The organism is Vibrio sp. 10N.261.46.E11, assembly GCF_041472735.1.
Lineage (GTDB): Bacteria > Pseudomonadota > Gammaproteobacteria > Enterobacterales > Vibrionaceae > Vibrio.
On sequence record NZ_JBFRQW010000036.1, the window covers coordinates 1 to 41,048 of the forward strand.

A 41,048-nucleotide genomic window follows, 5' to 3' on the forward strand; every position below is an offset into this window, starting at 1 on the left:
TCGTTATTTTGATTAATAAACGTTCACGATCTCACCGTGCCCTGCAAGTCGACAACAAGCGCTGTCTGAACTCAAAAAATACAAGACAAGCCAGTTCAATAAAACAACGTATAACAAGGTATCTAAAATTGGTTTTCTGAAAGAGGCGTTAGCAGATACTTTTTCATCGCTATTTGGAAAGCTGGGTGTGGCTGAGACACTCATAACTAAGGTCGCGCCGGATATGGCGCATTATTGGAATGAAGATACCTATTTTGGTAGCGATGTCAGGCATAGGCTATTGGTTGAACTAAAGGAAGCGCTTGATAATCAAGATGATGTGATGATTGTATCGCACAGTCTCGGATCGATGATCAGTTATGACGTGTTATGGAAGCTGTCTCATTACGGAGAGTATAGACACGACTATGGCGCAGACAGAAAGGTCAACTTATTGCTTACGCTCGGGTCACCGTTAGGCGATGAAAACGTAAAAGACAGGCTAAAAGGGAGTCGCTTGAAAGATGAGAAGAAGTACCCTTTGAACATTCAGCAATGGATAAACATATCGGCAGAAGATGATTTTATCTCTCATGATAGTAAAATTAGAAATGACTTTAAGGATATGCTCAAACTGGATTTGATACCCGGCGGAATGAAAGATATCCACCCAACCTACAACCTCAATATTCGAAACGGAAAAAGCAATCCGCATGCTTCCATCGGTTATCTCATCAACCCTAAATTCATTAAAGTTCTGGATGAATGGCTCTCGAGTTAATTTAGTTTTACTATCGTAAATTGCTAGCTGCTTGTTCGTTGAAACTTAGATAAAACAAGGCCTCGCGATTGTGAGGCCTTGTTAGACTCGTTCAACACAACACTGATCAAAGTGATTAAGAATTTTTGTATTCGCAATAGTTAAGCTTTTTTGAAAGCGACTCTAGGCTAAGTTTTGCCAATGTGTCTTTAAAAGGCGAATTATGTAAGGCAGTAGTGAGGATGTCGCGCTCTTCTGCTGAAAGCAAATTAGCATGCCTGAATAAGACGTAATCTAATGCGACGTGCAGGTACAATGTTGAGAAGTCAGGTTCAAGCAAGTCATCATTGTTACTCAACTGCCCGATAAGTGCTTTAACGCTTCTTTTAATACCTTCCTTTCCCCTAATCGTTAGCACGTTTTGCTCAGCTTCGAAGCGGCTCATTGCAGCGCAGCGAAATGCCACTTCCATCAGCGTTTTACTCAGTCCCAATAACGACATGCGTTGAGTGTCGCTAGCCTTGAATATCAATTAGTCATAATTAAGTACGAATCGCTAACCGTTTAAACAGCCCGCTTAGTTTTGATGGTGGCAATGTAGCGGTAGTCAATACTAAGAAAATAAAGCTTAAAAACCTTAACGTGTCTGATACGGTGGCTGCATTAGATGTAAAAAAGAATAACCAATTATCAACGACGACCTTTTCAAACAAAATGCTATAGTGCTGGTGCCCAAATGCACATGCAATAATCACATATGCAATAAACTGCATTTTGGAATTGTTTTTCCGGTAATGCTCTGAAAGAAAATGGTTTATTCCAATTCCTATTAAACTAATCAATACGTATTGTACTACTGACATTATTGATCCTTGTTAAAGTAAGGGCTTGCTGCATCGCTCAATGTGTTGTAATTACCAAATGTTTCGTTAAGTAATGCGCCCTTAGACATTGTTCTCCATCCTTTAGAAAAATCTCTAGATGAATAGTAAAATAGTTTAAATTGTTGAGCATTAGGTACATTTGCATGTGGGACTGTCTTTAAAGTACTTTTTAGTCCATATACACTTGTAGCAATATCTACAGTCGCATATGCCATATTACCATCTCTTTCACTTAGCCCCACACTAGCCGCAATTTTTTGATAGCCTTTTCTCAAGGTGCTGTTGCTGTTTCCATAGTCACCAGTGTACTCTCCTTTCCAATTCTGAACGATGTTACCAGTCATATTGTATGAGTTTTCGTAAATGTTGTTTCCTCCATGTGTAATCATTGGAGCGCCAACACCACTGCACCAAGATGCGCCAGCAATCGAAAAAATAGAACTAGTCACACAGAGACCATATCCAGCAGATAACTGTCCTACTCCAGCAACAAGCCCAATACCATACTTGCCCAGTTCGAGCGCCTGATCAATCAAACTTTGCCGCTCTTGCTTTACCAACCGAACAAGTTTGTCCCCAAAAAGAATACCTTTTTGGTAATCGTTCAATAAGCATTGACCAAGAAAGCGGTACTCCTCTCTAAATTGATGCTGGGAGGTTGGATCTTGCAAGTGGCTCATACTGTACATATTAGCTTGGCGAAGTAAGCCTCTTACAGCGACTCTTACTCCGTCTTCTTCAACTTGTTCTGAAGTATGACTCATCGATTAGTTCTTTTCCTGTAACTCTGAAAATGGTTGCAGCCAAGTGGCAAACGCGGCAGTGTTTGCGCCAACGTGACGCCAGTTGATGTCTCTGTATGCGATTGCAACTGTTTCCGTCATTTCACTGTCGTTAAAGTCGACGACATGAGGCATATGAGATGAAACCGACCGAATCAGTGCACCACTTAGTGTTATTTCATAAAAAAGTTCATCCCCACCTTTGTGATTTGGTCGATAAAAGGTCAAACGACATTTTAACTCCTCGCCATCAGAACATGCTTGGGCTAAAACTGGCGAAGACTTATCAATCTTTTTAACAATTTGAATCGGAGCATGGACAGATCGACTATCGTGAGCTATTGAATGAGAGAAAGAAAGGACTGTAATTTCATCTTCGTGACCTAACTGGTAGCTGTTACCCATTGAGTAAAAAGTATTACAGCCTGTTGATAGACAGCCACTAGTAATACTCTCGATAGAGAGGTAAGCTTTTGTACACATTGAATTTTTCCTGATTTTTAGTGTGCAGTAATGTTAGCAGAATGCGATAAGTCGAGCACCTTACATATCGGGGTTATTAATAGGCATTATGAATATAATGGATATCTAAAAGCAGGTATCAGCAAATTTTCAACGGCAGTGGAATCTATTATCTATAGTTGCCAAAGTGCAAACACCTTTATTTGTTTCACTTCAGTGATTGATCTTCATATTGTTTTTCTTGTTAGCTCTTGGGTTTGCTAATGTAGTGGTAGTGTAATTGTTAGCTTATGAAAGCTATCTAGAACATAATTTCCCGTCTCCAACATCACACTCTTGAAGTTCATGGCGCTTGGTAGTATGAATGCCATAGCTCATGATTCAACGATTAAGTGCGGCATGCGATATCCCATGATGGTGAGCAAATTGCGTATGACAAAAGTGGGAGCGGGGAGTCGGCGCTGATCTTAACTCACGGTTGGCGCTTAGGCAGCCGCTCACACAACGTTGATGAAAGCGTTGAAGTCAGTGCAGTAGGGCGTTGCCGTTGATAAAGGTTAGCTGTAACCGTTCGATAGATAAAACTAAGGCCTCGCGTGTGCGAGGCCTTTTTGTGCTCCGAACAAAGCTTGATAATAGAAAGGGGCAAACAATCTATCTCACTTAAGCGCAGTACTATCGTTCGTTTACCTTATTTGTAATATCAATAGACTTATTGCCAACATCTAACTTGTATGGTTTTTCTTTTTCTAGCTTTTTAAAGTCTAATTTATTTAGGTCCAAGCTGAATATTTGTGGTGATTCGTACATTCTCACTGAGTACTTTTTATTGACCAAATCCGATACGGTTGCCCACTGTGTATAGTCATGAACCAGTTCACCAGTGGAGTCTCTACTCGTTCCCTGCGGAATGTCCACGGTATTTAAAATGTGGAAGGCTAATGTCGTCGCGTCTTCTTTACCTACTCTAATATCTCTGCTCAGCGTTTCTTTTCTATGTTGCATAGAATCCAAGTTGGCAACCAAAATATCCTCATCATCCGTTAACTGATACACAGGGAAAGAGAAGTTGGCCATCATGGACGCTCTTACAAAACGATCTAAAGGCGTCGAACTACCAGGGACTTTAGAAAAGCCTGTACCTTGAGCGTGAGAGCTGCACTTAAATCGACTTGCTGCATTATCATAGGTTTCAACATTAGGGGTTGCTGCGTGACCGTCATTGTCTTGGAAGTTAAATGGCACCACATCAACATAGTTGTGCAGGACATTCTCTTGCTGCCAAGCAATCAACGGGTCGTTAGTTAACACACCGATTGGGTTAAGGTCGGTAATCGTGAGTTTTCCGTCTACATACTCCAATACGATGCCGTTGCCCAAAGCGTCTTGTACATGAAAATGAAAGTGCATTGCACTTGGTACTTTAGAAAAAGGATTGGCAACTAGGATTTTATCGTCATCTGGGATATCGCTTTCTTTTAAGTCAGAGCCATGCTTATTGACGGCCAATTTATCGTACTGGAGACCATCAATCACATCTTGGCAAGTCGCGCAGTTAGACAGGATCCACGTAGTAATACTCGGATAATAAACCACCCCTTTGCTGTTTTTTAATTCTCCATCTTGCTTCAGTGGTTCTTGATATTCAGATTGCACCAAAACCATAGTTCCAGACGTCAATCCTTCTTTATTCATACCATTGCTCGCGATATCGGCCAACATCTGCGATACACCAATGCTCTCTTCGATTGAGGTAGCAAACCCATTTAAAGCAACAAAGTCGTACTTGCCTTTCCATGTGTATAACTTGGCGTTCACTAGGGTAATGTCTGGTCGTACAGCAAATTCATCACTCGCAAAACTGTATGGTGTCAACTCCTTCGCAGCACCTTGAGTGTATTCATGTCCTACGCTGCGGAAAAATAACTCTGATTTAAGGCTGGGTCCTAACTCCATTGAACGACCAACTACGGGGATGTTTTTGTTTGGGTCCAATGTCATCCCTGTAATGGAAAAATTAGTGCACATATTGACTGTCCTTGATAAGTAGAGAAGTAGACCCCAACGGTCGCACACATAAGTTAATTCTCTTAAGTGGTTGATCCAGCTTATACCGCGTATTTTTCCCTGCTGAAATAAGCTTCATCAGGAATGAGGTCATTGAGGCCTTGATGGTTACGCTCTCTACTATAAAACACCATGCATATGTAAATTTCAAGTTCTGCTTCTTCGGTGTGGTGCAAATTTGAGGTACACCTTCTTGTCGGTAGACATTAAAGTTTGAGAGGAAATGCGCCTTTTAAAAGCTCCTCATAACGTAATAAAACTTAATAACAGAAAGGGTCGAACATTCGATAACGCTTGTTTAGAGCTTAGCGAAAGCTTGGGATAATCGCTGGAATCCCCGGTAGAAGGCCAACCAACGCCATTACACCACTTAGCACAATAAACATAATGCCAGGCAACACCCAACGGCTCATTTTACTAAGCTCACTACTACGTTCTTTACAACCGACTAAGCCTAAGTTATCCAATAGCATGGTGAGAGCCCAACCAAATGCAGGGTTAACGAGCGCTGAAGAAAATACAACAATCGCTGCTGATTGTGTGGTTTTCCCTTCACGCGTCATTTCCATTCCAGCTTCTAGCAATGGCACAAATACACCAACAATCAGCGCTACACAAAGCACAGGTTGCCAGATAGCTAAATCCATCGGGTAACCCCAAACTGCGGCGATGATACAGAACAGAGCTGTGAGCAATGCGCCGGCAGGAATAGGGCGTTTAGCAATCGCCGCCGGTACGATATAAGTCCCCCATGAAGACGTAAAGTTAGTACCACCGAGCAGAGAACCGAACGTTTGGCGAATTGAAGCCGTGGTCATGGTGTCGTCAATGTTCATGTGCACTTTTTCGGTACGTTCTGGATAGCTGATCTTTTGAAACACTTGGTGGCCTAAGAAATCTGGCGACCACATCGCTACCGCTAGAATCGCAAATGGCAATACCACCATGAAATGTTCAATCGTCGGTAGGCCTAGCATCCAACCTGTATCTTCTCCCCACCAATACATAGGGTTCATGTTGGGTAAACCCGGCTCGGTTTGAAAAGAAAACGGGGCGCCCATTGCAAATGCTAACGTACCACCCAGCAAGCAGCTAAGAGGTACAGCTAGCCAACGCTTACGGAAATGTTCCAATAACGCGTACAAAATGATTGTGCAGAAGATCACGACAAACGCGATATGGCTCATGCCGATTCCCTCGGCCCAAGCGAACAGCTTTTTCACTTGAGAAGCGGTTCCAACAAAGCCAAGGTAGAGTAACAAGCCGCCACATACGCCTTTACTGGTGAGGTTGGCCAACATGCTGCCACCTTTACTGATGGCTAAGATGAGGCCAAAAGCGCCAATCAACAAGCCAAAGGCCATAGGGTGACCGCCTGCTGCAACCACAATAGGAATCAAAGGGATAAGTGGGCCGTGTGTACCTGCGAGGTTCGCGGTCGGCAATAAAAAGCCAGAGAAAATAATGATGAAAACAGAGGCGATGAGCAGTTCATAACGAACGTTTTCTAAAATAAAGCCTTCATCTAATCCGAGAGCCCCCGCAAAGGTAGCAGCAATCGCGCCCACCATAACCACTTTACCAATGGTCGCCGCCATCGCTGGGATGGTGTCTTCTATCTCGAATCGATAATCTTTAAACGGCAAGTTAGGACGCCAGCGTTTAGGCGACATGATTTGTAATTCATGTTCTAAATATTGTTCGCGGGAATCAAACTCCGAGCTTGGTTTGTGTTGTTGTTCATAAGTGAGTTCATCCTCATTGGCTTGAGGCTTATCTGCTTGTATATGTACGGACTCTAAAGTACTGCTCATTTTGATTCCTTTCGTTCACACTCTAAGGCGTGTTATTCCAACAAACGTTATTGACTCACGCAGAAGCGCAAACAATGCGTCAACTTAAAATTAAAAACTCATTAACATTTAGTTGTTAGTACCTTATACCAAACCAAAAAAAACAAATAGTCTCAGGTAGTTAGACATTAGTCGTAGAGTGTGAGGGCTAATATGAGAAGCTATAAATAGTGTGACTTAGTTTATTTATAGACCAGTGACCTCTACTCATGGCTACACGAAGTGATATGATTTTGCTGAAAGAACTAAAGAACTAAAGAACTAATGAATTAAAGGATGAGTACGATGGAAAAAACGGTCTCATTGGTACTGGGCAGTGGTGGCGCAAGAGGCTTGGTTCACGTTGGAATCATCCGCTGGCTCATTGAGCATGGCTATCAGATAAAATCCATCTCTGGTTGTTCAATTGGCGCACTTATCGGTGGTGTCTACGCTGCGGGTAAGTTGGATGAATTTGAAGAGTGGGTCACCAGTATCGACCAAGGTGATATGGCAATGTTGTTGGACTTTTCATGGCAATCGAGTGGTATCTTCAAAGGGGACAAGATCATCGACACACTGCGTGGACTGATCGGCGAGATTTCAATTGAAGATCTGCCTATCCCTTATACCGCAGTTGCTGCCAACGTCGCCGATGAAAAAGAGGTTTGGTTGCAATCAGGCTCTCTGTTTGATGCTATTCGTGCCTCTATCTCTTTGCCGCTGTTCTTGACCCCTCACGTTATCAATGGAGAAGTGCTCATTGATGGCGGCGTTCTCAATCCCGTACCGATTGCGCCTACCTTTAGTGATAATACAGACTTTACACTGGCTGTGAACTTAGGGGGTGAACCTGAAATGGTTAAACAGGAAGTGATACCGGTTTCCCTGCCAACAAAAGAGAGCAACCTGCATGAGAAGGTGGTTCATTTTATCGATAATCTCGGTAGTAGTGTAAAAAGCAAAATGACCTTCAACTTTGCTTTTTACGATATTGCCAACCAAGCATTTGATGCGATGCAATCGACGATTGCTCGCCAAAAATTGGCCGCTTACCCCGCCGATATTACGCTTGAGATCCCACGTAATGCTTGTGGCACCTTAGAGTTTGATCGCTCGCAAGAGATGATAGACAGAGGCTACCATTTGGCACAGGCTAAACTGGGCAACCGTCTTTAATGGGCAGGTTACAGCTGTTTTAGATAGCAGATAATGCAAGGACTTCACTTCAAATGCCTTCCGCCATCAAGGTGCAAAGTTCTTCCTGTCATGTAGTGACTGGCCAACACAAACTTGATGCCATCTATTATTTCTTCAAAGCCCGCTTCTGCGGGTATCAGAGCTTTCTTAAGTGCTTTGGTTTTGTATGCCTCATCGTCATGATCATTGAACTTAATCATGGCTGGAGAGAGGGTATTTACCTTCACCTTGGGAGCCAGCATTGCTGAGAACGATAACGTCAGGTTGTTGAGCGCCGCTTTACTGGCCGCGTAAGCGATGTGTTTTTTACTGCCTTTTTCCGCAACGTAATCACTGATGTGGATGATATCTGAAGTTTGATCGCCAGACATCAGCTGGTCTTTGAGAGTTAAATTGAACAGATAAGGGACTGTTGCGTGAATCGTCATCATCTGGTGCATGATTTGTGAGGCATTCTCACTGGGGTTGCTTTTGTTCTCAGGCTTCCAGTCGGATGCGTTATGTATGATGGCTCTGAGTGTTTTATATTCTTGACCCACATAATGAAGAAATTCTTCTAGGCTGCTTTGTTGATAAAAGTCTACCTGCTGCAAGTCGGCTCCACTATCGCGCAACAGTTGCAGTTGCGGGTAGTCGCTGCGGTAGGTGCCAACTACTTTGTATCCATCCGCTAAAAATTGCTGCGCCAGTGCGAAGCCGAGTCGCTTTCCCACGCCGGTTATTAGTATCGTTTCACTCATCGTAAAAACTCAGCTCTGGTTTGAGGGTTAGTTTTGAAAATACCACCGAGCGCGGTCGTTGAAGTTTCAGAGTTTGCATCCATGACACCTCTGGATTTAACGCAGTAGTGAGTGGCTTTAATTGTCACGGCCACATTTTCTGTTTCCACTAGAGTCTGTATCGCGACCAGGATTTGCTGAGTAAGGCGTTCTTGCACTTGAGGACGCTGAGCAAAGAACCGAACGATACGGTTAATTTTAGACAGCCCAAGGATCTTGTTTTCAGGTATATAAGCCACTTCCGCTAAACCATCGATGGTAATGAAGTGGTGTTCGCATGTAGATGTTAAATCGATACCTGATACCTTAACCATTTCATCAACTGACATTTTGTTTTCTATAACACTGATTTTTGGGAAGTTATCGTAATCAAGCCCTGAAAATATCTCATGGACATACATCTTTGCGATGCGATGAGGTGTTTCAGCAAGGCTGTCATCGGTTAAATCCAGTCCAAGGGTACTGACCACTTCGGTCAAAAGCCCTTTGATGCGGTTGTACTTTTGATCGGGGTTCATTTCGCTCGCTGTTATTGGGGTTTCAAGTCCTTTTGCGAGCAAAGCTTCTCTTACTTTTTCGGCTTCTATATTCAGCATGACGCTCTCCTTATGAATTACTGTCGTTGTCTGCTTCGTAGATCAGGGTGAGCGAGACAGAGTCGGCAAAACGTAGCGCATGAGGCTTATCAATTCTCACTTGAGCGTATCGCACCCATGGATGGTCGATACAGATGCCAAGTACGTCGCTGGTTAGTTTTTCCAAAAGCAGAAACCGTCCAGATTCGACGTGTTGAATGATCTTCTTGCAGATGTTTTTGTAGTTGAGCGCGTTGTCCACATCATCAGAGAGACAAAGGTTGTTAGCCGGGTAGTGAATTTCTGCATTGATAACGATGTCTTGCTGTTTCGACTTTTCTTCTTCGTTGAAACCGATGAAGGTTCTTAGTCTCAGGTTTGTGATGGTGATAATAGCGTTGTGATTCATAACAGTGTCCAATCCTTAGAAAGTGAAGTCAGTTACGTGCTTGTTTTAAGAAAAGATCAGTAAAGTCACGCGATTAAGATTTCAGTTGTTCTTTTTTAGTCGTTCTTTTTCAGTCATGTACGGGCTAAGTGAAGCTGATCTCAAAAGAGATGGGCTCGGTTTTCTGACTCATCTGGTCGAAGCTTTCCCAGAGTTGCTGAAACGAGATATTTAAGGTGGGATGACGTTCTTGTGCGGCAATATCAACTAATGGCCTGAGCACAAATGCGTACTCGGTGATTTCGCCTCTCGGCAGTTCTACGCCATCGATAATGCCTACTTGATTGCCATAAAGAAGGATGTCGATATCCATCGTGCGTGAAGCGTAGGCTTTGGTCTGACGTCTGCGATCGTTCTCTGATTCGATTTGATGCAGAACCTTAATTAGCTCTGCGACAGTCAGGTCACATTCGAACCCAACGACTAGGTTTAGGAAGTTGTCTCCGTCAAAACCGACAGGTTCGCAATCGTAGAAATTAGAAATGTGCAGCGGTGCAAAGCGTTCATTCAGTGCTTTGAGAGACTTTGTGACGTGGTGTTCGCGGTTAATGTTGCTTCCGATGCTGACATAGACGTTGGCCATAGTATTTCCTTCATTTTAAGGGACCTATACGTCCAACTCGCGATGAAGATCAGTTGTGCATCCTCTTAAAAACAGGAAGATAAAAGAAAATGTGGTTCTGCCGCAAATCGCGTCGGATAGTGATAGAATTCCCGCATCAGAATTATCGAGAATCTAGGTATTTATAAACAATGTTTATCCATCACGTTAACGGCATCGACTGGCTGGTGATTACAGCTTTTGAAGAACTGAAACCGATGTTTATCGAAGATGCAGGTCCAATCCCATCTTACTTCTCGACCGCCAGTGAATTGAGCCTGATTGACCAAGCCAAGCGCAGCTATGGTTTTTTGCCGACTCTCCGTGGTGTGATCACCGATACCGGCACGTATCAAAGCAAAGATCTTGAAGAAGATTTGAATCCACAGCTTGCGTGTATCGTTGAAGGGCGAGGTCGAGTGTTTATCTATCACGGTGACTATGTGGCTTTTGTCGATGACGAACAAACCTTCATTACTCGAATGGACTGAGAGTGATTCAGTGAGTTGGGAGTGGTTAATTAGCTAATAGGTTAATTAGTTATGGATAAATTACTCTGTAGATAAAACTAAGGCCTCGCACGTGCATTAATGCCGTTCACTCTTAAGTGAACGGCATTAATGCACAGGCATCGGTTTTTTGTTTGTCGAGATGTTTGATTCAGAATTAAGCGTTCGCTTGTTCCAAATCTTGCTGCTTGTCCTTTTTAGCCAATAGGCGGCTTGTGATTGTACCAGCTGTCATTGCACCAGATACGTTAAGCGCAGTACGTGCCATATCGATAAGTGGCTCGATAGAGATAAGCAGTGCTGCGATAGTCACAGGAAGACCCATCGCGGGTAGTACGATAAGTGCCGCGAAAGTTGCACCGCCACCAACGCCGGCAATACCAAATGAGCTCACTGTGATAATAGCAATGAGAGACAGAATGAAGTTAATGTCCATTGGGTCGATACCAACCGTAGGCGCAACCATAACTGCAAGCATTGCAGGGTAAATACCCGCACAACCATTTTGACCAATTGTCGCACCGAAAGACGCAGACAGGTTAGCAATCGCTGGTGGCACGTTTAACTTAGTGATTTGAGCTTCAACGTTCAGGGGAATAGTTGCTGCAGAGCTACGAGACGTGAAAGCGAACGTCAGTACTGGCCAGATCTTTTGGAAGTACTCTTTCGGGTTGACACCAACAAAAGAAACCAACACACCGTGAACGACGAACATCAGGATAATAGCGACGTAAGAAGCAACGATGAAGCCCAATAGGCTTAGGATGTCAGAAGCACTTGACGTTGCGACTACCTTCGCCATTAATGCTGCGATGCCATATGGCGTTAGTGCCATGATCATCTTAACTAAGCGCATAACGATAGATTGAGCCGCTTCAACGAACGTACGGATTGGAGATTCTAATTCTTCTTTCTCTGCCATCACCTTACGAGCAGCAATACCGGTTAGCACGCCAAAGATAACTACCGCGATGATAGAAGTAGAGCGAGACCCTGTTAGGTCTGCAAATGGGTTAGTCGGAATAAAGCTAACCAGCATTTGTGGAATCGTTAGATCTGAAACGCTACCGATGCGGCTTTCTAGTGTTGCGATACGTGCTGTTTCACGAGCGCCTTCAGTTAAACCTTCAGCCGACAAGCCGAATGCTTGTGTTACAACAATACCAACAATCGCAGAAATTGCCGTTGTTGCTAGCAACACAGAAATGGTGATGCCGGAAATCTTACCTAGTGAGCCGCCTTTCTCAAGCTTCACTACTGCCGCAATCATTGAAACTAACACTAATGGCATGATGACCATTTTTAGTAGGCCAACGTAACCACGACCCACAATGTTTACCCAGTCGAGCGTCTCTTTGATAATAGGATTGCCTTCACCAAATAGCAGTTGAAGACCAAGGCCAAAAGCACTACCGAAAACTAAACCGAGTAAAACGAGGCGAGAAAGTGTGTGTTCTTTTTTCTGCTGTCCGTAGAGAAAAAAGAGGATACCAGTGAATACCGCTAAAGCAGCGATAGCTGAAAATGACATTGTTTTTCCTTATGAATAACCTTGAATCGATAGGGCGCTTAGATATATGGGCGCAAATACTGTTAGCTAAAATAGCGACCTGTAACAAAACGTAAAATAAGGAAAAGTAATTGATTAGAACGATTAGTAATATCCACCCAATGGATTGGATGGATATTCAACATTGTGGTGAATAGGTAGACGTTTTAATGATATTTCGCTAATAAATTAAGCATGTCAGTCGAGGTGTAGATTTCGATACTTTGGAAATTATTTTCGAACAATCGGAATAATATTGCTTTCGCTACATCTTCCGATTGGATAGGGCGTAGGTTTTTGAATTTTCCAAACATTAACGGAGATATTAAAGGGAAGACTCTTTGTAGGAGCTTTTCATCAGTTCTGGGTTCGGCACGTTCACCCACCAGCGGGCCTGGACGAGCGATGAAGAGCTGCTTGAAGCCAATACGTTTTAGGTTTTGCTCCATTTGTCCCTTACAGCGCAGATAGTGTGAATAGGAGTCTGGCGAAGCGCCATAGCTAGAAACGACTGCGACACGTTGAACTCCAAGGAATTTCATCGACTGTGCCACTTGGCTAACCAGTTCTACATCGATCTTTCGCAGCGCTTCTTTTGAACCTGCTTTTTTCTTGGTTGTGCCTAAGCAGATAATGCCTAAGTTGGGCGTCGCTTTGGTGTCGTCCCAACTCGTTACTTGTAGATCGTTGTGGATGAGTGTATCGAGTTTGTTGGAGTGAAATTCTTCACCTAATGCTCTTCGTGACAAAGCATAGATGTGTTCTACAGCGGGCTCGTTAATGAGCAGTCTCAGGGCATGATGACCAATTAGCCCTGTCGCACCAGCTATAACAACCGATGTTTTATCTCCATTAATACTCATTCTATTCCTTACTCGCTCTACAAGTGCTTGTTTAATATAAACAGTGTTTGAATTTTAAGCGAACAAAAGTTTCATGAATGAGCGTTAGGAAGATGGGGTTTGATGATGGGCTTTTATACGGAAGGTATGTGCTTAGCTAGGTAAACCTCAATTAAGGTGTTAAAGATAACAAAGCCCGCTGGGCGACGGGCTTGTTATTTACTTTGCTACTTTGTTGTCTTATTGCTTCGACAACTATTAGGTGAAGGAGAGTGGGATTTTCCTTACCTTTTTGCTGGTTTTCTTACTCGATTTATTTGGTTTTCTTTTACTTGTGTTTGGAATCATTTCACCTCCTAAATCATTGTTTGGTTTTGTCTTTCAATCGATTGTTTTCTTTTAAAGCAACTGCGATGTGGGTATTCACAGTATGGGCACTCATCAATGGAGAGATTAACAAGTACTTTAGATAAAGCATAAACGATGCCAAAATGTAAGTTATTGATAAATCTATTATCAGCATTGTAGGTGTTTCGGGTTCGTCAATTTGACTGTCAATTTGAGAAAATACCGGTGTGATCTGTTCAAATTAAGAACACTCTCTACCGTTTCTGTTGATTAGGCATAGATACAGCATTGCTTAACACGTAAACTGAGTCGTAATTCACATAGACCAAGGACGTGCTATGAACCTCAAGCTTGATACTCTTGCTCCCACTCAGATTTATCACTTGATGACACAAACCGTTGTTCCTCGCCCTATTGCGTGGGCATTGACGGAATCTTCTGATCAAGAGTACAACCTAGCGCCTTTCTCTTATTTCACGCCTGTTTCCAGCAATCCGCCGCTACTGATGTTATCAGTTGGGAAAAAGCCGTCGGGCGAAATCAAAGATACCACCCGTAATGCCCTTGAAACGGGTAAGCTAGTGATTCACATTGCTTCTTCAAGTTCTGCAGAAACAATGACGGCAACAGCAGCGACTCTCGATCATGGTGACTCTGAAGTTACCGCGAATAATATTGAGCTAGTTGAATTTGAAGGGTTTTCTTTACCGAGAGTGAAAGAGTGTGCGGTCGCTTTTGGCTGCACCTTGTACGAAGTAAAAGAAGTGGGAGAGGTGCCTCAAAGCCTTATCTTTGCTCAAGTTGAAACCGTGTACATTTCCGAAAATGTGATTGATAAAGAGAGTGAACGTCTTAAGATTGATGCGTTAGCATTGGACCCTCTATCTCGACTTGGTGGCGGTGAATACGCGACGCTTTCCAATGTGTTCTCTGTTGCACGCCCTAAATAGTGTTATCGATTTAGCTTAAACAGAATCGCAGCCCTAGAAATCCATTACCTTAAATTTAAGTGTTCCTAAACTTATGTTAGATACCCAATACTCGCAGTACATCCAACACCGAATTGACCAAAAAACCAAGCCACTCGGTGCGCTTGGCTTACTAGAAAAAGTCGCACATCAACTGGCATTGATTCAGAGCCAAGGCAAAGAAACTGCGGTTGAGCACATCGAATTGAATAAGCCACGTATCATCATTTTTGCTGGCGACCATGGCATAGCAGATGAAGGTGTGAGTATTGCTCCGAGTGCCGTAACGCAACAGATGGTGTTGAACTTCTTAAGCGGTGGCGCAGCGATCAATTGCTTCTGTGCGGTGAATAATATTGATATTACAGTAGTCGATACGGGCATATTGTTGCCTGTTGAATCTGACAGTGACATGTTGATTTCTCAGCGTTTAGGTACACGAACCAATAACTTTGCTAATGAAGCGGCAATGAGCCTCGAAACGGTTGAGCGAGGGATTGAGCTGGGCACAGAACTAATTTCTAGAACCATTTCAAATGGCACGAATATCATCATGTTTGGTGAAATGGGTATCGGCAATACCAGCAGCGCGTCTGCCATCTTAAGTGCGCTAGCAAACCGAACTGCAGATGAGTGTGTTGGCCTAGGCACTGGTATCAATAACGAGCAGTTAGCACGTAAAGTGGCTGTGGTTGAGCAAGGTGTCGCTCGTTGCAAAGGTTTAGAGCTTACAGATAATAAAGGTATTAAAGAGGTACTAGCACAAGTCGGTGGTTATGAAATCGTTCAAATGGTTGGTGGGTTCCTTGGCGCTTATCAAAACAGAACACCAGTATTGGTCGATGGCTTTATCGTGTCGGTTGCGGCGTATGTCGCAACCTTAATTGAACCTAATTGCCGTGACTACATGATCTTCGCTCATCGCTCTGAAGAGTCAGGGCACAAGATTCTATTAGAGCTGCTAGACGCTGAGCCACTGCTCGATCTTGGATTGAGATTAGGCGAGGGCACAGGTGCTGCGCTAGCTATGCCAATAATTCGTGCGGCGGCAGAGTTCTATAACAACATGGCGAGTTTTGAGAGTGCTGGAGTCACGGTTTAATGAGTGATGCACCAAAAAGATCGTTGAAAGATAGCATCACATACCAATGGGAACTTTTTTCGTTGGCGATGGGTTTCTTTTCTCGTTTGCCGATGCCGAAGAATACGCCTTATTCAGAAGAGCGAATGAACCGTTCTGGTCGTTACTTTTCTGCGGTTGGTCTATTACTTGGTGTTCTGTGTGGCGGTGTGTTCTTGCTACTCGATGCCATATTACCGAGTGCGGTGGCGATCTTTTTGTTGATGAGTTTTAGCTTGATGCTCACTGGTGCTTTTCATGAAGACGGCTTAACTGATATGGCTGATGGTATTGGTGGAGGCATGACCTTAGAACGCCGTTTGACCATCATGAAAGACAGTCGAATTGGGACTTATGGCACGTCTGCACTGGTTATGGCTATGCTTGGCAAGTGGGTGCTATTAACTGAACTCGTGAACATGACAGCCTTGTTTATGGTTATCGTTACCACTTATACCTTTAGCCGCGCGATTGCGGCGTCACTTATTTATAATATGCCTTATGTCAGCGATTTGGATACCAGTAAAAGTAAGCCATTGGCCAATAAGCAAACTAAAGGCGAGCTCGTTTTCCTATTACTTGTGGGCGTGCTGCCTAGCTTATGGTTTGGTCTTGAGTTCACTTTGGTTTTGTCTGTCGTCGCCTATCTGTTTCGGTCTGGTTTTAAAAAATGGTTAACGGCTCGAATTGGTGGTTTTACTGGCGACTGTTTGGGTGCGGCACAGCAGTTGATGGAGTTACTGACTTACCTCGTGTTCATTGCCGCTTTTTACAATGATTTTCTATAGCGGACTCCTATGACAAACACGAATCAATTGAATCAAACAAGTGAGCGAAATAGCCATTTGGTATTGGGTGGGGCTCGTTCTGGTAAGTCGGGCTTTGCAGAACAAAAGGCAATATGTGCGCTTGCTGCATGTTCAAATGGACGCCTCAACTATATTGCGACGGCCACATATTTGGACGATGAAATGCGTGAGAGAATTGTGCACCATAAACAACGTCGTGGTGAGCTGTGGATTGAGCATGAAGCCCCTGTTGAATTAGCCGAGAAACTGCTGTCTTTTGATCAAAACGATGTAGTGTTGATTGACTGCCTAACTTTGTGGTTGAACAACATTATTTTTGAGTTGGGTGATGATGCGACCAATGAACAAGTTGAGGCCGTGGTTGAAGTTTTAGTGAAAAGCGTAGAGCAAAGCCCGGCGCAAATTATCATGGTGTCTAATGAAGTTGGTTTAGGTGTGGTGCCGCTAGGTAAGGTGTCGCGCCTATTTGTCGATAATGCGGGTCGCATGAATCAAGCGCTAGCTCGTGTTGTTGCGCGAGTCACGCTGGTCGCTGCAGGATTACCATTGAGCTTAAAACCGTCGAGCGATTCGGCTCAAAGCTCGACTCATAATTCGAATGATATCAAAGGTTAGGCAAGCTGATGGAAAATGGAACAACCAAGAACATCTACTTGCTAAGACATGGCAAAGTTGAAGGAAAAGCTGCACTCAATGGTTTATCCGATGTGTTGGTTAATCCTGATCTTCAGAAGCAAATATGTGAGGCCTTGGTACAGCACAATGTGGCTTTTGATGGTGTGGTTACCTCGCCATTAAGGCGATGCAGCGATCTCGCAAACAGATACGCACAGCGTATGTCTGTGCCTTTATCTGTAACACCAGACTTTCAGGAAATGAACTTCGGTGACGTTGATGGTGTCCCATTTGATGAGATTGAAGACAAGTGGGGAATGCTAGAAACCTTTTGGCAAGATCCTGTTAATCATCAACTGACTGGTGCAGAAAGTTTACAGGGCTTCTACGACAGAGTAACGCAAGCTTGGTCGCAACTTTTGAATGATCCAAGTGACAATATATTGTTGGTTACCCATGGTGGTGTGATTCGCATACTGCTAGCGCATTGCCTTGATATTGATTGGAAAAATCCGAGCTTGTACTCGAAGTTATCGATAGAGAATGCATCAATAACCCATATTCAAGTCACTCAGTTTGCACAGAGCTTTGTCAGCGTTAAAGCGATAGGGCTGGCTGTTCTCTGAGTGTTCAAAATACACAGTTTTAAGAATTAACATCTAATTCGATCTGTAAATAGAAAAAGTATTAGAAGCATAAAGCGGTGTCGATAACCGCTGTGCCAGATTGGCATTACTACCTACGTGAAAGGAATTTAGTCATGACAACACCGAGTTGGGATCTCAGCATTGCTTATCGCGATCTTGATGATGCAAAAATCGAACAGGACATTGAACTGATTCAACAGTGTATCGAACTCTTGTACCTGCATGTTGAAAAGCGTCACATCATTCTGGCAATGCAAAACGCAATCCAGACCTCAGAAGCGGCAGGTACGCTATTGAGCACAATTAACACCTTTGCTAACTGTCACGTTTCGGTAGACGCGACCCACACAGAAGCCAAAGCACTGCTTGGTCGAGTTGCGAAACTGAACTCTGAAATGTCTCAAGCGTTCAGCCCTTATGAAGACACACTAATCCACGCTGAACCAGAGTTTATCGATGCTGTATTAGAGCATGACAGCGCAGATGTAGCAGGACAACGCTTTGCGATTGAAAGCTCTCGTAAGTTATCAAGCAGTCGACTTAGTGTTGCTGAAGAACAACTTTTAGCTGCTATGAAAGTGGATGGACGCGACGCATGGGGTCGCTTATACGATAACCTAACGGGCTCTTTGAAACTGTCGCTAAAACTTGATGGTGAAGAGGAAGCGCTTGGTTTTTCTCAAGCGGCGAGCTTGTTGTACGGCAGCGAATTCGACAAACAAGAACCGGCATGGCGCGCGGTTCAAGGTGCAATGAAGACGCATCAAGAGTCTTTTGCTTCGATCCTAAATGCATTGGCGGGTTGGAGATTAACAGAAAACAAAAAGCGCTCGAAGATTAGCGATGTGCATTTCTTAGATCCAAGCCTACACGGCAGCCGCATCGTACCTGAAACGCTAGACACCATGATGTCGGTAGCAAAGGCAAATCGCGAAGTAGGCCAGAAAGCGGGTCTGTTGATGGCAAGAGTTCACGGCTTAGATGAAATGAAACCTTGGAATCATTTAGCAGCAATGCCACCACTTGGTGACGCTGAATCTAAGGTTTACCCATTCGATGAAGCGATCGAAGTGATCAAAACTGCGTTCGCCGAAGTCAATCCAGAGATGGCTGATTTTGTCGCATTAATGGTTGAGAACGGTTGGGTTGATGCCGCTCCAGCAGCCAACAAACGTCTAGGTGCGTACTGCACCAAGTTTGCTGCGACACGCACCCCGCTTGTATTCATGACGTGGAATGGTAGCCGCTCAGGCTTAATGACATTGGCGCACGAGCTAGGCCATGCGTTCCATAACTGGGTGATGAAGGACATGCCTTTGTGTCAGACACGCTACCCAATGACGCTAGCAGAAACCGCTTCAATCTTTGCTGAAAACATCGTTCGTGACCACTTGTTAAAACAAGCACAAACACGCAATGAGAAACTTGAAATGCTGTGGGAAGAGCTTTCTTCTTCACTCGCTTTGATGGTAAACATTCCAGTACGTTTCGAGTTTGAGAAAGCCTTCTACGAGCAGCGTGAAAAAGGTGAGCTAACGGCTCAGCAGCTGTGTGACTTGATGGAAACCACTTGGAAGGAGTGGTATGGCGATGCAATGACAGAAGCTGACCCTTACTTCTGGGCAAGCAAACTGCACTTCAGCATCTCTCAAGTGAGCTTCTACAACTACCCATACCTGTTCGGGTACCTGTTCAGTAAAGGTGTTTACGCACAACGTGACGCTAAGGGTGAACAATTCTACGGTGATTATGTCTCATTGCTTCGTGATACGGGCAGCATGATGGCGGAAGAAGTCGTTCAAAAACACTTAGGAATGGACCTGACTCAAGCTGATTTTTGGCAACAAAGCATCGACATGGTCAAAGTTCAAATCGATGAATTTGAAAGATTGCTCGATCAGGAAGATTAATTGATCTCAATCTGTTCATGGTAGGTAAGAGCTGTGTTAGCTTACGTGGCTCTTATCTTGCTGATATAAACAGAGATAACCAAAATTGTTCTAAATAGGTGAAATTACTTGGAACAGATGTCGGTTAGTAAAGTCAGCAGGTAATACAAAAATATATGGGTAGTATTTGTGAGTGATAACGGAGTTTCTGTTGATAAGTGCGATCCTAGCAACACAATTTCTATGTACAATTTATTAACATACGGCCGTGCAATTAAGGAGTAGCGCATGACGAAGACCCTCTTTCGCCAATCATTTCTTTTTGACAGCCTAGATCTTGAGCAAGAAGTGTTTGTAGGACAGACCGTACTGAGTAACGGTGTTCAAATTAAGCTTCATCAACGCGGTGTCTTGGAAGTGATTCCCGCGGATTTTAATTCTGAAACCAAGAACATCATTTTTTCAACCGGTGTTCATGGCGACGAAACTTCACCAATGGAGCTTATCGATAAGCTTATTGAGGATATTGAAACAGGTTTCCAAGTAGTAAACGCGAGATGCTTGTTTATCATCGCTCACCCAGAAGCGACCAATGCGCATACGCGTTTTCTTGATGTGAATATGAACCGTCTGTTTGATGAAAAACAGTACGAGAGTAATCGAGAAGTGGACATCGCGAAGAACCTTAAGTACCTGGTTACTGAGTTTTACAAGGAAACGGTGCCTGCCACTCGTTGGCACTTAGATCTGCACTGTGCGATCCGTTTGTCTAAGCATTACTCTTTCGCCGTAAGCCCTAAGGTTCGCCACGAAGTTCGCAGTAAAGCCTTGTTCGATTTCATTAACAGTGCTCACGTTGAAGCGGTGTTGTTATCCAATGCGCCAACGAGTACTTTCAGTTGGTACAGCGCTGAAAACTTTGAAGCCCAAGCACTGACAATGGAGCTTGGGCAGGTAGCAAGAATTGGTGAGAACCAGCTTGATAAGTTAACTGCTTTCGATTTGGCAATGCGCAATTTGATTGCTGAAATAGAACCAGAGCATTTACCAAAGAAAACCATTACTTATCGCGTAAGCCGAACCATTGTTCGTTTGCATGATGACTTTGACTTCATGTTCTCTGACGCCGTTGAAAACTTTACGGCGTTCAAGCACGGTGAAGTGTTTGGTCATGATGGTGATAAGCCATTGATGGCGAAGAATGAAAACGAAGCGGTGGTATTTCCAAATCGTAACGTTGCTATCGGTCAACGAGCGGCCTTAATGGTGTGCGAAGTTGAAACGCGATTCGACCATGGTCAGCTTGTGTACGATTAATATCCAGTCGGGTTTAATCGATCCAAAAAACCGTCCAACTGGTTGAAATATCAAGGTTCACATTACGGTGTGAGCCTTGAGTTTATTTGGGGATACAGGTAAGGTTACGCGAACAATTTCAAAGTAGCTTGATATGGATTTCCAACAACTTCTTCACCAAAAACAGCGAAAATGGACCCGAGCCATTTATCTGATGGCTGCACTGCTTGTCACGCTGAGTGCGATTTACCTAATGGTTGGCGATCTCTTCATTTCCCCTCTGGACACCTTGTCCACGTTAGAACAAAAACTACTGATTGATTTACGCTTACCTCGACTATTGGCAGCTATTGCGATCGGGGCTGGGTTAGCGGTATCTGGCGCAAGCTTACAAGTCTTATTAGGAAACGTATTGGCAGAGCCTGGTGTGCTCGGTATTTCTGGCGGCGCAAGCTTGGCGATGGTGATCGTGCTGTTCTTCTTGCCGTTTGCTCCTACGCCTGAATTATTTATGATTGCCGCCGTTTTAGGCTCACTCTGTTTTACCGTGATTCTGGTTAGTATGGTAAAAACGATGCGACTGACTACGGCCAAGTTATTGCTAGTGGGTGTGGCGTTAGGTATTCTTTCTGGTGCGATGGTGACATGGGCGTTCTATTTTAGTGATGACCTCAGCCTACGCTTATTGATGTATTGGCTGATGGGTAGCTTGGGTGGTGTAACTTGGTACCAACACTCGCTCACGTTAGTGATGATCCCCGTTATTATCTGGTTGTGTTTGCAAGGCAGCAAACTAGACAAACTGATGATAGGCGAAACGCATGCAGCACAGTTAGGCGTGAATGTTCCGAGATTACGTTGGCGTTTAATCTTTGCTGTCTCAATTTTAGTCGGCTGCGCGGTTGCCTTAGGTGGCGTGATCAGCTTTGTTGGCTTGGTTGTGCCACACTTACTCCGTTTAGCGATTGGTACTGACAACCGATACCTTCTTCCTTTGTCTGCCGTTGCAGGTGCCGCGTTACTGGTGTTTGCTGATATTTGCGCACGTACATTACTCGATTCTGCAGAATTACCCTTGGGTGTGATGACCACCAGTATCGGTGCACCAATCTTCATTTGGATGTTAATTAAAAATCATGATTCAAATTAAGAGCCTGAGCGTCGGCGCTCGTTTGTTACCACTATCATTTGAGCTCAAGCAAGGGCAGGTGACTCACGTTATCGGCCCCAATGGTAGTGGCAAAAGTACCTTATTAGAAGCGATATCTGGTGTAAGTGATGGCTACAAAGGTGATATAAAGCTTGATGAGCAAGACTTATCAGAGTTGTCGTTACAAGACTTGTCACTGCATCGTGCGTACCTGTGTCAGAGTGCAAGACCGGCTTTCAACTTAGAAGTGTTCCAATACCTTGCGTTATCACTGCCAAGTTCATCGCATGGCTTTGCTACCGAAATCAACTCGGCTTTGGAAGAAATAAGCCAGATGCTTGACATTGCAGACAAACTTCACCGCTCTATTCAAGAATTATCCGGTGGTGAATGGCAACGCGTTCGTTTGGCGGGAATGTGCCTGCAAATTTGGCCGACGCTTAACCCTTACGCAAAACTGCTGATCCTAGATGAACCTGCCGCTCCGTTGGATATTGCTCAAGAAGCGTTACTCTACAAGCTCATTGAACGAGTGGCAGGGAAGGGCATTGCGGTTATTATGGCGAATCATGATCTTAACCGCACCCTAAGACATGCTGACCAAGTGCTGCTGCTCGACAAGGGGGTTTTACAAGCTTCTGGTGCTGCGGCACAAGTGTTGACTCCAGATCAACTTGAGTCTGTGTTTAACACACAAGTGAAAAGCATCTCGGTCGACAATCAAACTTATCTTTTGTTTGGGTAATTTAGGCCCATCAATACAAGGCAACCTATATGTTTAGATATATTCAACGACGACGAATCAAGAAAGTAATTAAGTCACTTTCAGCAAAGCTGGTGAAAGCGTACGGAAGCCGTGATTTTTTCTCTATTGGCCAGGTAGAAACGAGTTCTCGTGAGTTGAGTAAGCGTCAACAACTGGTTGCCTTAGCTTTGTTTGCTGATCCCCAAGACCTTGCTGTTGAACTGGCTCCTGCCATTCAATTGATACGTAATGATGTATCTAATGATTTCTTCGGTGGTGAAGAATATAACGCGCGCGATGTTCTTAATCTGCTGGGCGGTGGTGGTTGGAAGGGCGGTCGTATGGACGATGATATGTCGAATCGATTTGGTATGCATAGCCGCTATTAGTTTAGCTCGTTCAAATTAACGTTTAATGATTTGTCGATTTATAAACGTATAAGCTAAGTGCCTTAATAGCTTAGCGACTTTGCAACTCTCTCGACAACGTAATAATGATGGTAAAAAGGCACTTAATACCATTATTTATGCGAGCGCTTAACTTGAATTTATTTAATAAAAAAATACCTTCACATTGAGCTATCTCTTTGGAGAATGAGTTATTTTTGTAGGTGAGAATCGATAATTCGAAGCAATATCATCTATCTTTAACACATTTCTTTGAGTTGTGTGACTCTGATTCCTTTCAAAATAAATCCCACTTTTATTGATAGTTATCACGTATATATTTTCTGTGTTCTTTAAGTCAGAAACTATAAACTCCCGAACTGCAATTTTGATTGGCACATGATCGATTGAAATCGCGTACAGGGTAAAATAATAGAGAGTGGGAAAGTGAAAATTAAAAATAATAGTCTAAAAGTAGCAGTAGGTGTGGCTATGCTATCGAGTGTGCCGTCGGTGGCAAACGCTCATGGCTGGTCTGAATTTCCAAGTGCACGTCAGAATACTTGTTATGAACAAGGCGGGGTTTGGTCGGGTACGCCACCAAATGCGGCGTGTGCTCAAGCAAAAGAGATTTCTGGGTCATACCCGTTCGTTCAACGTAACGAGTACGCGAAAAATATCCAAGATTTCAACAACATCAATGCTGTGAAAGCGGCGATTCCTGATGGCACATTGTGTTATGCCAATGATTCGCAAAAGCGTGGTATGGGGGCGCCTCATACAGGTTGGACTCGCACCGAGTTAAGCACTGGTACATTTGAATATGTATTCAACGCGACTGCACCACACAACCCGTCATTCTGGGAGTTCTACCTAACGAAACCTAATGCAGACTTGAGCAAAGGCTTAGCGTGGGGTGACTTAGATCTTATCCAAGAAGTAGGCAATGTTCCTGTAAGCGGTGGCAAATACCGTATTAACGTGACGATTCCATCGAACCGTTCTGGCGACGCGATCCTATATGTACGTTGGCAACGTGACGATGCAGCGGGTGAAGGTTTCTACAACTGTTCAGACATCACTATCACAGGGGGAACAACTCCTCCACCAGATCCTACACCTCAACCTGATCTAGTTCGTGGCGACCTGTTTGTTTCTGACCAGTTTGGTACGCCAGAAATTGGTGATACGGTTAAATACGACATCATCAACAAGTACGGTGAAGTAGCGCGTAGCTTCGACATCGTGATTGATGCAAGCAACGTGAATGATTGGGCTCGTTTGTTGGCTTCAGAAATTAACGGCTGGCATGAAGAGTTCAAAGATGGTGCGATCTTCATCGGTGACTGGCACGCTGAAATGCAGCACTACATGTATTTCCAAAACGATCCTTCACGTAACTTCTTTAACTCAAAAGATAGCCGTGCTTCAGGTCAGTTAACGTTGATTGAAGGTGGCGACGGTGGTGTTGAGCCGTTGAAAGGCGACATCTACGAGCTAGTGAAGAGTGACAACGTAGTGAATGCCGGCGACAAAGTTGTAATTGCGACGAGCGAAGCAGCAAACCTAACACAGACTCAAGGTTCTGCCGTTAGCATTCAGAACAACGGAACGGCTTCAATTGTTGTCGATACGACTGCGATTACAGCGAACGAAACTTTGTCATTCATTGCTAGCTCTATTGAAAGCGAGAGTGCAGAAACCTTTACGTTCGAAGTAATTGCTGATGACGGTAGCGTTACACCAGACCCAGATCCAACGCCTGATCCGACACCAGACCCAGACCTAGGCACGTGGGACTCGTCTAAGGTTTACCTTGGTGGTGAAGTCGTGACTTACTCGAATCAGTCATGGAAAGCACAATGGTGGGTTCAGGGTGGTACAAACCCTCAAGCAACCTACGAAAATGACAAATGGGGCGTGTGGCGTCCAGCTAAATAACGCCATAGGTTTCATGGTATGGGCACACCCGAGGTGCCCATATCGAATTGCCTCTAGTTTAACTGACCTTGATTCTTCAAATTTACTTCTTCAGAACATCCACATACGTTCCTCACATTAGCCTCAATAAAACAATTTCATCTAACCTATTGTTAAATATTTACTATTTGATAGTGTGTCTAGGTGCACATTAAGGATGTGTTTCATATTTAGCGATGAAAATAGTAGGAGTTGCGATGAGTATTATAGTGAGACGGTCTGAACCGTCAGATGCGAAGGGAATAAAAGAAATCTACGAATGCACTAATGCTTATACCGGTACGCTGCAACTCCCAAATCCATCTCTGGAAAGCTGGCAGAAACGAATCTCTAACATGCCCGACAACGTGTACTCGTATGTCGCGATGATCGACGATGAGATTGTTGGTAATTTAGGAATGGAAGTGTGTGTAAACCCGAGAAGGCGTCATGTGGCTTCATTCGGAATGGGTGTTAGGGACGATGTATTAGGCAAAGGTGTCGGTAGCAAACTACTCGCAACCGCGATCGACTTGTGTGATAACTGGATTAACATCAAACGACTGGAGCTAACGGTGTATACCGATAATGAGAGAGCGATCAGTCTGTATAAGAAGTTTGGCTTTGTGATTGAAGGGGAGTCCGCAGGATTCGCTTTCCGAAATGGCGAATATGTGGCGGCTTATCACATGGCGCGACTCGTATAGCGCTCGGTTTCTAACACACGGCTACCAATAACACAGCTAGAGTTATCCAATAGATAATAAAACGCCACGTTACAATAACGTGGCGTTTTCTATTTCAGTCAACTGATGCTTTGAAGCGCTTCAGTTTTAATTTTACTTAAGCTGTAAGAGGCTCAAGGTTCGCAGGGCGGTAGTGTACTGATTTTAGTACTTTACCTTGGCGAACTGTCTTACCTTCAGATACGAAATCTTCCGCACACTTAGCAATGATGTATTCGCCTTTTTGAACAGCCATCAGCTTGATGTTTTGCTCAGCATAGAATGCTTCCGTTTCTGCGTATTCTGTTTCGTTACGGCACACTTTGCTCATGTTGCTTGAGTGAACTTCGTCCCAGCAAGGCAGAAAGTCAATTGAGCGGTTTTTAGAAACATTCAATAGCAGGTCGATCAGGTAGCTAATTGCTAGGTTGTCTTCAACCTTAGCTTGGCCAAGGTGAACCAGACGTCCCATCAAAACATAAACGCTGTCTACAATAGCGTCCGCTTGTTCGATTTTAGAGTCAGCTTCTGCAAGTTCTGTTAGTTCTTCTATCGCTAGCGAGGTATGTAGCGTATCGCCTTTTTCGTCCATTGTGTCAGGAGCTGCAACAGGCAGATCAAAAGTACTACGGAACTCTTCAATATCGCGATAAAGGTGATCGTAGATTTCTTGGCTTAGTTGAGAAAGGTTCATTTTCCTATCCATTTTTTTTCGTTAATGCTGCATTTTATCAAAGCTGGGAATAGGGTGCTAACGCAAAGTCGAAGAAGTCGACTTTTATTCATTGGTTTAATGAGGTATCTTGCATAAAACTAATTGATTATTATATAAATTACAGTAAGCCATTACGTAATATTGCCAATCAGTTCTCCGTCGTAGGATCACAGTTATGCACCAAGCTAATGAAAGTGAAGTTGTTATACGTCGTTTGTATCAAATCACCAATGATTACCGAAAAGGGTTCGATATTCAGATCGCTCAGCTGCTTATCATGGGGCTTGAACGTTTTAATTTAGACATTGGTATTTTGTCGAAAATTGATGGTAATACTTACTTAGTTGAACACTCTGTCACACCGGAAGGGGTTGAGCTCAATAGTGGCGATATCTTCGACTATAGTTCAACCTATTGTGAGATTACGTGCAAATCTGTTGGCCCTATTTGTATTGAACATTGCGGTAAACATGACAAGTATGCGACACATCCTGCCTACCAATCTTTTGGGCTAGAGTCTTACATTGGTATCCCAATTTTCGTTAATGATGAGCTTTATGGCACCTTAAACTTTTCAAGCCCAGCTCCCTATCATCGAGAGTTTAAAGAGTTCGATATCGACGTTATGCGGTTAATGGCGTCATGGATTGAAGTGGAACTCGTGAGAAGACAGCAAGAACGTAAACTGACAGAGTTAAATGAAAAACTTGAATATCAAGCTTTGTACGATCCTCTTACACACTTGCCGAATCGACGTTGCTTATTCAAAACGTTGAATACAGAAGTAGAGCAGTTAAAAGGATCTTTAGGAAAGGGCTCTTTGGCTGTTGTCGACATCGATTTCTTTAAACAGGTTAATGATACTTATGGTCACCAAATGGGTGATGTTGTGTTAAAGAAAGTGGCAAACATTCTTCGTAATAGTATTCAAGATGGAGAGTTTGTAGCTCGCTTTGGTGGTGAAGAGTTCATTCTTTGGTATCCAAACGAAACCCCAAGCAGTGTTGAAGATAAGTTCATGACTCTTCTGCAAGAGGTGAAGAAAATCACGCTGGATAGAAAGCCAGTTACCATATCAATAGGTGCGTGTCATTTTGAGTTGAGTACTGGAGATAGCAAAGGGGAAAGAATGTCGGCGTTAGACTCGCTAATTAAAGTTGCCGATGAATGCCTGTACATTGCTAAACAAAATGGACGAGATCAGTTTATATCTCGTCCATATCATCAAGAGCGCTCAGGAATATGAGCCAGAATGTTAGCGATTAACTGAACAGGTAAGGGAATAATTTACGGCGTTCTTCAGGTGTTAACGACTCAACTCTTGCGATGTTGGTATCAGGAATCGCTTCAGGGTTAGGGTAGTGCTTCAGCACCTTTTCCATACTCGCTTCACGAATTAAATGATAAACCGGATACGGAGAGCGGTTGGTTAGGTTTTCATCGTCTTCTGGATCTGCACCACCAAAGCAATAGCCTGGGTGGAAGGTTGCAACTTGGTAAACACCTTCCCAATCTTCTTGCTTGATCAGCGCTTCAATCCAATCAATGAACATGTTGTAGTCGAAAAAATCTTGCAGCATGTTAGGTACAACCACCAAAGTCGTCTCTAATTCCGCGACTGGTGTGTTATCTAACTCTACGAAATGCGTCATGATGTCTTCTAGTAACGCTTCTTCCGTTGTCGCTTCACTCACAAAGATCTTAATCTGTTTATTACGTTGTGGCTTAGCTGCGAATGGACACAGGTTTAGGCCAATAACGACATCGTCTAACCACTGTTTTACTTGGTCGTGAATGGTTTGAAGATCTGAGCTTTGAGTGTTCGACATAACAGGTTCCGAAATGAAATTTTGCGTAGGATATCAGAACGGACGTTAATCAAAAGCAATAATTGAGTTACAAAATCCATCCCACTTAAGCTTGTGCAAGTTTAGAGGCTGAGACTCGAAGCTGTTTCAACTGATAGACCCATGCAAATATCGCGACATAAAAGATAGACCCACCGGCGATAACACCATTCCAACCGAACAACTGCCAGCAATATAAGAGTAAGAAACCACCTAAGCTCCCGCCAATGTAGTAATGGACTAAGTAAAGTGCGGTTGCCGTTGCTTTAGCGCTCGGCGCTTTTTGACTCACCCAAGAGTAGGCTAGGGTATGGGCGAAGAAGGCTCCGCCACTGATCAATAACAACCCGGCTAACATGAACGGGACTTTGTCGACGGCAGAAACCAACATACCAATTAAGCTGATACACACGCCGATCAATATACCGTTTAACGGATCAAAGCGAAGTGTCCATTTGTTGGAGAGCTTAGAGGTTACCGTACCGGCCAAGTAACACAGGAATATCAGCGAAGCCAAACCAACGGGCACTGAGTGAGGCGTAGATACAAGCCTAAAGCCCATTACAGAATATAGGTTAACGAATAGCGCGAAGTTAGCGCCACCAATCAACATCGCGAGCCACAAGGTACGGTTTCTTAAGTGCATCACAACCGAGCGGTTATGATGAAAAAACAACCCTCTCTGAGGTTTGAAGTTTTGTTGGTCAGGCAGACTATACGCAATATAGAGTGCGCCAAACAAAGAGCCGACAACGAAAAATAGAACGGTTGCATGCCAGTCAAAATAATCCGTAATCAAGCCGCCTAATACACGTCCGAAGATACCACCTAAAGAGTTGGCCGCAATGTAGCCACCAATCGCGACAGCAAAGGCTTTGGGTGTTAACTCTTCGACCATATAAGCAACCGCTACACCAGCGAACGCCGCGACAGCGATGCCCATGAATGCGCGGGCAATAACCAGTTGCAGCAAGGTAGTCGTGAACACCATGCTTAGGCCTATTAGCGGGATAGTAAATAAGCTCAACAGAATGATGGGTTTTCTGCCAAAGGTTTCAGAAGCGATAGCCCAAGGTACCAAGCTGATAGAAAGTCCGAGTGTTGTCGCGGCAAACAGCCAGTTGATTTGAGTTTCCGATACTTGGAAGTGCTCAGCCATGTGGGGCAAGATAGGTTGAAAAAGGTAGAGGTTACAGAAAATGATAAACGAACCAATCGCCAATGATTGGGTGATTCGTTTGTATTGAGAGCTGCCTTTATCAAACATTTACGTAGCGCCTGTGCGAGTAATTAAGCTATTTGTGAACAAGTTATCAGCACAGTGGTGATTAAAGAAATATATTAAAAATATCACCTCTATATAATTAATATATCGACATGCTTGAGTCAAAACCCCTTCGACATTTTCTAGCTGTAGCTCAGTTTGGTAACTTTACGCAGGCGGCCAAAGCGCTGCATATCGCACAGCCTGCATTGAGTATCTCCATTAAAAAACTAGAGCAGACACTTGAGTTGATTCTATTTCGTCGCGGAGATAAATCCGTCACCTTAACCGAAGAAGGAAAGGTGTTGTTTGAGCATGCGAAGCGCATAGCCCAACAGTTTGATGATGCACAACTTGCGATGAACGAGTTAAAGGGGTTAGATAAAGGAGAAGTGCGATTAGGCGCTCCAAGCATGATGGGTAGCTACTTTTTCCCGCAAGTTGTGATGGCATTTAAAAGCCAATACCCAAACCTCAAGTTGACTCTGATCGATGCGGGTACAGCTTCGATACGCGAGATGCTTTTAAACGGTGAACTCGATATTGGGGTAATCAATCATGAAAATGTGCCAGATGATCTCGAAACCGACCACTTGTTGAGTTCTGAGATGCTAGCTGTTGTTGGTAAAGAACATCCATTAGCATCGCAACCATCCATTACCTTTGAAGAGTTTTTCGCTCAAGAGCTGATCATGTTCAAGTCGGGTTACTTCCACCGAGACTTTATTGATGCGACTTGTAAGAAATACAATCTCGATATGACCATCGCATTCGAGACGAACTTGCTACCGATGATTTTATCTATCGTGAAGCGAGAATTTGCCATTACTGCGCTGCTGAGTTTGGTCACAGAATACGAAGAAGACGTCGTGGGGGTGCCATTTAAAGACCCTGTAAAACTTAATCTCTCTTTGGCTTGGAGAAAGGAAGGATATTTGTCGAAGGCAGACAGAACCTTTATTGATTTTGTAAAGCAGTATGTGTGATTAAGCAAGATGAAGTAGATAAAACAAAGCCCGCAGATCCTTGGTTGGACATTCGGGCTTTGTTTGTAGAAATATAAGTCTGCACGTTAAGTGTTCTTAGAGTTATACATCTTATCGAAGTTCTTCTGATTCCAGCCGACCATCACTTGGTCGCCGATTTTCAGTACGGGGATAGAGCGAGCCCCCATCGCTTGCAACTCTTTACGGCCACGCTGCATCTTTGCATTCGTTAGGCGGTAAACAATTTTCTTTGAATCCAAATAGCGCTGTGCATCTTTACAGTGCGGGCATTTGTCTGCGACGTACAATACAACACGTTTCATTTTTACAATCTCTTTTTGAGTCTAGCTCTTGGTGAATCTCGCTAAAGTGTAACGAATCCTAGGTGATTAGAAAAGTGTGATCAGTTACACTATGCGGCTCAATTTTAAAGACCACAACATATTGTCGTGGTGTAACTTGTACGGTCTTTCAGCATGCATCCTTCTTTACGCTATATTCAAGGCTATCCTAAGCACATTATCGACCCTGTAACTCAACTTGTAGAGTCGGGTAAATTAGTGTCGTGGTTTGAAGCTCGCTATCCAAATAATCATGAAATTAAAAGCGAGAAGACCCTGTTTGATTATGCGATTGAGATTAAAAATCGCTACATGAAGAAAACACCACCGATCAGCAAAGTGATTTACGACGGGAAGATACACCTAATCAATAACGCATTAGGCCTTCATTCTTACGTTGCCAAGAATCACGGTGGCAAGATCAAATCGAAGAATGAGATTCGTATCGCCAGTGTCTTTAGAAATGCACCAGAGCCGTTGCTTCGAATGCTGGTCGTGCATGAACTGGCGCACATCAAAGAGAAAGAGCACGACAAAGCCTTTTACCAACTATGCTGTCACATGGAACCGGAATATCACCAACTTGAATTGGATGCCCGTTTATTCATGATGTATTTAGATTTAAAGAAGTAGCCCAATGAGCCAATCACAAAATAGAACGACGCTAAGCCTGTCGAAAAACAGCGCCTCTGATAAAAACCGTAACAGTGCGGATTCAAAAGCGGCTGGACAGAATAAATCCAAGCGAGTTTCTGGTAAACCAAACAATAATAAAGGCGGAGCGGGTAAAGCACCGTTTAAGAAAGGCACTTCGAATAAGAGCGCACCAAAAAGATCGAACGGTTCGCAAAAGCCTTCTGGCTCGAAACGAACGGGCGGTTCACAACGTAACAAGCATAATGCTAAACCAGTGGGCGGATTGCACCCTAGAAATCAACACACAGGTCGCTACGACTTCGCACTATTAGTTGCTGCGTTACCTGAGTTGAAAGAGCACCTGATTAAGAATCCTGTTGGTGAAGATACGATCAACTTCTCTGATCCATTGGCGGTTAAGCTACTTAACAAGGCTTTACTGGCGCATCACTATGGCGTTAAACATTGGGATATTCCTGCTGGTTACTTGTGCCCGCCAATTCCTGGCCGTGCAGACTACATTCACAGAGTGGCAGATATCCTTAACAGCGATGGTCAAGGCGAACCTTATAATCACCCTTCTGTAAAGGCGTTGGATATTGGTGTTGGCGCAAACTGTATCTACCCAATCATTGCTACGACAGAATACAAATGGCGTTGCACGGGTACAGATGTTGACCCTGTATCCATCAAAACTGCAAACTTCATTGCAAAAAGTAACGCGAACCTGAAAGGTAAGATCCGAGCGCGCTTGCAAGCAGACTCTGAAGCCATCTTTAAAGGCGTGATTAAGGATAATGAACGTTACGATGTCACTATTTGTAACCCTCCATTCCACGGTTCTTTAGAAGAAGCGGAAAAAGGGTCGCAACGTAAACTTGATAATCTAGCGGCCAACCGAGCTAAGAAAGCGGGTAAGTCATTCAAGCCAGAATCTAAAAAATCGCAAGCTAAGCAAGACAAGCCAACCTTAAACTTTGGTGGTCAAAAAGCGGAACTATGGTGTCCGGGTGGTGAAGCGGCTTTCATTATGAAAATGGCGAGAGAGAGCCAGCTTTTTGCTACTCAAGTTTTGTGGTTTACGACATTGATTTCTAAGAAAGATAACGTCGATATGGTTCGTTCAGAGCTGGGTAAGCTGAGAGCGAAACAAGTGAAAGTGGTAGAGATGTCCCAAGGGCAAAAGGTGAGTCGCTTTGTTGCATGGACCTTTATGGATGATGAGCAGAGACAAGAGTGGATTGCACTTAAATAGCTCTCCAATACGAAAGTACCTAATAGCTTAACTAAGAAAACGGGCTTGTTGTTCATTCAACAAGCCCGTTTTTTATGGTCTAGTGAGGCTAAGTAGAAAGCAACTCGTCTAATTTTGCTTGGTACTTCTTCTCAAGTGCACTGTTTCCGGCTTTGTTTTCCAGTTCTACCAAGATTTGAAGCGACGGAATTTGATAGCCATAGCGCTGGTGGAACTTGAACAGACGAAGCCTCGCGTCATTATAATCTGCTTCACTTACTTCAATCTTTGATAGCTGTAATATGGACTTTGCTCGATTTGGGTCGTGGTCTATAGCACGTGTGAAGTAGTACTTTGCTTGGTCAGTATTACCGGCTTTAAACGCGCAAAAGGCCGCATTCTCATAGCTTGCAGAGACAAGGTAGTAGTAGGGTTGGTCAATAGCGCGATTGAAATATTTATCAGCTTGCTCGTATTCGCCTTGTTTACACAAGAACGTACCGTAGTTATTCAATACATTGCCGTTTCTTGAATCTAGACTGAGTGCTTTGCGGTAAGTGGTTCTTGCTTCATCTACTTCGCCAACTTGCTCGTAATAATGTGCCATCGAAAGTTGGGCGCGGTAATAGCTAGGAGCGTGTTTGATAGCGAGCTCTAGATTTTCACGTGCCTTGACCATATTACCTTGCCCCATGTAGCCCAAACCTAACTCGATGCGTGATTGAGACATCGCAATGGGATCACTTGCCATTTTGGGTGGCCCTTCGGTGACAGAAACACAACCTACCAGAGAAACAGAGGCGAGTAGCGTGAGATGAGATAACAGGTTGGATTTTGGTAATAACGACTGGTTAGGCATGTGCAGCTCCTTTTGAACACAAACCTATGATATAAAACCGAACACACTTAAGTGTTAGGTAGATTATGGAATGCGACCCAAACATCATAAAAAAACCGTGTCCCATTTGGTGTTTTATCAACAACCTATGAAACACGCTTTATGTGTTTGTGAATCGGAAGAAAGAGCTTAGTCGTCTTTGGTGAAGTTGTCTTCGCTGAAGTGATCCAGATCGTAAGGCGTTTGTTGGTAAACGCAGTAGTTTAACCAGTTTGAAAACAATAAGTGTCCATGACTACGCCAACTTGCTACAGGCTTGTTGTCTGGATTGTTGTTCGGGTAGTAGTTGATTGGTATCACTGGCTCCATGCCTTCACCTAAATCACGGATGTATTCATTGTGAAGTGTATGCGAGTCGTATTCAGGGTGACCGGTTACAAACACGTTTCGTTTATCTTTCGTTGCCGCAAGGTATACGCCCGCCACATCAGAAGTCGCAAGAACATCAAGGTCGGTATGCTCGGCTAAGTATTCCTGAGAGAAATCAGCATAGCGAGAGTGTGGTGCCAAGAAGGTATCGTCGAAGCCTCGTAAAATTGGGTGGAACGGGTTATGAATCTCGTGGTTGTAAACCCCAGAAAGCTTATCTTTACGAGTACGCTTTGGTAAATCATACAAGAGCTTTAAGCCAGCTTGAGCTGCCCAACACACATACAAGGTTGAGGTCACATGTTTGTTCGCCCATTCCATGATTGTTTTTAGATGATCCCAGTAGATAACATCTTCAAATTGAACCAAGCCAAGTGGCGCACCAGTGATGATCAATCCATCAAAGTTTCTCCCTTTGACCATTTCAAATTGGCGATAGAAGTTATCAAGGTGTTCTGTTGGTGTATTCTTGCTTGGACGGTCATCAATACGCAGCAGCTCTACATCGACCTGCAATGGGCTGTTGGACAGTAGGCGTAAGAATTGAGTTTCAGTTTCAATCTTCTTCGGCATTAGGTTGAGGATCAAGACTCGAAGTGGACGAATTTCCTGTGTCGATGCTCTTGATAACGGCATAATAAAGATGTTTTCTTCACGAAGAACATCAGATGCTGGTAATTGGTCTGGAATGCGAATAGGCAAAGCTTTCTCCCTAAGCTGGATATGTAGACGTCTATACATCTAAATTTATAGTAGTTTGATACACTTGTCGATATACAAACTGGATAGTTGTAAATTATTTGTGTTTGCTATCAGAAGTCATCCACCGACGTCGAGGGAGTCTCATTGTATTCAGTGATTATCTGAGTCGAGTATAAGGACTCGGTTTTCGGATGTTGAGCAACGGCAGTTATCAGAGAAATTCGTCACTATTTAAGATAAAATCATGTTTTAAAATTAGCCTGTAAAGTGACAGATGAAGTTAATACTCATTCGAGGGCTGCCCGGTTCGGGCAAGTCAACAAAAGCAAAAACCTACGATGCATTGCATGTCGAAGCGGATATGTATTACGTGAATGAGCAAGACGACTATAATTTTGACCCAAGGCAGTTGCAGCAAGCGCATGAGTGGTGTCAGAACACTGCAGAAGACGGCTTGAAGCAGGGGTTAGACGTTGTAGTGTCGAATACTTTTATTAAGCAGTGGGAAATGAAAGCCTACCGCCAACTCGCACTCAAATATAAAGCGGATTTAGTTATAGAAGTGTGCCGAGAGCAATATGGCACTATTCACGACATCGAACCGTCGGTGATTAAGCGCATGGCAAAAGATTGGCAAGAATAGCCTCGTGCTTATCCAGCTTGGCAGAGTGGCAAATAGAATTAATTTAATAGAACAACTCCAAGGTAACGATTGAAATGGCAAAGCGCTCTGTTGTGGTCGACATGACATCTTACGGCATCTATACAACGTGGGATTCCAAATCTAAAGATCTTCCAAAAATCCAAGAGTTCACCACTACCGTTGATGCTGAAATCGACGTGGAATTTGGCTATATCTTGAATATCAAAAAAGCCAAAGGTGAAAAAATCCGTTACTGCATCTATCACCCGAACATCACCACCGACACGGGTGAAGTACTCGAGCCGTTCGATGGTGAAGAGCATGTCGGCAACAATGACTGGGATTTTTACTTAGGCGACACCATCTGGGCTCCTGTCTCGAACAAGTTAGGTAAGTGGCGCATGACCGTCGAGCTAAAAGGAAACATCATTGCTGATAAGACATTCGACCTTGTTGCGAAAGACGAAGGGCAGTTTTGGAAGCGCAGGGGTTTTTAGACGAAACTTCTGGTAGACGCTAGCTTTAGGCTAAACGCAGACAACAAAAAAGCCGAATCACACGTTACATGTGAACTCGGCTTTTTGACGTTAACTAGATGGCATTTTCTATTTCGTCAACGAGTAAGATTGTCTAGTTAACAAATAAGAAAGGCAGTTAACAAATCAGACCGGCTAGTTAACCAGTAAGACTATTGAGTCACGTAAGCCACAACAAACTCAGTGATTGCGACCATGTCTTTCACTGCAATGTATTCTTCAGTGGTGTGAACTTTCGCCATACCTGTAGAAAGGTTAACCGTTGTTAGACCTTTAGCGTTGAAGTTGTTCGCATCACTACCGCCACCTGTGCGTTTGGTATTCGCCGTTACACCAAGCTTTTCAAACGCGGATTTGATAGAAAGAATATGCGGATGATCGTCTGCGATAACGAATGCGTCGTAAGCACGAGTCGATTCGATTTCTACTTCAGCGCCGAACTGTTTTGCACTCTCTTGGAATGTCGAGATCATGTGCTCAACTTGAGCTGTTAGTTTTTCACCGTTTAGAGAACGTGCTTCAGCCACGACTTTAAGCTCTGGCATTACGATGTTAGTTGCTTGACCGCCTTCAACAATACCAACGTTTGCGGTCGTTTCTTCATCAATACGAAGTAGATTCATCTTAGTGATCGCATCTGCCGCAACTTGAATGGCACTGATGCCTTCTTCTGGCGCTAAACCCGCGTGAGCAGGGCGACCTTTGATGTTAGCAACAATTTTCTGCTGACCCGGAGCCGCATTGACGATAGTGCCAATTGGACCGCCTGTATCAAGTACGATAGCGTTCTCAGACTGAATGTAAGACATATCGAAGTTTAAAGAACCGAACAGACCGCCTTCTTCGAATACTGTAAATGCAATCTCGATAGTTTTGTGCTCTTGGCCTTCAGCTTTGATGCAACGAACTGCTTCCATGATAGCTGCGATACCAGACTTGTCGTCGCCACCTAGAATAGTGTTGCCTTTTGAACGGATGATACCGTCTTCGATGATTGGCTCAATGCCGATACCAGGGGTTACTGTGTCCATGTGGCAGCTGAACACTGTGCTACCTGGAAGAGTGCCATCTAGACGAGCGTAGATGTTGAAACCGTTAGACACTTCTTCAGGAACCGCCAGTTTGTGAACTTCAAAACCCAGTTCACCGAGTTGCTCAGCCAAAGCTTCAGCAATCGCTTTTTCGTTACGAGATTCACTATCAATTTTCACTAGATCGCAGAAATGTTCTACAAGACGTTGTTCATTAATTTGGGTCATTGTTAATTCTCATTTTGCTCCGTTGTTTCTAAAGAAGTCACGGAGACAGGAACAGGAAAATTACTATAACGTCTTTTTACAGAATCATTGTCTGAGTTAAATCAAGAAAATTATCTGATTATTCTAATTTATGAGAAAAATACTACCCGGATCGACCCATGTGCAGGATATTAATCTACCTATGAGTCGGTTGTATTGAAGGTTTCTAAGCGTATTGAGCAAGTGCTATCAACAAACGATGTGTTGGCTCGATGGGGTGGGGAAGAGTTCGTTTTACTACTTGCTGGCACTCAAGATCCAGACGAACAAGCGTTCAAAGGTCATGATTCCAATTTTCAGCTCTGCTTCTTTTGCTTGCCACGTGACGCTTTTCTACATACGCTAACCACTCTCTTAATCCCTATACAAATGTGATTGTGTTGGAAAATGACTAATATCTTTATCGTTGTAATTGTTCTGGTTGTGTTCTTTTACTTTATTCAAAACTATCTAGTAAAAAATGATGACACCAAAGATCATGCTTATCAAAAGAAAGGCTCGTTAATGTCGGCGCAACAAGCGACCTTCTATAACGCACTCAAATCCGCAGTGGGTAACCATGGGGAAGTATTTGCTAAAGTGAGCATGTCTAACATTGTTGTCCCCGCTAAGGCGAACAATAAAAAGAACTGGTTTATTGCGAACAACAAAATCTCACGCAGTTATTTTGACTTTGTAGTGTGCGACCCGCGAACGTTAGAGCCACGTGTAATCATCGAATTGGATAATGGAAAAGAGCTGAATAAAGGAAAGGTTGATCGCGAGAAGCTATTGATGCACGTTTGTAAATCGGCTGGCCTTCCACTTATTGGCGCTTCAATTAAGCACAGTTATCAAGTGAGCCGTTTGAAGAGGTTACTGGCAGCACACATTGATTTGATTGAGCCATCTAAAGAAGTACGATTTTGTAAGAAATGTAGCAGCCCTATGATCATCAAACTCGCAAGCCATGGCGATTATAAAGGCCGACGTTTCCTTACTTGTAGTCGTCAACCTAACTGTACTTATACAGAGAACTACAACGTCGTGTTCGACATGGACGAAGATTCTAACTAATACCTTGCGCCAAAGTGCTCAGTAAAGGGAGAAAAGACACGAAGCGTGCTGATCTCTGTAATCATCGAAGTTGAACTTAAATGTGATCTACTTCAAGCCATTGATCTGCTTTGTGTTTAAATTTTATTCTGATTGTTGTTTTTAAAAGCAAACGAACAATTTTGTGCAAATTTATCCTTGCACGGATCCAAATCACTCGCTATTATCCATCTCGTTCTGAAGCGTTAGCCACTTAATAAAGAGGTTAGTTAAGCTTCACAGCATTGCCCGCTTAGCTCAGTTGGTTAGAGTACTTGCATGACATGCAAGGTGTCACTGGTTCGAGTCCAGTAGCGGGCACCACATTATACGAAAGAGCCCACCTAGTGTGGGCTTTTTTGTGCCTGTAATTCCTTGTTTTATCAGGCTCTTAGCCATTTATTGGTCCCAAGAGATTCTATGATGTGTTGTAAAATCCACCGTTTAAAGTAATCTCTGAAGTAGTCTTTTATGATCTAAGCAATTTCGAGGTTACTTCAGGGGGTTACGATGGCGAAAAAAGTACAGCCTTTAACGGCAACTCAAATCAAACAAGCGAAGCCTAAAGAGAAAGAATATAATTTAGGTGACGGTGATGGATTATCATTGAAGATTAAGCCGATAGGAACAAAACTATGGCGTTTTTCTTATTATCACCCCATTTCACGAAAGCGCTTGAACCTAGCCTTAGGTAAGTACCCTGATATCTCCCTAGCCAAAGCAAGAACTAAAGCGATTGAGGCAAGAGAGCTTCTTGCAGACGGCATTGATCCTAAAGAGCATCGTGATAATACGCTTAGAACAAAGCAGCTCGAGCTAGCAAACACATTGCAAGCAGTATTTGATGACTGGATTGAAGTGAAGAAAACAAGCGTCAAAGAGCAAACGGCTAAGAAATTAAAGCAACGCATTGAGAAGTACCTTTTACCTGACCTAGGTAAGTTTCCTCTTGGTGACATAACAGCTCCTCAAGCGATCAAAACAATTAAACCCATTGCGAATCAAGGTAAATTAGAAACAGTAGGGCGTTTGTGTCGCAATCTCAATGAGATAATGACTTTTGCAGTGAACACGGGTGTGATTGAACACAACAAGCTTGCTGGCATTGGTAAAGCATTTGAAACAGCTAAGGTGACCAATCAAGCTTCGTTAACTCCTGATGAGCTTCCAGAGCTTCTCAAGACAATAAGCTATGCGTCGATTAAACCGATCACTCGCTGCTTGCTAGAATGGCAACTTCATACCATGACAAGACCAGCTGAAACGGCCGGGGCACGTTGGGATGAAATTGATAGAGAAAAGATGCTTTGGATCATTCCTGCTGAACGAATGAAAAAGGGAAGAGTACACACTGTTCCTTTAACAAAACAAACTTTAGACCTATTAGAAACAATTGATCTCATCACTGGTGAAAGTGAATACATTTTCCCAGCAGACAAAAGCAACCACAATCACATCAATAAAGAGACAGCAAATAAAGCATTGGTACGAATGGGTATGAAGGGCAGGCAAACTTCTCACGGTTTACGCGCATTAGCCAGTACCACTCTAAATGAGCAAAACTTCGATCCAGATATTATTGAAGCTGCGCTCTCTCATGTTGATAGAGATAAGGTGAGAAGCGCATACAACCGCACTGACTACCTTGAACGTCGTAAAGTTCTAATGGCGTGGTGGAGTGATCATATTGAAGAAGCTGCTACAGGAAGCTTGTCGATGAGTGGTAAAAAGAGCCTTAAGGTTGTGGGTTAGTTGCATGGGAGTGCAAATGCAACGTATAAGTCACATACTTTAACTGCACTAGCTCATACTTGTTCTTACAACTTTGCTGACAAGTCACGATGAAATCGTACACACGTTCTGTTGACATTGTGACTCAAAACTGAACAATTCTGTTTCAGTGACTTTACTAAATTACTAAATTAGTGAATCATCAATAACCAAAAGTATGGAAAAAGTCGCTTAGCCTAGTGTCCAGTCTCACTGGAGCAGATCACAAACGCTTAATGGGGGAGTTTTAGACAAGCCCTCATATATTTCAAAATGTAATTCATGGCTCTGTTAACGGTCTAGTTCAATAACTAGACCGTTAACGCATGGGTTTCATCTGTGGGTAATAGCTACAATTTTTAATATTGGTTTTGCGTGCTTCAGTCACAAGTAGGTCATCCCAGAGAACTTTAAAACTATTAGTCCTTTTTATAGTAAATATTACCTAGTGATAATGTGTGATTGAGTGAATGTCTACGATCATCTTCTGATATGGAGTCGTCATTGGGTAAACTCCTTTTGGGTTTCGATAAGTAGAAATAGCCTTTCCTATATTTAGAATAGAGAAATACAGAGTAAATTATAATTACTGAAAACCACATAATATCCCCTTAATTAGTGTGTTAAGTCTCATTGATTGTTATTTTTAAATTTAAAAGCCCAGATGTAATGAACCACGATTGCCAATGGTACTAATATGTCAAGTGGTGTAAAACCACCAGAAAAAGCCCATCCTAGGAACAAAAGTACGATAGCTAATGTGAATAAAATAAGTTCTTTCAAACCGTCATGATCCGCACCAGAAGTTT

Annotated in this window: 40 protein-coding genes, 1 tRNA gene and 5 pseudogenes; 26 read left to right on the forward strand and 20 right to left on the reverse strand. The window is 43.4% G+C overall.

The window, feature by feature from the left end; all coding sequences use genetic code 11:
• Positions 1-40: 40 nt before the first annotated feature.
• A pseudogene (locus AB4407_RS11830) lies at positions 41-760 on the forward strand (hypothetical protein); the annotation flags it as partial.
• 115 nt (positions 761-875) lie between these two features.
• On the opposite strand, the pseudogene AB4407_RS11835 reads toward AB4407_RS11830, so the two are convergent.
• The 4 genes and pseudogenes from AB4407_RS11835 to AB4407_RS11850 all read right to left on the reverse strand — a co-directional run.
• A pseudogene (locus AB4407_RS11835) lies at positions 876-1,268 on the reverse strand (hypothetical protein); the annotation flags it as partial.
• Positions 1,269-1,281: 13 nt separating this feature from the next.
• Positions 1,282-1,602, reverse strand: a complete 321-nt coding sequence (locus AB4407_RS11840; protein ID WP_372120681.1) for a hypothetical protein — start codon at positions 1,600-1,602, stop codon at positions 1,282-1,284.
• The gene (locus AB4407_RS11845; protein ID WP_372120682.1) at positions 1,602-2,387 is read right to left on the reverse strand and encodes a DUF4225 domain-containing protein; all 786 of its coding nucleotides are present in this window, start codon (positions 2,385-2,387) and stop codon (positions 1,602-1,604) included. Before AB4407_RS11845 ends, AB4407_RS11840 begins: the two co-directional genes overlap by 1 nt.
• Before the next feature lie 3 nt (positions 2,388-2,390).
• A complete protein-coding gene (locus tag AB4407_RS11850; protein ID WP_012604177.1) occupies positions 2,391-2,888 on the reverse strand; it encodes an Hcp family type VI secretion system effector in 498 nt (165 codons plus the stop codon).
• A gap of 324 nt (positions 2,889-3,212) precedes the next feature.
• On the opposite strand from AB4407_RS11850, the pseudogene AB4407_RS11855 reads away from it, so the two are divergent.
• Positions 3,213-3,364: pseudogene (locus AB4407_RS11855) on the forward strand (alpha/beta hydrolase); the annotation flags it as partial.
• Positions 3,365-3,542: 178 nt separating this feature from the next.
• Here the strand turns inward: AB4407_RS11855 and AB4407_RS11860 are convergent.
• The 3 genes and pseudogenes from AB4407_RS11860 to AB4407_RS11870 form a co-directional block, all read right to left on the reverse strand.
• Entirely contained in the window at positions 3,543-4,895 is a 1,353-nt protein-coding gene (locus AB4407_RS11860) for a linear amide C-N hydrolase (RefSeq protein WP_372120683.1), read from the reverse strand.
• 80 nt (positions 4,896-4,975) lie between these two features.
• Positions 4,976-5,095, reverse strand: a pseudogene (locus tag AB4407_RS11865) (IS3 family transposase); the annotation flags it as partial.
• 144 nt (positions 5,096-5,239) lie between these two features.
• On the reverse strand, positions 5,240-6,748 hold the full coding sequence (locus tag AB4407_RS11870) for a DUF3360 domain-containing protein (RefSeq protein ID WP_372120684.1): 1,509 nt from the start codon (positions 6,746-6,748) through the stop codon (positions 5,240-5,242).
• Between the two features lie 324 nt (positions 6,749-7,072).
• Between AB4407_RS11870 and AB4407_RS11875 the strand changes: the two genes are divergently transcribed.
• On the forward strand, positions 7,073-7,945 hold the full coding sequence (locus AB4407_RS11875) for a patatin-like phospholipase family protein (protein ID WP_372120685.1): 873 nt from the start codon (positions 7,073-7,075) through the stop codon (positions 7,943-7,945).
• 44 nt (positions 7,946-7,989) lie between these two features.
• On the opposite strand, the gene folM is transcribed toward AB4407_RS11875, so the two are convergent.
• The 4 genes from folM to folK form a co-directional block, all read right to left on the reverse strand.
• Positions 7,990-8,706 carry a dihydromonapterin reductase gene (gene folM, locus AB4407_RS11880; RefSeq protein WP_372120686.1) on the reverse strand — a complete coding sequence of 239 codons (717 nt, stop codon included), beginning with the start codon at positions 8,704-8,706 and terminating at the stop codon, positions 7,990-7,992.
• Positions 8,703-9,341: a GTP cyclohydrolase I FolE gene (gene folE / locus AB4407_RS11885; protein ID WP_372120687.1), complete on the reverse strand. Its 639-nt coding sequence runs from the start codon at positions 9,339-9,341 to the stop codon at positions 8,703-8,705. The genes folM and folE overlap by 4 nt, the downstream gene beginning before the upstream one ends.
• A 10-nt stretch (positions 9,342-9,351) precedes the next feature.
• On the reverse strand, positions 9,352-9,729 hold the full coding sequence (gene folX, locus AB4407_RS11890) for a dihydroneopterin triphosphate 2'-epimerase (protein ID WP_372120688.1): 378 nt from the start codon (positions 9,727-9,729) through the stop codon (positions 9,352-9,354).
• Between the two features lie 124 nt (positions 9,730-9,853).
• Positions 9,854-10,351: a 2-amino-4-hydroxy-6-hydroxymethyldihydropteridine diphosphokinase gene (gene folK, locus AB4407_RS11895; protein ID WP_372120689.1), complete on the reverse strand. Its 498-nt coding sequence runs from the start codon at positions 10,349-10,351 to the stop codon at positions 9,854-9,856.
• 170 nt (positions 10,352-10,521) lie between these two features.
• On the opposite strand from folK, the gene AB4407_RS11900 reads away from it, so the two are divergent.
• A complete protein-coding gene (locus AB4407_RS11900; RefSeq protein WP_372120690.1) occupies positions 10,522-10,860 on the forward strand; it encodes a cytosolic protein in 339 nt (112 codons plus the stop codon).
• A gap of 175 nt (positions 10,861-11,035) precedes the next feature.
• Here the strand turns inward: AB4407_RS11900 and AB4407_RS11905 are convergent, their stop codons facing one another.
• Positions 11,036-12,409, reverse strand: a complete 1,374-nt coding sequence (locus AB4407_RS11905; protein WP_372120691.1) for an L-cystine transporter — start codon at positions 12,407-12,409, stop codon at positions 11,036-11,038.
• A 185-nt stretch (positions 12,410-12,594) separates the two neighbouring features.
• Positions 12,595-13,290, reverse strand: coding sequence for an NAD-dependent epimerase/dehydratase family protein (locus tag AB4407_RS11910; RefSeq protein WP_372120692.1), 696 nt, complete (start codon positions 13,288-13,290; stop codon positions 12,595-12,597).
• Positions 13,291-13,955: 665 nt separating this feature from the next.
• Here AB4407_RS11910 and AB4407_RS11915 point away from each other — a divergent pair.
• The 12 genes from AB4407_RS11915 (at position 13,956) to AB4407_RS11970 (ending at position 25,908) form a co-directional block, all read left to right on the forward strand.
• Complete coding sequence (locus tag AB4407_RS11915) at positions 13,956-14,567, forward strand: flavin reductase family protein (protein ID WP_372120693.1); 612 nt, start codon at positions 13,956-13,958, stop codon at positions 14,565-14,567.
• Between the two features lie 73 nt (positions 14,568-14,640).
• On the forward strand, positions 14,641-15,687 hold the full coding sequence (gene cobT / locus AB4407_RS11920; RefSeq protein WP_372120694.1) for a nicotinate-nucleotide--dimethylbenzimidazole phosphoribosyltransferase: 1,047 nt from the start codon (positions 14,641-14,643) through the stop codon (positions 15,685-15,687).
• Positions 15,687-16,493 (forward strand): adenosylcobinamide-GDP ribazoletransferase, encoded by an 807-nt coding sequence (locus tag AB4407_RS11925; RefSeq protein WP_372120695.1) that lies wholly within the window; start codon positions 15,687-15,689, stop codon positions 16,491-16,493. Before cobT ends, AB4407_RS11925 begins: the two co-directional genes overlap by 1 nt.
• 9 nt (positions 16,494-16,502) lie before the next feature.
• Positions 16,503-17,129 carry a bifunctional adenosylcobinamide kinase/adenosylcobinamide-phosphate guanylyltransferase gene (gene cobU, locus AB4407_RS11930; RefSeq protein ID WP_372120696.1) on the forward strand — a complete coding sequence of 209 codons (627 nt, stop codon included), beginning with the start codon at positions 16,503-16,505 and terminating at the stop codon, positions 17,127-17,129.
• A gap of 8 nt (positions 17,130-17,137) precedes the next feature.
• Positions 17,138-17,755 carry an alpha-ribazole phosphatase family protein gene (cobC, locus tag AB4407_RS11935; protein ID WP_372120697.1) on the forward strand — a complete coding sequence of 206 codons (618 nt, stop codon included), beginning with the start codon at positions 17,138-17,140 and terminating at the stop codon, positions 17,753-17,755.
• 134 nt (positions 17,756-17,889) lie between these two features.
• Positions 17,890-19,686 carry a M3 family oligoendopeptidase gene (locus AB4407_RS11940; protein WP_372120716.1) on the forward strand — a complete coding sequence of 599 codons (1,797 nt, stop codon included), beginning with the start codon at positions 17,890-17,892 and terminating at the stop codon, positions 19,684-19,686.
• A gap of 267 nt (positions 19,687-19,953) precedes the next feature.
• Entirely contained in the window at positions 19,954-20,982 is a 1,029-nt protein-coding gene (locus tag AB4407_RS11945) for a succinylglutamate desuccinylase (protein ID WP_372120698.1), read from the forward strand.
• A gap of 133 nt (positions 20,983-21,115) precedes the next feature.
• Positions 21,116-22,111: a vitamin B12 ABC transporter permease BtuC gene (btuC, locus tag AB4407_RS11950; RefSeq protein WP_372120699.1), complete on the forward strand. Its 996-nt coding sequence runs from the start codon at positions 21,116-21,118 to the stop codon at positions 22,109-22,111.
• Entirely contained in the window at positions 22,098-22,856 is a 759-nt protein-coding gene (gene btuD / locus AB4407_RS11955; RefSeq protein ID WP_372120700.1) for a vitamin B12 ABC transporter ATP-binding protein BtuD, read from the forward strand. The genes btuC and btuD overlap by 14 nt, the downstream gene beginning before the upstream one ends.
• Before the next feature lie 29 nt (positions 22,857-22,885).
• On the forward strand, positions 22,886-23,245 hold the full coding sequence (locus AB4407_RS11960) for a DUF6559 family protein (RefSeq protein WP_372120701.1): 360 nt from the start codon (positions 22,886-22,888) through the stop codon (positions 23,243-23,245).
• A gap of 489 nt (positions 23,246-23,734) precedes the next feature.
• Positions 23,735-25,183, forward strand: a complete 1,449-nt coding sequence (locus tag AB4407_RS11965; protein ID WP_372120717.1) for a lytic polysaccharide monooxygenase — start codon at positions 23,735-23,737, stop codon at positions 25,181-25,183.
• A 236-nt stretch (positions 25,184-25,419) separates the two neighbouring features.
• Entirely contained in the window at positions 25,420-25,908 is a 489-nt protein-coding gene (locus tag AB4407_RS11970; protein WP_372120702.1) for a GNAT family N-acetyltransferase, read from the forward strand.
• 136 nt (positions 25,909-26,044) lie between these two features.
• Here AB4407_RS11970 and AB4407_RS11975 read toward each other — a convergent pair whose 3' ends face one another.
• Positions 26,045-26,620 (reverse strand): nucleoside triphosphate pyrophosphohydrolase family protein, encoded by a 576-nt coding sequence (locus AB4407_RS11975; RefSeq protein ID WP_372120703.1) that lies wholly within the window; start codon positions 26,618-26,620, stop codon positions 26,045-26,047.
• A 196-nt stretch (positions 26,621-26,816) separates the two neighbouring features.
• Here AB4407_RS11975 and AB4407_RS11980 point away from each other — a divergent pair, with 196 nt between their 5' ends.
• Positions 26,817-27,887 carry a diguanylate cyclase domain-containing protein gene (locus AB4407_RS11980; RefSeq protein ID WP_372120704.1) on the forward strand — a complete coding sequence of 357 codons (1,071 nt, stop codon included), beginning with the start codon at positions 26,817-26,819 and terminating at the stop codon, positions 27,885-27,887.
• 16 nt (positions 27,888-27,903) lie between these two features.
• Here AB4407_RS11980 and AB4407_RS11985 read toward each other — a convergent pair whose 3' ends face one another.
• Complete coding sequence (locus AB4407_RS11985) at positions 27,904-28,470, reverse strand: DUF1415 domain-containing protein (RefSeq protein WP_372120705.1); 567 nt, start codon at positions 28,468-28,470, stop codon at positions 27,904-27,906.
• A gap of 85 nt (positions 28,471-28,555) precedes the next feature.
• Positions 28,556-29,755 carry an MFS transporter gene (locus AB4407_RS11990; protein ID WP_372120706.1) on the reverse strand — a complete coding sequence of 400 codons (1,200 nt, stop codon included), beginning with the start codon at positions 29,753-29,755 and terminating at the stop codon, positions 28,556-28,558.
• Between the two features lie 110 nt (positions 29,756-29,865).
• Here AB4407_RS11990 and AB4407_RS11995 point away from each other — a divergent pair, with 110 nt between their 5' ends.
• On the forward strand, positions 29,866-30,738 hold the full coding sequence (locus AB4407_RS11995; protein WP_372120707.1) for a LysR family transcriptional regulator: 873 nt from the start codon (positions 29,866-29,868) through the stop codon (positions 30,736-30,738).
• Positions 30,739-30,824: 86 nt separating this feature from the next.
• On the opposite strand, the gene AB4407_RS12000 is transcribed toward AB4407_RS11995, so the two are convergent.
• Positions 30,825-31,061, reverse strand: coding sequence for a glutaredoxin family protein (locus tag AB4407_RS12000; protein WP_016786183.1), 237 nt, complete (start codon positions 31,059-31,061; stop codon positions 30,825-30,827).
• Positions 31,062-31,214: 153 nt separating this feature from the next.
• Here AB4407_RS12000 and AB4407_RS12005 point away from each other — a divergent pair, with 153 nt between their 5' ends.
• Both AB4407_RS12005 and rlmF read left to right on the forward strand, forming a co-directional pair.
• The gene (locus tag AB4407_RS12005; protein ID WP_372120708.1) at positions 31,215-31,712 is read left to right on the forward strand and encodes a YgjP-like metallopeptidase domain-containing protein; all 498 of its coding nucleotides are present in this window, start codon (positions 31,215-31,217) and stop codon (positions 31,710-31,712) included.
• 4 nt (positions 31,713-31,716) lie between these two features.
• The gene (rlmF, locus tag AB4407_RS12010) at positions 31,717-32,970 is read left to right on the forward strand and encodes a 23S rRNA (adenine(1618)-N(6))-methyltransferase RlmF (protein WP_372120709.1); all 1,254 of its coding nucleotides are present in this window, start codon (positions 31,717-31,719) and stop codon (positions 32,968-32,970) included.
• 88 nt (positions 32,971-33,058) lie between these two features.
• Here the strand turns inward: rlmF and pilW are convergent, their stop codons facing one another.
• Together pilW and metA are read right to left on the reverse strand one after the other, a co-directional pair.
• Entirely contained in the window at positions 33,059-33,808 is a 750-nt protein-coding gene (gene pilW / locus AB4407_RS12015) for a type IV pilus biogenesis/stability protein PilW (protein WP_372120710.1), read from the reverse strand.
• A gap of 168 nt (positions 33,809-33,976) precedes the next feature.
• Positions 33,977-34,918 carry a homoserine O-succinyltransferase gene (metA, locus tag AB4407_RS12020; protein WP_372120711.1) on the reverse strand — a complete coding sequence of 314 codons (942 nt, stop codon included), beginning with the start codon at positions 34,916-34,918 and terminating at the stop codon, positions 33,977-33,979.
• A 274-nt stretch (positions 34,919-35,192) separates the two neighbouring features.
• Between metA and AB4407_RS12025 the strand changes: the two genes are divergently transcribed.
• Together AB4407_RS12025 and AB4407_RS12030 are read left to right on the forward strand one after the other, a co-directional pair.
• Positions 35,193-35,561: an ATP-binding protein gene (locus AB4407_RS12025; protein WP_372120712.1), complete on the forward strand. Its 369-nt coding sequence runs from the start codon at positions 35,193-35,195 to the stop codon at positions 35,559-35,561.
• A gap of 74 nt (positions 35,562-35,635) precedes the next feature.
• Positions 35,636-36,058, forward strand: a complete 423-nt coding sequence (locus AB4407_RS12030; protein ID WP_012604104.1) for a DUF3859 domain-containing protein — start codon at positions 35,636-35,638, stop codon at positions 36,056-36,058.
• 191 nt (positions 36,059-36,249) lie between these two features.
• On the opposite strand, the gene AB4407_RS12035 is transcribed toward AB4407_RS12030, so the two are convergent.
• Positions 36,250-37,356, reverse strand: coding sequence for a M20/M25/M40 family metallo-hydrolase (locus tag AB4407_RS12035; RefSeq protein ID WP_372120713.1), 1,107 nt, complete (start codon positions 37,354-37,356; stop codon positions 36,250-36,252).
• 198 nt (positions 37,357-37,554) lie between these two features.
• On the opposite strand from AB4407_RS12035, the pseudogene AB4407_RS12040 reads away from it, so the two are divergent.
• From AB4407_RS12040 to AB4407_RS12055, 4 genes and pseudogenes are all read left to right on the forward strand, one after another.
• Positions 37,555-37,665: pseudogene (locus tag AB4407_RS12040) on the forward strand (diguanylate cyclase domain-containing protein); the annotation flags it as partial.
• Positions 37,666-37,782: 117 nt separating this feature from the next.
• Complete coding sequence (locus AB4407_RS12045) at positions 37,783-38,451, forward strand: DUF2726 domain-containing protein (RefSeq protein ID WP_372120714.1); 669 nt, start codon at positions 37,783-37,785, stop codon at positions 38,449-38,451.
• Positions 38,452-38,716: 265 nt separating this feature from the next.
• Positions 38,717-38,793 (forward strand) — tRNA-Val (locus AB4407_RS12050).
• A gap of 186 nt (positions 38,794-38,979) precedes the next feature.
• Complete coding sequence (locus AB4407_RS12055; RefSeq protein WP_372120715.1) at positions 38,980-40,221, forward strand: integrase domain-containing protein; 1,242 nt, start codon at positions 38,980-38,982, stop codon at positions 40,219-40,221.
• Positions 40,222-41,048: the final 827 nt, after the last annotated feature.

Bases quoted from the DNA above. Each gene is read 5' to 3' on its own strand.
- AB4407_RS11840 (WP_372120681.1), bottom strand. From the start codon at position 1,602: ATGTCAGTAGTACAATACGTATTGATTAGTTTAATAGGAATTGGAATA.
- AB4407_RS11845 (WP_372120682.1), bottom strand. From the start codon at position 2,387: ATGAGTCATACTTCAGAACAAGTTGAAGAAGACGGAGTAAGAGTCGCT.
- AB4407_RS11850 (WP_012604177.1), bottom strand. From the start codon at position 2,888: ATGTGTACAAAAGCTTACCTCTCTATCGAGAGTATTACTAGTGGCTGT.
- AB4407_RS11860 (WP_372120683.1), bottom strand. From the start codon at position 4,895: ATGTGCACTAATTTTTCCATTACAGGGATGACATTGGACCCAAACAAA.
- AB4407_RS11870 (WP_372120684.1), bottom strand. From the start codon at position 6,748: ATGAGCAGTACTTTAGAGTCCGTACATATACAAGCAGATAAGCCTCAA.
- AB4407_RS11875 (WP_372120685.1), top strand. From the start codon at position 7,073: ATGGAAAAAACGGTCTCATTGGTACTGGGCAGTGGTGGCGCAAGAGGC.
- folM (WP_372120686.1), bottom strand. From the start codon at position 8,706: ATGAGTGAAACGATACTAATAACCGGCGTGGGAAAGCGACTCGGCTTC.
- folE (WP_372120687.1), bottom strand. From the start codon at position 9,341: ATGCTGAATATAGAAGCCGAAAAAGTAAGAGAAGCTTTGCTCGCAAAA.
- folX (WP_372120688.1), bottom strand. From the start codon at position 9,729: ATGAATCACAACGCTATTATCACCATCACAAACCTGAGACTAAGAACC.
- folK (WP_372120689.1), bottom strand. From the start codon at position 10,351: ATGGCCAACGTCTATGTCAGCATCGGAAGCAACATTAACCGCGAACAC.
- AB4407_RS11900 (WP_372120690.1), top strand. From the start codon at position 10,522: ATGTTTATCCATCACGTTAACGGCATCGACTGGCTGGTGATTACAGCT.
- AB4407_RS11905 (WP_372120691.1), bottom strand. From the start codon at position 12,409: ATGTCATTTTCAGCTATCGCTGCTTTAGCGGTATTCACTGGTATCCTC.
- AB4407_RS11910 (WP_372120692.1), bottom strand. From the start codon at position 13,290: ATGAGTATTAATGGAGATAAAACATCGGTTGTTATAGCTGGTGCGACA.
- AB4407_RS11915 (WP_372120693.1), top strand. From the start codon at position 13,956: ATGAACCTCAAGCTTGATACTCTTGCTCCCACTCAGATTTATCACTTG.
- cobT (WP_372120694.1), top strand. From the start codon at position 14,641: ATGTTAGATACCCAATACTCGCAGTACATCCAACACCGAATTGACCAA.
- AB4407_RS11925 (WP_372120695.1), top strand. From the start codon at position 15,687: ATGAGTGATGCACCAAAAAGATCGTTGAAAGATAGCATCACATACCAA.
- cobU (WP_372120696.1), top strand. From the start codon at position 16,503: ATGACAAACACGAATCAATTGAATCAAACAAGTGAGCGAAATAGCCAT.
- cobC (WP_372120697.1), top strand. From the start codon at position 17,138: ATGGAAAATGGAACAACCAAGAACATCTACTTGCTAAGACATGGCAAA.
- AB4407_RS11940 (WP_372120716.1), top strand. From the start codon at position 17,890: ATGACAACACCGAGTTGGGATCTCAGCATTGCTTATCGCGATCTTGAT.
- AB4407_RS11945 (WP_372120698.1), top strand. From the start codon at position 19,954: ATGACGAAGACCCTCTTTCGCCAATCATTTCTTTTTGACAGCCTAGAT.
- btuC (WP_372120699.1), top strand. From the start codon at position 21,116: ATGGATTTCCAACAACTTCTTCACCAAAAACAGCGAAAATGGACCCGA.
- btuD (WP_372120700.1), top strand. From the start codon at position 22,098: ATGATTCAAATTAAGAGCCTGAGCGTCGGCGCTCGTTTGTTACCACTA.
- AB4407_RS11960 (WP_372120701.1), top strand. From the start codon at position 22,886: ATGTTTAGATATATTCAACGACGACGAATCAAGAAAGTAATTAAGTCA.
- AB4407_RS11965 (WP_372120717.1), top strand. From the start codon at position 23,735: ATGCTATCGAGTGTGCCGTCGGTGGCAAACGCTCATGGCTGGTCTGAA.
- AB4407_RS11970 (WP_372120702.1), top strand. From the start codon at position 25,420: ATGAGTATTATAGTGAGACGGTCTGAACCGTCAGATGCGAAGGGAATA.
- AB4407_RS11975 (WP_372120703.1), bottom strand. From the start codon at position 26,620: ATGAACCTTTCTCAACTAAGCCAAGAAATCTACGATCACCTTTATCGC.
- AB4407_RS11980 (WP_372120704.1), top strand. From the start codon at position 26,817: ATGCACCAAGCTAATGAAAGTGAAGTTGTTATACGTCGTTTGTATCAA.
- AB4407_RS11985 (WP_372120705.1), bottom strand. From the start codon at position 28,470: ATGTCGAACACTCAAAGCTCAGATCTTCAAACCATTCACGACCAAGTA.
- AB4407_RS11990 (WP_372120706.1), bottom strand. From the start codon at position 29,755: ATGTTTGATAAAGGCAGCTCTCAATACAAACGAATCACCCAATCATTG.
- AB4407_RS11995 (WP_372120707.1), top strand. From the start codon at position 29,866: ATGCTTGAGTCAAAACCCCTTCGACATTTTCTAGCTGTAGCTCAGTTT.
- AB4407_RS12000 (WP_016786183.1), bottom strand. From the start codon at position 31,061: ATGAAACGTGTTGTATTGTACGTCGCAGACAAATGCCCGCACTGTAAA.
- AB4407_RS12005 (WP_372120708.1), top strand. From the start codon at position 31,215: ATGCATCCTTCTTTACGCTATATTCAAGGCTATCCTAAGCACATTATC.
- rlmF (WP_372120709.1), top strand. From the start codon at position 31,717: ATGAGCCAATCACAAAATAGAACGACGCTAAGCCTGTCGAAAAACAGC.
- pilW (WP_372120710.1), bottom strand. From the start codon at position 33,808: ATGCCTAACCAGTCGTTATTACCAAAATCCAACCTGTTATCTCATCTC.
- AB4407_RS12025 (WP_372120712.1), top strand. From the start codon at position 35,193: ATGAAGTTAATACTCATTCGAGGGCTGCCCGGTTCGGGCAAGTCAACA.
- AB4407_RS12030 (WP_012604104.1), top strand. From the start codon at position 35,636: ATGGCAAAGCGCTCTGTTGTGGTCGACATGACATCTTACGGCATCTAT.
- AB4407_RS12035 (WP_372120713.1), bottom strand. From the start codon at position 37,356: ATGACCCAAATTAATGAACAACGTCTTGTAGAACATTTCTGCGATCTA.
- AB4407_RS12045 (WP_372120714.1), top strand. From the start codon at position 37,783: ATGACTAATATCTTTATCGTTGTAATTGTTCTGGTTGTGTTCTTTTAC.
- AB4407_RS12055 (WP_372120715.1), top strand. From the start codon at position 38,980: ATGGCGAAAAAAGTACAGCCTTTAACGGCAACTCAAATCAAACAAGCG.